This window comes from Streptosporangium subroseum (assembly GCF_900188345.1).
Classification (GTDB): Bacteria; Actinomycetota; Actinomycetes; order Streptosporangiales; family Streptosporangiaceae; genus Streptosporangium; species Streptosporangium subroseum.
This window is the reverse complement of sequence record NZ_FZOD01000028.1, coordinates 1-55,501: the sequence shown is the minus strand read 5'-3', so window position 1 is coordinate 55,501 and position 55,501 is coordinate 1. Positions and strand designations below refer to the sequence as shown.

Genomic DNA, 55,501 nt, shown 5'->3' with positions numbered 1-55,501 from the left:
ATCGGCTCCCCGATGCGCCGCACGACCACGCTCGTGCCGTTGAGCCCGGGCTTAAGGTCTCTGAGACTGACCGTGCTCTCGTCGGGGAACGGATCGGTGATGCTGTTCTCGCCGAGCTCCTCCAGGCCCGGGATCGGGTTGCCGTAGGGCGACTGTGTCGGGTGCCGCAGCAACTCCAGGACGCGGCGTTCGACGGCCTCGCTCATCACGTGCTCCCAGCGGCAGGCTTCGGTGTGAGCCTGCTCCCACTCCAGCCCGATCACGTCGACGAGCAGGCACTCGGCGAGCCGGTGCTTGCGCATCACCCGTGTGGCGATCCGCCGGCCCTCCTCCGTCAACTCCAGGTGCCGGTCGCTGGCGACGTGCAGCAGACCGTCGCGCTCCATGCGGGCGACGGTCTGGCTGACGGTGGGGCCGCTCTGGTGCAGGTGCTCGGCGATACGGGCGCGCATGGGGACCATGCCTTCCTCCGCGAGCTCCAGGATGGTGCGGAGATACATCTCGGTGGTGTCGATGAGCTGGGACATGTTGCCCGTCAGGCGGAGGTTTCGGCGGTGGCGGTCAGGACCGCGCGGCCGAGGATGTGGCCGGCCATGGTGAAACCGAGGACGGCCGGGGTGGCGTCGGCCGGGACGCCGATGGTCTCGACATCGAGGGCGTGCACCACGATGAAGTAGCGGTGCAGGCCGTGCCCGGCCGGCGGGGCGGCGCCGATGAAGCGGGCCGCGCGGGCGTCGTTGGGCAGTTGGAAGGCGCCTTCGGGTAGACCTGAGCCGGTGTCGTCGCCGGCACCCTCGGGCAGCTCGGTGACAGTGGCGGGGATGTCGGCGACCGCCCAGTGCCAAAACCCCGACCCGGTGGGGGCGTCGGGGTCATAGACGGTGATGGCATAACTCTTGGTGCCCTCCGGGGCACCGCTCCACGACAGCTGAGGGGAGAGGTCCTTGCCGCCGGGGACGCCGGAGGAGAACTGTTCCGGTGCCCAGGGAGCACCATCGGTGACGGTGGTGCTTGTCGCGGTGAAGGACGCCGCCTTGGGAAGACGGGCGAAGGGGTCGTTGGCGCTCATATCGCGTCGTTCCTTTCATGTCGTACCGGGGGTGGTGGTGATGCGGTCGACGGAGGGCCGCAAGCACGGGTGTGTCGCCCTCTTTCGTCCGCCATTAATCGACCATAACACAAATAATCGATTATCAAATCGATCGTCTATGATGTCCGACATGACCCAGACGACCCACTCCTCAACCTCGCCGGGCAAGCAGATGCTCTCCGAGCAGGTCTACGCGCACCTGCGAGACGCGATCATGCACGGGGACTACGCCCCCGGCGCCGCCCTCAAACCGCAGGACCTCGCCAAACAGCAGGGCGTGAGCCTGGCCGTCGTGCGCGAGGCACTCGTGCGGGTGGTCGGCGAGGGCCTGGCCGACCGGCTGCCCAACCGCGGTTTTGCCGTCCCGGCCTTCTCCGACCGCCGCTGGCAGGAGATCGCCGAGGCCCGCCGGACCATCGAGCCGGTCGTGCTACGCATGTCCATCGAGCACGGCGACGTCGATTGGGAGGCCCGCGTGCGCGCCGCCCACCACCGCCTGGCCCGTACCCCGACGCACGTGCCACAGGAGGGCGAGTACTACAGCGACGCATGGGCCGAAGCCCACCGGGTCTTCCACCGCACCCTGCTGGAGGGCTGCGGCAACCCTGTCCTGCTGGAGACCTTCGACCGGATGTGGACCGCGAGCGAGCTGGCCCGCCGCTTCTCGGGACACCGCGCCCCCGGCCGGGACGGCGCCGGTGAGCACCGTCAGTTGGAGGAGGCGGCGCTGGCCCGCGACGCCGACACCGCGGCCGAGGTACTGGCCCGGCACCTCACCCAGACCGCCGCTGAACTGACCGGCGAGCAATGCTCAAGACTTGTGGATCAACCCTGAGAGGCACAGGGAGGGCGTACCTTCCCGAATGAGCCTTTGATGGTCACCGAGTAGGCCGGCGTTCGCAGCGCCGACCGGGAAGGCACACCCGTGCTCACGGCACGCTGCGAGCTGTCGAGATTGAGCTTGGATACCAGGGCTTATCCAGGGTCAGTCGGACGTCTGACGCAGGACCAGGGAGACGAAGCCCCAGGTGTCCCGGTAGACGCGCAGCCATTCGGAGCGGCGGGTGGTGGCTGTCGCAGCAGGCGCCGTGGGTCGAACCCTCATACCTGTGTCGACCGGTTGGCGGCGCGGTCGCGGTAGGTCTGCACGAGTCCGGCCAGGATGGCGATACCCGCGCCGATGGCGAAGGCGTGTTGGACCAGCGTGACGACAGGGTGTTCTGGGGGCATGTAACCACCTGGCCTCAGCACCGCCATGGAGAGTTTCCAGCCGCTCCAGGCGAAAAGCGATCCTGACGCGGCGAAGGCCAAGGACATCGGAACCCACAGTGGCAGCCGGGCGGCATGCTGACGGGTGGTGACAACCCAGATGCTCCAAGCGCCGATGAACGCCCAGATCCCCGAGTTGCCGCTCAGCAAACGCTCATTCAGGTCCATTTCGCGATGTGCGAGGTCCAAACCGAGCGTCCCGCCGATCGCCCAGTACAGCCACAACAGTCCCAGCGCCGAACTCACCGCCAGCACCGCCCGCACCATGCACAGGTCCCGCGGCGAGCGGGCCGGGGCCACTGTGATCAGGTCGTTCCCAAGACGGCCCACGAATGCGTCCGGCCAGCGCTCCCGCATATAGATCGGCAGAGCGATCGCCAGCCCCACCGCCATCCCGGCGAACCCCACCGAGATGAAGACCATCTCCCACGCCGGCATCACCTGGCCACCGCCGGACGTGCCGCCGTCCTCGCCGCCAGCGCTGATTCCGGCCGCGCTGAGCACAGCGCTCACCACCATGTACGGCACCATCGGGATCAGGAAGCCCGCGCCCGTCCACGCGAGAAAGATCAGCGGCTGGGCGGGGATTCGACGTCCCCATTGCTGTGCCAGCGCTAGTCCCAGCGCGACCCCGATCGCTGACATCCCCACTGTGACCATGTTGAGAGTCACCCAGTCGGCGGTGCTGGTGCCGGGATCCTTCGGCCCATTGCTCAAGAGGGCGCTGAGAACCCAGATGACCTTGACGACAAGATAGAGAGACATCGTCGAGGCCGCCCCATAGCCCGCGAGCTTGCGCGCGGTACTCCATCGTGTGCCAAGACCAAGGTGCGCCGAATCAGCCGCCTTTTGGGTCATGTCCGAATCATGTCGAACTCATCCTGAGATGGCGCTGAATGCCTCTCAGGCTTTTCACAGGATGCCGGATCCGCTGATGTCCCTGCGGTCCAAAGAGGTGAACTTCCTGTCTCGAAGGCCGGCCGATCCCTGCCTCTTCCGTCCTTACCCGTCAGCCCTCAGTCAGCCGGTGTCATCTGGTGTGGTTCCGTTGGATCGACCCGACCCACCCGGCCCGACGAACGGCCTGGTGTCAGCGGCTTCACCGATCAGATTCACCGATCAGAAATCCTCCGCCACGTCGTCAGTTCTGGTAGCCCCTCGCACCGGTGAAAGGATTGATGACTATGACCGACGCTAGACTGCTGGGCGCCGACGAGGCCACGTTCATCGCGGCGGCCCGCTCAGACGACACGGCGAGGTTCGCACTCCTCACGGAGCGCCACCGCCGTGAGCTGCAGGTGCACTGCTACCGGATGCTCGCGAACTACGAGGACGCCCAGGACATGACGCAGGAGACGTTCCTGCGAGCGTGGAACAAGCGGGAGTCGTTCAAGGGTCATGCCGCGCTGCGGACCTGGCTGTACCGGATCGCGACGAACGCCTGCCTCGACTTCCTGGAGAAGCGCAACGACCGCACACCCATACCATCCGAGCTGCCGGACCCCGGCTCCGAGGTGCTGTACCTGCAGCCGTACCCCGACCGGATGCTCCCCGAGGACCCGCAGGAATCGGTGGTGGCGCGGGAGACAATCGAGCTGGCGTTAATCGTCGCCGTTCAGCACCTGCCGCCGCGGCAGCGGGCGGTGTTCATCCTGCGCGACGTCCTCGGCTGGCCGGCGTCGAAGGTCGCCGACGCCCTCGATCTGACCGTCGCATCGGTGACCAGCGCACTGCAGCGGGCGCGCGTGACGATGCGCGAGCAGCTACCCGACCGCCGCCTCGACTGGCGGAGCCCTACCACCCACGAGCTGTCGGATGACGAGCGCGGCGTGGTGAAGTCGTATATCGACGCCCATGAGCGCAACGACCTCGACGGGCTGATGTCCCTGCTGCGCGACGACCTGCGCTTCGTGATGCTGCCCGAGGCGGGCACCTTGGTCATCACGGCCAAGGACGCGGTGGACGGCTGGGTCTCCGGTGGGCTCTTCCAGCCCGGCCACGACGACTGGCGCTGTATCACCACGACGGTCAACCGCATGCCTGCCGCCGCGCTGTATCTCCGCACCCCCGACGACCCGGAGTACCGGCTATTTACCATCGCGGTCCTGCACATCGTCGACGGGAAGATCGCCGAGCTCACCGGATTCGACGCCACCGACAAACCATGGCTGGGCCTGCCCCCGACACTGTGATCAGACAAGTCCCCATCGTCGACGAATCCAGCGCACGGGCCGCCGTCACCGAAGTCACCGCGCAATGAGCACCCCGGCCAGCTGAACATCAACGCGACAACTCGAACACCACCGCCCCGCCGGCGTTGCCGGCGGGGCATCCGAAGAACATCATCATGATCAACGACGCCGTCGTCCTCATCTCCAGCGAGTCGGTCAACAGCTCACTCGGAACGCAAGGAAGGGGCCGGGGAAGGTTCCCTCATAGCCGAGGGTCACGGTGAGCACGCCAGGAAGGATTTCGACCCGGCCTCACGAGCCGAGCATCTGGCCCGTGCTCATCGCCTCGTCTCGTATCGGGTCAGCATCACGCCGCCGGGAAACGTCCGCGTCTCCACCAGGGTCAGGTTCACCCGGCTGTCCAGCGCCGTGAAGAACGGCGTGCCGCCGCCCACCAGGACCGGGTTGGTGACCAGCACGTACTCGTCGATCAGCCCGGCCCGCATGGCCGCCCCGGCGAGCGTGGCGCCGCCGATGTCCATGGGGCCGCCGTCCTCGGCCTTGAGCCGGGTGATCTCGGTGACCGCGTCGCCGGTGACCAGGCGGGTGTTCCAGTCGACCGTGCTGGTCGTCGAGGAGAACACCACCTTCGGCATGTCCCGCCAGCGGCGGGCGTACTCGATCTCCGCCGGTGTGGCGCCGGGCTGCTGGTCGGCGGTCGGCCAGTGGGAGCTCATCGTCTCCCACAGTTTGCGCCCGTACAGCGCCAGGCCGGTCGCCCCCACACGGTCGGACCACCACTGGAACAGCTCGTCGCTCGGTACGCTCCAGCCGAGGTCGTCGCCGGGCGCGGCGATGTAGCCGTCCAGGCTCAGGTTCATGCCGAAGATCAGTTTCCGCATCGTGCCAGCCTCTCGTGAGTCGATCTCACACGTACAGACGGGCGCGGCGCGGAAACCTAATCGGTGCGCGATCTGCGTCCGCAGATAGTCCCCCGGGTTCTGGACTCAGTACGGCGTACTCGGCTGGGCTCGAGCACCACTCACCGGATCTCGATTTCACCCTCGCACGGGCAGCGGCGCACCCATGGCCAACTCTCCCCGACCGCTGCTGCCGTCGGACGGGAAGGCCTTCCCCACTATTGAGGTTGAACTCGCGGCGTCGTGAAGGGCTGACGTTCCTGGCCGAGTTCGGTGACGGCCGCTTTGGCGGCTCGCTCGATCTTCGTGTGCTGGGCTTCCCAGAAGGCCGAGTCGTGCCGCGGAGTCGCGTGTGGGGCTGTTGTCCCCGTCGCACCGTCGACGTGTTCGCGCAGGATGTCGGCGTGTCCTGCGTGCCGGCTGGTCTCGGTGAGCATGTGGACCAGGATGTTGAACAGCTTCACGTTGGGGCGGGGCCACCAGGGCACGTATCCAGGGGAGTCGATGGCGAGGGCGGTTATGGTCGCGGCTGAGTGCTCCCAGACGCGACAGTAGCGGTCGGTGATCTCCTCGCGCGTCTCGTTCTCGGTCGCCCACATGTCGGCGCCGCGCTCTCCGGCGTCGTCCCACCGGGGCAGAGGTTCGGGGAACGGTCGGTCGAACACCTCGCCGAAGTATCTGGACTCCCAGATCGCCAGGTGTTTGACCAGGCCGAGAAGGTTGGTACCCGTCGAGGTCAGGGGCCGGCGGATGTCGTACTCGCCGAGCCCGTCGAGCTTCCAGAGCATCGTCTCGCGTATCTCTCGCAGATCGCTGTGCAGGTACTCTTTCGCGAAATCATCGATCATGGTGCACGAGCCTGTCACGCGCCGCCGGTGGGCTCAACATGCGACCAGTACTCCCCAAGTGGCACGCACGTCCTGATAACGGCTGTCAGCTGAGAGCACCGGTTTTTCCCTCCCCGTGTTCGGCATGCCAGCGCAGGCGGTCGGCCTGCTTCTTCTTCTCGGAGATGTGCCGCAAGCTCTTCTTCAGTGTTGCGACCTCGCCCACCGAGCCGAGACCGGTAGCTGATCTGGATCAGCTCGCCGCACGCCACCCGGCCCGCTGTGACCGGGCGCTGACCCAGCCGAGCTACGGCAAGCCCTCGCTGCCGACGGGTATCGGGGCTCGGCTGCGGGACTCAAACGTGCAATGAGAGCTCACCCCGCTTTCGTGCGCCATCCCGGTGATGCCCTACAGCATCGGCCACCTAGTGTCCTGCGCCTGATGCGTGATGACGCTCTGGCCTGCGCACTGACACCTCGTGGCAAATCCCAGCCGCGGACACGGGATGTAGCAGGCTGGCGGACAGCGGTTCTCCCCGGCTCGATTCAGGTTGATGGGGGGCGATGGGATGGTGACTTGGTGGGGCGGAGGGTCTGCTCGATCAGAGTTTCGGTGGCTCGATCGAGCAGATCGCAGAACTGCCTGTGCTCGGCCGGGGTGAACGTGTCGACGAAGGCTTTTTCAAGCACGTTGACTTCTTGGTATGCCTCGTCGAGGAGGTGCTGGCCGACGTCGGTGAGGGTGGCGATCATGACCTTGGCGTGCACGGGTGATGGCTGCCGGTCGATGAGGCCCTTGGCCTGCATACCGGTGAGGACCGTGGCCATGCTCTGTTGGGTGACGCCGCAGGCGCGGGCCAGTTGGGCGCCGGACATGCCTTCCTCGCGGGAGAGGGTGAGCAGCACCGTGTACTGGGTCATGGCCAGCCCGTAAGCACGCAGGACAGCTTCGTGATGAGCCATCAGAGCCTGTTCGGCGCGGCGGATCCTTGAGCATAGGTATTCCTGGGCGGACACCTCGACCATACTTGTCACAGCTTTCTCACTTGACTCAGCTTCCTGAGACTCACTATCGTCCGAGTATCAGAATACTGAGTCGACCAAGAAAGTTGTGAATTATGAAGGCTGCCGTGCTCGCCACCGACAATCAGATGCGCGTGACCGAGATCGCCGAGCCCACCCCTGGGCGCGGGGAAGTAGTGATCCGCGTCGCTTACGCGGGTGTTCAGTGGGGGGATGTCCTCATCCTTAATGGCCACTTCCCGACTCCTCGTCCCTTCGTGCCCGGCTTCGAGGCATCCGGGCAGATCATCGCGGTTGGCGAGGGCGTCGATCCAGCACGTGTCAATGAGCAGGTCATCGCGCTGACCAGTTCAGGTGGCTTCGCGGAAGTCGTCGTCGTTGCCTCGGTCCTGGCGATCGCGGCGCCCACCGTGGACTCACGGACCGCCGCCGCGTTCGGCTGGGTCACCTCCACCGCCTACGACCTGATCAACACTGTCGCGGGTGTCCGACCGGGCCAGAGCGTCCTGATCCACGCGGCAGCCGGCGGAGTCGGTACGCTCGCGGGGCAGTTCGCCCGGGCCGCCGGTGCGGGGCGGGTCGTAGGCATCGTGGGCAATCCGAAACAGGTCGACTACGCGCGGCAACTCGGCTATGACCAGGCGCTCAGCCGCGAAGAATTCCCCCAGGCACTGGACGGGGAGCACTTCGATGTGATTCTCGACCCCATCGGCGGCCCGGCTCGGCTGGCCAACCTGAAACACCTGGCCCCGCACGGCCGGACCGTGGTCTACGGCAACATCGCTACCTTCGAGCCGGTCTCGGTCTCGGTCAACGATCTGCTGACGCAGGGCACGTCGATGCTGACCTACAACAGCAACCTACTCAGCCAGACCCACCCCGAGCGGCTCGCCGACAGCGCACGCCGCGCGCTGGAACTGGTCGGGAACGGCAAGGTCAGCATCGATATCACCGCCGAATACGAGCTGGCCGACGTCGAGACCGCCATCGCCGACCTCGCCGGCGGAGCGACCCGCGGCAAGAGCATCGTCCGGATCGGATGACGTCAGTCCGGGTCTGCCTGGGGTGCTGTCGGCTACCGCAAGCACCCCGGAGCGCCGGACGGATTCGATGAAGACCGACCTGGACATCATGGAGATTCTGGCTGCCTACGATCTGACCGGCAGCTACCACAAAGCCGCCGAACTCGTCGGCTGCGATCATCACACGGTCCGGCGCTACGTCGCACTGCGCCGGGCCGGAGCCTATACCACCGCCGTATGGGCGTCCATCCTGGGTAACGTCCTCGTAGCCGAGTACTTCATCGTCCAGCGCATGCTGGCCCCCTTGGCCCGTCGTCAGCAGCGCAGGGACGCCCCGCTGGTCTCCACACCGGTATGACAGCCTCGCCGGGCGGTTCGTGCGGTCGTCGCCGATGGCGGGGACGGCACCGCGCCGGGGTCAAAGCCAGCTCTTGCTGATGTGGCGCGGGAACGTGCTGCACCGCCGCAGCCCTGCTACCCGTCGCGGCGGTCCAGGTCTGGCAAGCCCATCTGGCCGAGCAAGAAAGCGAGCAACGCCGCCACGTCATGTCAGCGCTAGCAACCATCGCTTCCCGATACCCCACCATCGCGGAGATGCTCCGCGGCGAGGCCGACACCGACGCCTCACTACGACAAGATCAGCACTTCCTCCTGTGGGCCAAGAAGATAACCAGGCGGCGAAGGAGCCCTCCGAGCGCTCATGGCCAAGCTCAGCCCCAGGTCGCCGCAGACCCTCTAACCCATCACCAGCAAGGACCTGATCGACCCCGACCTGAATCAGCTCATGGCGCGCATCTCCCTACACGCCGAAGATCTACAGCGATAGCTCTGTTGTTTCTAGAGGTCTTTAGGCCTTTTTGTTGTTAATGATCTTGAAATCAATCCAGCGCCTTTACAATGTAGATTAATAAGGGGACTTTGTTCAACCACACCACAGGAAACCCGATGGCGCTTTTCTGCTCCGAACCAAGAGCCTGCGGATCGCAGGCGACGCCAACTCGGCCACAGGTATCCTCGCCGGATCACCTTCCACTCCCCTGCCCCAGTTATCAGCCGTGCCCGCTGTAGGACAAGCGAGCTGACGGCCTGGCGCACTCCTCCAGCACCCGCAGGAATCAGCACCGTGAAAGCTCTCCCCCAACCGGCCGGCACTCGCGATCGAGCGGCGCAGCAGACAACGTAGGAGCAGTTGGTCACGGCGTCCTCCTCCCGAAGATGGCCCAAGCCGCCATGTAGCTGTACGTGACCGGGCATTCCCGGCCGAGTTGATGAAGAGCCCTTCTCAGGCAAGCCGACCTGGGCAAACACCGCTCACGCTCGCTATCGAACGCTACCGACACCGCCTGGGGAGCGTGCTTGAATTGCATCTACGGGATGCCTTCCCGACAGTGAAAACGGAACCCTAGACAAGTCCCATTTTCCCCGGTCAGAAAGGCATTCTCACTTCAACTCACCGACATTCTCCTGCTCGTGCTCGTGCTCGCGCTGACCGTTGACTGAGTGCGACCGGCGCAGCCCGTCCAGCACGAGGGTGATGACACCGTCGGCCTCGGCCCGCCAACCGGGGCGGTCATGGGCCGCACCGATGCCATGCAGTGCCATCATGACGGCACCGGCACCCACGTCGTCGCGGACGGCGCCGTCCTTCACGGCGGCGGCCACCAGGTCGGTGACAGCCTGCTCCAGCGCCCGACTACCCTCGGCGAGCGCACCCGAGCCGGTGGCCATGAGCGTGGCCAGCGTCCGGGCGAGGCCCTGGTGGGCATCCATGTAGCCGACCATGCCACGCAGGAAGGTCGCCAAGGCCTCCTCCGCGGGCAGCGTGGCCTGCAACTGGCGGGCGCGGTCACACAGCGTGGCGACCTCCTCGTGATAGACCGCCTCGGCCAGCGCCTCCCGTGTGGGGAAGTGGCGGTACAGCGTTCCGGTGCCCACACCGGCCAGGCGGGCGAAATCATCGAAGCGCAGGTCGAAGAAGCCTCCGGCGTCGAAGACCTCCCGGGCCTTGGCGAGCAAGGCCTCGCGGTTGCGCCGGGCGTCGGCGCGCAGCGGCTTGTCGGCGGTCATGCACTACCTCGCGTTGACAAATGGAGATGACCTCCATATTTTGGGAAGTGGAGATGGTCTCCAAATCGATCGTACCCCACGAGGTGCAGCGTGAAGATCCTGATGTTCGGCCGAGGCGTGATCGCCACCATGTACGGCTGGGCCCTGCACCAGGCGGGACATGACGTCGAGTTCTACGTCCGGCCGGGCCGCACGGCGACGTACGGAGACGCAGTGGACCTCGACCTGTTCGATATGCGGCGCCGGGTGTGGGGGCAGCGCGTCGTCCAGAAATGGCCGGTGCGCTACCGCGAGGCGCTGGAGCCAGACCACGACTTCGACCTGATCGTGCTGAGCGTGCCGCACCACCGCCTCGCGGAGGCGACGGCCTTCCTGTCCCCACGTGTCGGCCAGGCCACGGTGCTGGTCTTCGGCAACATCTGGACCGAGCCGCTGACCGCGATCGGCGCACTCCCTGTCGACCAGATCGCCTGGGGCTTTCCCCAGGCCGGTGGAGGTTTCGGCGCGGACGGCGTGCTCCGTGGGGCGCTGCTGCCGTCGGTCATCTTCGGCACCTTCGGCCAGCCGCCGACCGAACGTGAGCGGGCCGTGCGCCAGGCGTTTCGCGAGGCCGGGCTCCGGCTTAAGGAACAACCTGACTTCCGCGGCTGGCTGTGGGTCCATTTCGTGTCGGATGCCGGCCTGTTCTCGCAGGGCCTGCGGCTGGGTTCCTTGTCCAAGCTGGCCGGGGCAACGGGCGACCTGCGCGAGGGGCTGCTGGCTGGCCGTGAGCTGCTGCCGCTCCTCAAGGCGCGCGGCGTTGACCTGCGACGTCACCGGGGCGGTGTGCTACCGTTCCGTGCGCCCACCTGGCTGACGGCCCCCGCGCTCGCCTGGCTGCTCACTCATTTCGCGCCGGCGCGCGTGAATTTTGAGGCGCACTCCGACCCCGAGGCCGAGGAGCCGCGTGAGATCTGCCGAGACACCCTGGCGGAAGCACGCCGGTTGGGGGTCGCGGTACCGCGACTGGAGGCGGCGGAACCGAGCTTCGCCCGCGAGGTGACGCCGCCGTCGGGGAGAGCGGGGATGTCGGGGATATCGCCGAGCCGCTGATGGCGCACGGGTGCAACGTCGGCTACACCCCGGTCATCGGCTCCGGGGACGCGCTGAAGTACAGCCGTCTGTCGCACGTCGACCAGACCTATCTGCGGCTCGCGACGTACCGGGCCGCGAACGCCACCCTGATCGACTACCAGGCGTCGATTCCGCTCGCGCAGGCATGGGGCGGCGGCCTGGTCGCCTCCGTGGACGGCATGCGGTTCGTCGTCCTTGTCCCGTCGGTGTAGGGGCGTAGATCGACAACGGAACGGTCAGTGGCGTTAGCGAGCCGACACGGGCGGAGTTGCCCTTCGTTATCTGAGGTTGTCAAGCGAACTGGCTGGTCAGCCACTTGAAGGTCGTTAAGCCACGTTAGGCAAGTAGGTGGCGCCGACGTCAGGTGTGGCGGGCCATCTTGATGGCTGAGATCAGCAAGACGATGGCCAGGATGGGGATGAGGACCAGGTCCGGGATGACGCCGAGCAGCAGTCCGCCGAGCAGAGCGCCGGTGATGGAGCCGGCGGCCATGACGGCGACGAAGCGGAGGTTGGCGCCCAGGACAGCGAAGCTGCCGTCGCGACTGTAGCGGGCGAAGGCGACCAGCATGGTAGGCAGGGAGACGACTAGGGACAAGCTGCCAGCGGTCTTGATGTCGACGGCGTACAGCAGCACGATCGTGGGGATCAGCAGCTCGCCGCCGGCCACGCCCATGATGGCGGCCACCACGCCGATGCCGAATCCGGCCGCGGCCCCGGCGATCGTCTGTGCCGGGCCGGGCAGGGTCAGGGTGGACAGGGTGGCGGTGTGGGTGAGGACCAGCGCCGCGGCCATGCCTACCATCAGGGCCGCCAGCACCTTGTACAGCGTGGTGGGGCGCATCCTCACCGCCCAGGAGGCGCCCGCCCAGGCGCCGATCAGGCTGCCGGCCAGCAGGTTGACCGCGACGGTCCAGTGTGTGGCCAGCTCGGCGAGGGGGACGGCGGCCAGTCGGGCGGGCAGCGCGGTGAGCACCACGATCAGACTCATCGCCTTGTTGACGATGACCGCGGCCAGGGCGGTGAATCCGAACAGGCTGATCAGTAGCGGCAGCCGGAACTCGGCACCGCCCAGGCCGATCATCCCGCCCAGCACGCCCACCGCCGCGCCGGCGGCAAACGCCAGTGGCAGCGAGCGCACCGCGCGGGCGGGCATGGCGGCTTCGTCGGTGCTCATGCCCTGCCACCCTCCATGCCCTGCCACCCTCGCCCTGCCCGTGGCCCTTGGGTGGGCGCGGCCGATCTCTACCATCTCGCACTCCCGCGACGGTTCCCAGCAGCGGGGGCCAGCCTTACGGCAGCAGGATCGTGCCGATGCCGAGCAGGGCGCAGATGCCGAGGATGCGTAGCATCGGCCACTTCAGGACGAATGTCATCACGAGCGCGGCCACGGTGATCGCCGCAGCGACGGCGCTGAGCGTGCCCAGGTCAGGAAGCTGGATGTTGAACGGGCCCCACACCCAGGTGAAGGTGCGCCCGAACAGGGTGTGCTCGGCGAAGTAGAGCGCCAGGTTGGCGATGACACCCACCACGGAGGCGGTGATGCCGGTCAGCGCCGCGCTGATGGCCGCGTTGTGCCGCAGCCGCTCCACGTAGGGGGCGCCGAGGAAGATGAACAGGAAGCACGGCACGAACGTCACCCAGGTGGTCAGCAACGCCCCCAGCAGTGCGCCAGCCCACGGGGCCAGGACTCCGGGGTCGCGGTAGGCGCCGAGGAAGGCGACGAACTGCACCACCATGATGAGCGGGCCCGGCGTGGTCTCGGCCAGGGCCAGTCCGCGCACCATCTCTGCCGGGCTCAGCCAGCCGTAGACCTCCACGGCCCGCTGGGCGACGAACGCCAGGACCGCGTACGCGCCGCCGAAGGTGACCAGTGCGGTGCCGGAGAAGAACAATCCCTGGGTGGTGAACACGCTGTCGGTGCCGAGGAAGAGCGCCACCGCGCCCACCGGCAGCCACCAGGCGAGCAGCCCCACGGCGAGGATCTTGCCTGCCGAGCGCCAGCTGGGCTGGGCGTGGTGCAGGGCGTCGTCGGGGATCAGCGGGGCCGGGCCGCCGTCGCCGCCGTGCCCGTTGCCTTTCGTGAGGACCTGCGGGGCCAGCTTGTGCACCGTCCAGCCGATGAGGGCGGCGACGGCGATCACGATCGGGAACGGCGCCCTGAACAGCGTCAGCGCGCCGAATGCGGCCACCGCGACGGCGACGAACAGCGGGTGGGTCAGCGAGCGCTTGGCGACCCGAATGACGGCTTGGGCGACGATTGCCAGGACCGCTGGGGCGATCCCGGCGAACAGGGCGGTCACCACGCCGGTGTCTTGCCACAGCACGTACACCGCCGACAGGGCGAGCAGCGCGAGCATGCCGGGCAGCACGAACAGCGTGCCGGCCACCAGGCCGCCGCGAGTGCCGTTGAGCAGCCAGCCGACATAGATGGCCAGTTGCTGTGCCTCCGGTCCCGGCAGCAGCATGCAGTAATTGAGCGCGTGGTTGAAACGCTGCTGGCCGATCCAGCGTTTCTCCTCCACCAGGGTGCGCTGCATGACGGCGATCTGCCCGGCCGGGCCGCCGAAGGTCTGCAGCGAGATACCGAACCAGGCCCGTACTGCCTGCCGGAACGGAATTACATCGCGGGTGACTTCAGTCGTCATGACGGGCCTCTATCGGGAGGAGTGCTGGTCGGCGGGCAGGCGGACGGATCGGAAGATCCGCCACAGGGTCAGGTCGTAGGCGGTCTTGACGGCGCCCGCGATGACGAACGGGAGCGCCAGCCCGAAAGGCAGCATCAGTCCGGCCAGGGCGGGCCCAGCGGGTCGGGTGAGGTAGCGGGCGGTGTTGGTGACGGCCGCGGCCGCGGTCCGCTCATCGGCGGGAACCAGAGCCATCACGTAGGCCTGCCGGGTGGGCACGTCCATCTGCGACAGGCAGGCCCGCGCCATCAGCAGCGCGATCGCCCCGCCCAAGCCGGGCGCGAACGGGACGGCTGCCAGCAGCAGGTTGGACGGGATGTGGGTGAACACCATCGTGCGCAGCAGCCCTACCCTCGCCGCCACCAGAGGGGCGGCCAGCAGGGACGCGGTCTGCAACACTCCGAGCACGGCGAAGGTGATGCCGATGGTCTGCGTGGTGGCGCCGTAGCGCAGGCTGAGCCAGTAGCCGAGGTAGGCCTGCACCACGAAACCCCCGGCGAGGCTGTCGACGGCGAACAGCGCGGCCAGCCGCGCCACCGGTCCGCGCGAACGGGCCAGCATCCGGCTGCGCGGCAGCCCCGGTTGCGCGGCGGGCGCTTCGACGCTCGCGGGCAACCGGGCAGCCAGCACCACCCCGGCCGCCCCCACAACGGCCAGGACCCCACCGAGCAGCCGCCGATCCGCCGGCAACGCACCAAGCAACGCACCCACCGTCCCGGCCACGGCGGCGACCGCGTTGTACAGGCCAAACCCCCGCACCAGCTCGCGCTGCGGACGCCCGGTGCTGGCCAGCATGACCTGTTCCAGCGTGGTGAACGGCCCGGACTCCATCACCTCCACCGACAGCGCGCCGGTCATGGCCACCACCGCCAGCAGCCAAGGGGGCGCGCCGAACGCGATGACGATCCCCGCGCACACCAACGCCCCGTACAAGGCGGCGTAGGTCCGGCGGCGACCGGCACGGTCGCCCCACCGCGCCAGTGCCAAGCTGGCGGCGAGCGTGCCGACCAGGATGGCCGCCAGCATCAGCCCGACCTCAGCCGGTGTCAGGCCGTCAAGCCGCAGGATCGCGCCAAGCTGGACGGCCGCGATGCCGTACCCGAGACCGCGCAGCGCCTGGGAGGTCAGCAGCAGGCCGACCACGCGGCCGGCCGGGCTCATGCCGGTTCCCGCCCCAGCAGCAACGCGCGCCGGTGGAACTCATACAGGCCGTCGAAGATCGGCCCGGTGATCTCCAGCACCCGCTCGTCGTCGCAGATCATCGACAGCCCGCGCAGGATCACGTCCACGCCACGCGCCTCCGGGGCGTCGAAGCGCTCGTCGTCGATGTCGGCCTCGTGCACGATCTCGGCGAGCTTCCACAACACCGGGTCGTCGAGCTCGTAGCGGCGCAGGATCGTCTCGAAGCTGCAGTCGTCCCCGTGATGCGACAACTCGGCCCCGCGCATGTCGAACGGCGTCGCATCCGCGGGCGCCCCTGCGGGATCGTCGACGAACACGAACTCCGGCTCGGAATCGAGGTGGCGGCGGATCAGCCAGGCACACGCGGCCCGGTCGATGTGCACACCCGCCCGCGTCGCCCACCTCATCGCACGACCTCCGGGCTGGCTTCGGCCAGCGCCCGCACCGCGCGCTGCGCGGCCTCACGCTCGGCGGGCGGGAAGTAATCGCGGCGGCCGATCCTGCGCAGCTCGGCCTGCAGCCGCTTCAGGGCGCGGCTGCGCTCGCCGGACCGCGCCCGCTCCGCGGCCTCGGCCTGCTCGAGCACCGCCCGGTACTCGGCCGCCCGCGCGGCGCGCATCTCGGCGGCGATGGCCTTCTCCTGCGCCGCGCTGCCGGCGGCGGCCAGCCACACGGTGGAGCTGCCACCCATCTCGCCGATCTCCTCAGCGATCCAGTCGATCTGCTCCCGGGTCCGGGCGTCGGCGGGCAAGGCCACCAGCCCGTCGCCCAGCCGCGCCACACCGAGCCGGTCCAGCTTGCGCCAGATTGTGATCCGCAACGTCGAGGGCTGGCGTGGAATGCGGTACGCCAGCAGCACCCATTGCCCGGCCGTACCCGTCACCGTCGCCTCCACGGCATACCGCACCTCCTGAGCGTAACTACAGTTACAGTAACCATGGTTTCACTTCAGAGGCAACCGGAGAGATGACGCCCTGGGCGAGCTCGCGAAGCGGTCCAGGCTCAGCTTGCACTCGGCCGTCAGTTGCAGGACCAAAGTGGCGGTGAACGCTTTGGTGCTGCAACTGACGCGGAAGCGTTCCTACGGCGTGCGCCGGCGGCCGGTCTCGGTGTCGGCTACTCCCGCCGCGGCGGGGAGCCTCGCTAGCCGTATGCACCAACGATGCGACAGAGAACTCGCCGGACGCCGGGCCAAGCCCGACTCAGTAACGTTATGTGTCACATCAGCTCGGCGTGTGTCGCCGGGTGCGAGCAGGCTGGTGAGTTCGGCGATGGCGTCCGGCGACGGCACAGAGCGTGCATAGCGAGCGGTCCCGCCGCCGTGTTTGTGGGGGCTGAGTCTTTAGTTCTTTATGGAATGATCTTGAATCCGACCCGACGCCTTTACAATGTAGATTAATAAGCAAGCTTTGTTCAACCACACCCAAATGGAACCTGATGGCGCCCTTTCACTCTGCAGCAAGAACTGGGAGATCGTGGGCAATGCAGGCTCAGCCACGTGGATCCTCGCCGAAGGCTCCATCATCGCCAGACCACCTCCACTCCCCTGCCCAGCCGTCAGCTATACCTGCCGGAGGACAAGCAAGATGGCGCTCTGTAGCGCTCCCCCAGCACCCGCGGAATTAGCGCCCCGAAGGCCCTCCCCCAGTCGGCTTCCCCTTGTCCTCAGCCATCGCAATATCCCATCTCACCAACCCTCCTGAAATTAGCGGCGCTGAACAGGAGGGGCATCTTGCCGCTCTAGCATGCCGAGTGGTCGATTGACCGACCATGCCGCTGGGTCAGGGCGTTGCGAGGGACGTCGGCTTCCTGGGCAAGAGCGACGATGCTGAGGGCACCGTTGGAGGTGTGGGGATGCCCTCCAGGATGCGGTAACCCCATGTGATCACGGCAGATCTCACGTGATGTGGAGAAAGCCGAGTCGCGGAAGATCATTTTCTGGTTGCTCCGGCGATGAGCAGTGCCACTCCCTGCAGGACCACGACCAGCAGGAGGGCTCGGAGCACCGACGCATGGTCGCCGATCCATTCGGTGAAGTCGCCGACTCCAACGACTACCAGCCCGATCGCCGCGAGCATTCCGGTGGCGGCGACCGTGCGCCGTTGTCCGAGCCGGATCACGATCGCCCCCGACAACGGCCGGGAGATCAACGCGCCTGCGGCGGCTCCGAGCAGGACCCATCCGAGTTGTGTGGAGTCGAGGTTCAGATGGTCGCGTAGCTGGGGGGATGCGGGCCACCCAGCTCGCCAGCAGGAAGCCGCAGCAGGCGAACACGATGTTCGTCGCCCGGACGGCGGCCGCCACAGGGCGTGGACGGACATGTCAGCAGACGGCCGCGGTCGGATCAGTGCTCTGTCGGGTGATGAGCTGGACCGCGGCGTTCTGGATGAGATCAAGGTGACCGTGCCGGCGGCTGGTCGCGCACGCGTTGATCGAGGGCCCATGGATCGCCGCGATTCGGCGACAGCCGATATCGTGAAGATGAGCGACGGCGGTGTACGCGCCTTTGGTGTTTTCGGACGCCACCAGCGGCACCAACGGCGCCGGAGTGTTGAGCGAGACCACTTGCGGGCACCGTTGCCGAAAGCGCGCCGCCAGGTCGGGGGTGACGTTGACGAGCACCGCTCCGGCCGTCGTCTTCCGCGCCACCGAGTCGATGAGTTCTGCCGCCGTGTCGAGCTGGGCCACGTGGATCTGCAGATGGACGGCGGTGCCTTCGAGCGCCGCCATCATCCCCGCGATGACCCGGCCGAAGTAGGGATGTCCACCGATCCAGTCCAGATGAGGGTCATAGTTGATCACTATGAGATCGATGCTCATCTGACGACCGGAGGCCAGCGCTCGCGCGGCTGGGTCGGGCCGGTATCCGAGCGTTTCCGCCATCTGAGTGACCCGGGCCCGCGTTCTCGCGGAGACACCGGGCGTATTGTTCATCGCCCGGGAAGCCGTGGCCCGCGACACGCCGGCCTGGCGTGCTACGTCCTCAATGGTCGGTTTGCGGTAATACATGCCTCGGGACTGTATAAGAGAGAGCGCTCTCTATTCCATGGGCCGGAGCGTGGAGCCAAAGGCAAGACGGGCGGCACCCAAGCCTTCAAACGGTGGGCCGCACGATGGCCCTCATATGAGGTGTGATTTCAGCGCGTTGCCACCTCAGACCGAGCGCTTCCCGGCGAGGCGAGCGCGCGACCACCATCCACCAGGCACTTCGACCAGCATCGAAGAATTCCGCTTTTATCGTGGGCGAATGAGACGCTCGCCGATCGAATCCGTCTCATTCCCTGCGAGAGGTCCGGCGCCCATAGTCGTCGATTGCCGCGGGACCGGTGATGGCGAGCAGCCATCCTGTCCTGTTCGGGGCCAAGTGCGACGGCTGTCCGTCGTCCGCCCGCACTCCGACCACTACGCACTGATTCACGAGCCGGGCTGGGAGCAGACGACCGACCTCGTCGTGGACTGGCTCGATCGCGTTGTCCGCCGGCCCCTCGACTACCATGCTCAGCACCACATCCGGCAACCGAGATGAGGCTCGCGCGTGAACCTGCCCCGGCATGTGTACCACCTGGCCGAGGCGGCGAACTGGCCGTCGATTGAAAAGCATGGCCTCCTCCCGGCGACCGAGCTGATCACCCGCGCCGGGCTGAGCGGGGCCGACCGCCAACAACTGGAGCGCTCGCAGCGCCCGGGGCACACGGTGCTGCCGGGCGGAGTCGAGATCCGCGACCAGCGACCGATGCCGGCGGCCGCCCTGAGTGCCTGCCTGGTCGACCTGGATCCGGCCGATTGGTACGTTCTGATCAACGCCCGGGTGTTCTTCTGGCTCAATCCGGCCCGGCTCAACCTGCACCGGGCGGCGTACGCGTCGCGCCCCCAGGTCGTCCTCACCCTGGACGCGGCCCATCTGGTGGCCGACTACGGCGATCGGGCGGCGGTCAGCCCCATCAACAGCGGGAACGCCCGCAGGCGGCCCGCACGCCGAGGAGCGGCGACGTTCGTCCCCTACGCGGAATGGGTCCGGTCGGGATGGGCAAGCGAGGCGGCCGCGCTCGGCACCAGGGAGCGGAGCAGATCGCATCCTCCGGCGGAACTGACGATCACCGGTGCGATCCCTGACGCGATGCGGTACGTGATCGCCACATCCCGGCTCGCAGCCGATAAGCAGTTCGAAGAAAGGTGATGATGGGCCCTTCCCCTTCCTGACCCCCATCGCTGCGTCCACCCTGATCACCGGCTTCTACGGCCAGAACGTGCCCTATCCCGGTGACGCCCGCCCGTCTGAGGGGCGGATTCCGGCTGTCTCATAGGACTAGATTAAGCCCGTCTCTATTTGACGGTCATCAAAGCGTTTGGCCGTTAGCGTCGGGGTATGACAGCCGTTGCGAAGACCGAGCGCCTCCTCAAGGGGAGGGATCGCGACCAGCCCGTGGTCTGGGGGCTACAGGGTTTCCGGTCGCGCCTCAAGGCGTGCGCGTTTGTGGAGATCGAAAATGCGGCGTCGAGATCGCTATGACCGCGTCGTGACCCTTCGAGGTGCGATCTGCATCGCCATACCGACCAAAAGGGACTCGTTGCCATGAGTGAGCGCACCATGAGTGACCACACGCCGACACCGAAACTGGTCACCGAGCATTCCGAGGAGATTCCGGGCTACACCTACGGCACCGATGAGGCCGCCGCCTCACCGTTGACGCTGGAAGACCTGGAGCGGCTCAAGGCCGTGGTGGGACTCACCCCCGACGACGAGCAGGCTCTGATCGAGGCCGCCCACGTGCTGGCCGACCAGGCCGACGACATGGTCACCGCCTACCGCAAGCGGCTGGGCGAGCTGCCGTTCATGCGGGCCTACTCCGGCTACCCCGACGGCACGCCCAACCCCGAGTACGGCGCCGCGTCCAAGCCGCGCTTCGACCGCTTCATCATCGACGCCTGCACCCGGCCGCTGGATCAGGACTGGCTGAACTACCAGCACGAGATCGGGCTGCGCCACACCCGCGACAAGAAGAACAAAACCGACCACTCCGACTCCCTCGACCACATCCCGATGCGCTACCTGCTCGCCTTCACCGCCGTCGTCATCGCCACCGCCCGCGACTACCTGGCCGACGGCGGCGCCTCGACCGAGCAGGTCAATCGCATGCACGCCGCCTTCACCAAGTCCGTGATGCTGCACGTCACCGTCTGGACCCGGCCCTACGTGGACGCCGCCGACTGGTGATGAAGACCTCGGAGCCCCATGCCGGCCTTGTCATCGGGGGCGCGGGCGAGGCCCGGGGCCGCCGATCGCGCGACAGCCGATCCGGCCGAACAGACAATCAGACAACCGAGAACGGGCGGTTGACCGCCTGAAGATCACTCAACAGGGGGAAGTGAAACCATGAACCGCAACCTGGCGACAGCCACAACGCAGCAGAGGTCGAACGGCGCCGAGTGGATCGGCGGGGAACCCTCGGTGCTCGTGTTCGACGTCAACGAAACACTGATCGACTTCGAATCGATGAACCCGCTCTTCGAGAAGATCTTCGGCGACAAGCGGGTGATGCGCGAGTGGCTGGGTCATCTGATCATGTACTCCATGACGATCACCCTGTCCGGCCTGTACGAGGGGTACTTCACCCTGGGCCAGGGGCTGCTCAAGATGGTCGGCGACATCCACGGGGTGCACGTCACCGACGCCGACATCGAGGAGATCAGGCAGGCGATGCTGACCATGCCCGCCCATCCCGACGTGGAGGAGGGGCTGAGCCGGATGAAGGACGCGGGTTTCCGGCTGGTGACGCTGACGAACTCCCCGTCCAACCCCGGCGGTCAGAGCCCGCTGGAGCACGCCGGTCTCGCGCACTTCTTCGAGCGGCAGTTCACCATCGAGACCGTCCGCGCCTACAAGCCCGCCCAACTGGTGTATCACCTGGTGGCCCAGGAGCTGGACGTGCCGCCGTCCACCTGCTTCATGGTCGCCGCGCACGTCTGGGACACCATCGGAGCGCAGAGCGCCGGCTACACCGCGGGTCTGGTCACCCGGCCGGGCAACGCTCCGCTGCCCGTTCACTCCCTGCCGCAGCCCAACCTCATCGCGCCGGATCTGCCGGCCCTGGCCGGGCAACTGATCCGGGTCTGGCGCTCGTGAGCCGCACGAGGGCACCGGTGAAGGTCGCACGGGTCATCTCGAGGTCCTGAACCGCTCCCATCGGGTTGCCCGCCGCGCCGGAAAGACTTTCCGGCGCGGCGGGCAACCTCGGCATCGGCCGTGCGTGGCGATGTTGTGGTGCGCACCTGCGCCGATACGCGGCCCGCGCCGATGCGGCACACGATGCTTCGAGCGGGCTCGAAGCATGACGACGCTAGCGTGGTCATGCAGAGACAAGCCGCCAAAGCCGCAGCGCAACCACACGCGCGCACCACCTTGACCGGTCACGGGGGACGCAGGCCGTCAACGGCCGCCTCTCTCATCAGATCCCGACCGAAGAAAGGAAGGCAGAGCCATGTCCGAACTGCGAGTGATCGCCCGCCTGACGATCTCCGACGGGAACCAGGACAAGGTCCTCCTGCTGCTGAGGCAGATCACCGAGGCCGTCCACAGCGAGCCGGGCAACATCTCCTTCGTGCCCCACCGGCAACTCGACGACGATCGCGAGGTCGTCATCCTGGAACGATACGTCTCACGCGAGGCATTCACCGCGCACCAGGCGGCACCGCACTTCCAGCACATCGTCGTCGACCAGATCTTCTCGCTGCTGGACAAGCGCGTCGTGGAATCCTACGACGTCGCGGAATGACCACGACGCCGACCGGTGCCACAGAAGGAGGAGTCATCAGCGCGTTCGAGCACCAATACCGCTACCTCGCCGAGCGTGAGCCGGTCTTCGCGCGCCTGCTAGAGGAGTACGACCGGCCCGATCCCTTCGAGTGGCACGACGGCGGACGCACCGGGTCGAGTTACTTCGCCGCAATGGCATTGCACGTCATCGGGCAGCAGATCTCCGCCACCGTGGCGTTTGTCGTCTTCGACCGGATCGCCGCGGCTACCGGCACCATACCCTCTCCCGACGGCGTCATCGGGTTGGGCGCCGAGCGGTTGCGGGCGTGCGGCCTGTCCCGGGCCAAGGCGGCCTACCTCCTGGACCTGGCCCAGCGGCAGAAAAGCGGGCTGATCGACATCGAGAACATGGCCGCGCTCGACGACGATAAGGTGATCGCCGCGCTCACCGCGGTGCACGGCATCGGCCTGTGGTCGGCGCAGACGTTCCTCATCCACCAACTCCACCGGCCCGACGTGCTGCCCGCCGGCGACGGCGGCATCCGCCGCGCCGTCCGCGAGGCCTGGAAACTCGATGAACTGCCCGCCATAGGTCAGGTGCGCGACATGGCGACCGGATGGGCGCCGTACCGCTCTTATGCGGCCGCGCTGCTGTGGCGATCGCTGCGGCCCGCCGGTGAACCCTCCGACCCCAAAGCCCGCGCCCTGGGCCGCGAGGGGAAGACGACCGGTTCACGCACGTCATCAGCGGCACCGTCGCCGCGGTCCCATCCGGGGCAGGCGTGACGGGCCGCCATCTGGATGAACCACAGCACACCGCGATAACCACACGTCTTCCCCGGATTCCCCGGGCGAGCGCGTCGTCGAGTGGCCCTATCGGGTGAAAGGGAGAGCAGTGATGAAAAGGGAAATCATCCGGGTCGAGCCCTTGTCGACCTATCTGGAACGATGGAAGGCGCCGACCTCGGCCGTCACCCGAAGCGGCGACACCCTTTATGTGTCGGGCTTTCCCCCGTTCGACCCCGGCACCGGAGAGGTCGTCCAGGGCGCCTCCGTCGAACATCAGACCGAGCTTGTCTTGGAGCAGATGAAACTCTGCCTGGAGACGGCCGGGTCATCGCTGAACAACGTGCTCAAGTGCACCGTGTACTGCACCTCGGTCGAGAAGTTCGCCGCGGTCAACGCGATCTACGCGCGGTACTTCCCCACCGATCCACCCGCCCGGATCTTCGTGGCCGTTCCCGCCTGGCCGGGACCCTTCGACATCGAAATCGACTGCGTCGCCGCGGTGTGACCCATCCGCATCACACCGCGCACCGCGATTCATCCACGCGGCATGGACACCCGAGCCGCGTCCCCTCGCAGCGCCCGGGTGGCACGCGGGGATGCCCCGGCACCCACGTGGCCCACGCCCGACCGATCGAACCCAGCCCCAGGAGAAGGCAGGTACGTCATGTCCCGCATCATGACCGTGAGTGCGCCGGTCTTCTTCGGTGGGCAGATCCATTCGGGCGATGTGTTCGGCCGCGCCCTCCTCCGGTCTCTCCCCCGCCTTCACCAAGCAGGTAACGCCGCAGTACAACCCCATCCGGATGGCCGGGACTAACCAGATACCGTGCGGTTCGGCCCTGAGCCGGTCGCGGCCCACCAAAGATCACCAACAGCATCCGGAATGTGCGCCAGAACCACCTCCAGCCAACGTGATCAGAGGACCTTCCGGTGATGGTCACGTCGTAGTCGATAATGGGTGTGTAGGCGTATAGGGAAAGAAGCCGCCGGTTGGTCCGGTCGGCGATCCGGTCAGTGACCGTGCCTGAGGCATCGGCGCGTCGGGCCGTCAGTAGCTCAGGCCGATGAGCTCGCGTACCGGGGCGAGCCCTTGCTGTCGCGCCTTGCTGTAGGGGCGTCCGCAGTAGGGGAACCGCGCGCGGATCCGGTCGGTGTCCGGAGTCACGCCATCGGCGATCGCCAGCCCGGCGCCCACGGTCAGCATGACGTCGAAGGCGTCGACGCCCAGTGGCCGGCCGTTGAAGACGTGCGGGTCGAACCTGGCCTGCGTGCCGATCTCGTAGGGCAGCATGGCGGGGCAGAGCCGGTAGGCGACCTGCTCACCGTAGGCGTCCGGATCCGGTACGGCCCCAGCATGGCGGGCCAGCTTCGCGGTGAACGCCGCGACCGCCGCACCGAAGTCGGCCACGTCGTCGGCAGGGGCGCTCACGTGGAAGCGATCGGCCAGCTCGCCGGTGGCGGGATCGGACAGGAACAGGTGAGTGAACAGGGGCAGGCCCCACCGGTAGACCTGGGTCTGCGGCGCGTGCCCATGCAGCGAGGCGGTGGCCCAGGCATGCATCCCGCCCTCGCCGATCATGGAGTTGGGTACTTCCAGCACCGTGGCCAGCACGTTGCGGTTCTTGAACAGGTTGTTGCGGTTCTCGAACGCCTCGGTCGCGAAGCGGTCCTGTTGATGCAGCGCGTTCACCAGCGTGAAGAAGCCGAATGCGTCCGCCGCCCACAGCTCGGCCGCCACCCCAACGAAGGCCTGCACGCCACGGGCACAGGCCGGCTCACCGACCTGACCTTCGAGGAGAAGCTCGCCGCTGCCGGTTTGGCCGGCCTCGACCCGGAGCACCTGGTAGCGGTCGCCCTCGCCGCTGGGCCGTACTTCGAAGACCACGTCTTCCTGGGCGTCACCGTCCACGTCGAACCGGAACGCGTAGATCGCTTCCGGATGCGGGGTGCTGGGAGCGAACACGCCCGCGTCGGGGTTGGTCGTGAGGACCATGGCCGTGGTGTCTGCCCGAGCACCCTGGAACAGGTACATGTCGCAGACGTTCAGCCGTGCGTCCGCACGGGCGCGGGTGGTGTCGAAGTGGTGCGACATCGGAATGCTCCTCTCCGCGCGCCTGCCACATGACGGCGACGCAGTCGACTTCGATGTCGAAAAGGGCCGGGCCGACATGGATCGGGCTCCAGCAGGTCGCCTGCCCATACAGCCAGGGTAGAACACCATGACTTCGACGCTCGTCGAAGTGTCACGCGGGGAGCGCCGCGCGACCCCTCACCGAGGATCGTCGGCTTGGTCCAGCATCGAAGCGGTGCCGGCGGTAGTCTGCTAGCGTTTGGGACGCCTGTCCCATTGCTGAGTATGGTAACGGCATGGCCGATGTGAAGAACCAGCCACCACGGCTGACCAGTAAGGGGCAGGCGACCCGGGCGCGAATCCTCGGCGTGGCCGCCGATCTGATCCTGAAGCGGGGCGTCGTCGGCACCCAGATCGATGACGTCCGCAGGGCGGCCGAGGTCAGCGGGTCGCAGATGACCCACTACTTCAAAGACAAGCGTGCCCTGGTCAAGGACGTCATCGCCTGGCAGGCGCAGGCCACGCTGGACAACCACACCCAGCCCGAACTGGGCCACCTCGACAGCTTCGCGTCCTTGCGGCTGTGGGCTCACCTGGTGACCGAACGGCAGAAGCAGGTCGGGCTCGAGGGCGGCTGCCAGTTCGGCTCACTGGCCGGCCAGCTCGTGGAGTCCGACGCCGAGACGCGCGCGGACCTGGCCGCCGGCTTCGAGCGGTGGCTGGAGCTGTTTCGCAAGGGTCTGCTGGCCATGCGCGACCGCGGTGACCTGCGCCGCGAGGCCGACCCCGAGGCGCTCGCATACGCGTTACTCGGCGCCCTGCAGGGCGGGATGCTCCTGGCCCAGACCCTGCGCCGGATCGAGCCGCTGCGCGACGCGCTCGATGCGGCCGTCACGCACGTCGAGTCCTTCGCGGCCGACACCGCTGACGCGGCCGACGTGGTCTGATCCGCGCCCGGCGGGATCCATGGGTGTCTGGTGCACCAAAATTGGGATTGACGTCCCAGTTTTGGTGCACTAATTTTTGGGTTGCCCATCCCAAAGAGGCGTGGATGCCTCATCCGTCTTCGACACCAACGTCAAGGGCACCCTGCTCAGCCTCAAGCATGAGTTCCGCGCCATGCGGGCCACTGGCGGCAGCATCATCAACGTCAGCTCCACCTACGGCCTGATGGGTTTTCCCGACGCCACCCTCTATGTCGGCAGCAAGCACGCCATCATCGGCATCACCAAATCCGCCGCCCTCGAAGGCGCCCAGTACGGCATCCGGGTCAACGTCGTGGCCCCCGGCTTCACCCCAGACCGCCATGTATGAGCGCGTCACAGGCAACGACGCCGTCCGCGACGCCGTCAACTCCGTGCTGCCCCTGCACCGCCCCGGCACCCCCGAGGAGATCGCCGAGGCCGTGCTCTACCTCGGCTCCGGCAAAGCCACCTACGTCAGGGGCATCCGGGTCAACGTCGTCAGCCCCGGCCCCATCGACACGACATGAGTCGACGGCCTCGCGCCCGACCCCAGGCAGGTCGACACATTCAAAGCGGCAGCCACATCCGGCTGGGTTGACACGACAGGAACCTCGACATGACACTGCTCCACCCCGGCGACCGGTTCCCCGAACTGGCCGTAGCCCCCGGCGCGCCTGGGAATGGGCTCACCAGTCTGCTTGCCCGGACAAGGCGACAAGCTCCCTGGTCATGACGCTGCGCATGGAGATCTCCAGGTACCGCAATGGTCCGTAGATTATCTGTAGCCGCGGGTCCCCAACGTCCAGGTCGAGCAGGTGGCGGGTACACCCGGGCCCGGTGAGCAGGGCGTAGCCGATGTGCTGATGCTCCTGGCCGGCAGCGGCGGGATGCTGGCGGTCGCGATCAAGACCTTGCCGGAGTTCATCCGCTCGCGCCGCTCCGACATCGAGCTCACCCTGAAGACCGAGGGCAAAGAGATCACGGTCAGCGCCAAGAACGCCGACGACATCCAGACCATCGTCGACACCTTCCTCAATGCCTGAAGCGCCGGGGGACTTCTCTCGATCCCGAGCCGTGCTGATCGGAGTGGGCACCTACACCCGTCTGCCCCCGGTGGGAGCCGCGCTCAACAGCCTGGCCCGTTTCACCTCCGTGCTCACCGGCCCGCTGTGCGGCTGGCCCGCCAACCGCATTTCGGTGCTCCCCGACGTCGGGCAGCCCGGCGACGTATGTGTTCACCACCGCGGAGGGTGCACCGCTTCCGGCCGGACCATCTCACCGGCGGGTTCCGCCGACTGGTGGCTGCTTCCGGATCACCCCCGATACGGCTGCATGACCTGCGGCACGGCGCCGCGCTCCCAGCGCTCGCCGCGCAAAGTATTTTCAAGAGAAAGGATCATCGTTACGCTCGCCCCCATGAAGATCATGCACCCCCCACGATGGCTGGCGGCCGTGGTACTCACCGCAAGCTTATCCACGGCAGTTCCGGCCCATGCTCAGGACAGGGCACCGCGCCCCTCCGACACCTTCCTGCGTGAGCTCAACCTCGACCGCGCCACCGTCCTCGACATGCAGCACGCCATGGATCGGGGACGCTTCGACTCGGTGTCGCTCACCCGCTTCTACCTCGACCGCATCCGCACGGTGGACCCGATGCTGCACGCGGTCGTCCAGACCAACCCCATGGCGCTGAAGGAGGCCGAGAGCAGCGACCAGCGCAGGAGGCACGGCGCGCGCAGCGCTCTGGAGGGCATCCCGGTCCTGCTGAAGGACAACATCGACACCACCGGGCAACTCCGTACGACCGCCGGCTCGGAGGCGTTGCTCGGCTCCCGGCCCGCCCGCGACGCGTTCCTGGTCCAGCGGCTGCGCGACGCGGGTGCGGTAATCCTCGGCAAGGCCAACCTCTCCGAATGGGCGAACTTCCGCTCCGGCCCCTCCTCCAGCGGATGGAGCGCGGTCGGCGGCCAGACCAACAACCCCTACGTCCTGGACCGCAACCCCTGCGGTTCGAGCAGCGGCTCGGCCGTCGCCGCCGCCGCGAGCCTGGCTGCGGTGACCATCGGCACCGAGACCGACGGCTCCATCGTTTGCCCCGCCGGCGTCAACGGCGTCGTCGGCATCAAGCCCACCATCGGCCTGGTCAGCCGCTCCGGAGTGGTCCCGATCTCGGCGCAGCAGGACACCGCCGGCCCGATCACCAGGAACGTCACCGATGCCGCCGCCGTGCTCTCGGCCATCCAGGGCGTGGACCGGCGCGACCCCGCGACCGTGCCCGGCGGCAACCGCGACTACCTCAAGGCACTGAAGCCGGGCGCGCTGGCCGGCAAGCGCATCGGCGTGTGGCGCTCGGTCGCGGGAGACAACCAGGACGTGCTGGCCACCCTGGACGCCGCCGTCGCCACGCTGCGGGCCAAAGGCGCGACCGTGGTCGACAACCTCGAATTGGAGGGGATGGACCAGGTCGGCGAGCCCGAGTTCACGGCCCTGCTGACCGAGTTCAAGCACGACCTGAACGCCTACCTGGCCGCCACTCCGGGACGGCACCCGCACGACCTGGCCGGGCTGATCGAGTTCAACCGGCGGCACGCCTCGACCGAGCTGCGCTACTTCGGTCAGGAGCTGTTCGAGCAGGCGCAGGCGACCACCGGCGACCTCAACGACCCCGAATACCGCGCGCTCAGGAAGAAGGCGACCACACTCGCCCGGCAGGCGATCGACTCCGCGGTGTCCGCGAACCGGCTCGACGCGGTGCTCGCCCCGACCAACAACGGCGCCTGGGTTACCGATCTGGTCAAGGGCGATGACTTCACCGGATTTGTGTCCTCATCCGCGGCCGCGGCCGTCTCCGGCTACCCAGCGATCACCGTCCCCGCCGGTTATGCCAGGAACGTCCTGCCGCTCGGCGTCACTTTCTTCGGCGGACGCTTCTCCGAATCGACCCTGATCGCCCTCGGATACGCGTTCGAGCAGGCAGCCAAGGTACGCAAGCCGCCGACGTACCTGCCGACGCTGCCCTGACCCGAGGGCCTCGCCTGCTGTGAGGCCCGTCGTCCTCTGCGAATGTGCGAGCAAGCCCTCCAACGGCACGCTCGTCTGGGCGTTCCGGCGGGCGCCGCGGCACCGTGCCGCCCGCCGGGACGTGGTCACTTCACCCGTTCGCGGTGGGTGACGACAGTTGCTCGCCGTCCTCACCCACCAAGCCGGGAGGGCTTGGGCTCTCGACATCTCCGACGACCTCACACGGGCCCTGAACGCCCATGCGGACATCTGCACCGACGGCAACGCGCGAGATCCGCAAACCGTTCGGGGTGACGAAGACCTCCCACGCCCGCCAGACCGCAGGCCAGGAGCGAAACGGCCGCCGGCCGACCCTCACCGACCTTCGCGCCCTCACCGCCGGCGACATTCTGTATCGCAATGCCGCCCGGAACCCGCCACCAGTATTTGCACGCAGGTCAGGGGCGATGTTCTCACCGCGGGGACATGGGCGTGGGCGCGTCGCGCGGCTTCTACCGGTATTCACTGGCGCATACTGAATCGAACACCTATTCGATGCGGGATGTCTTCTCCCGACCCGCTCAGGGAAAGGCGCCATGAGAGGCGTTTTCCGGCGCCGATCAGCCTCGCCTGCGGCATCATCTGCTGGCGCCGACCAGTCAACCTCCAACCTTGTTAGGAGTTGTTAGTAACATGGACCTGTGACGACGACCGCTGACTCGCACAATGGCAGACGCCTGACGGCGCGCGGTGCAAAGACGCGGGCAAGGATCGTCGCCGCAGCGGCCGACCTGATGTACATCAAGGGAGTCGGGGCTACCACGCTCGACGACGTGCTCGCGGCGAGTGGAGTGAGCAAGTCGCAGTTGTACCACCACTTCGATGGCAAGGACGCGCTCGTGCGGGCCGTCATCGACCACATAGGAGAACGCGTCATTGAGCGTGAACGCGATGCCCTCGGCCATGTCTCGACGATCCCAGGCCTGCGACGCTGGCGGGATGCGTTAGTACAGAACAATGCTTTACGGCATGGCGCATACGGCTGTGCGCTCGGCGGGCTGGCCACCGAGGTCTCCGATCACGACGATCTCGCACGCCAGGCCCTGTCTCAACTTTTCACCGAATGGCAAGGACTCCTGGCAGGCGTGTTGCGCAGGCTTCAAGACGGTGGTGTGCTCGCTCCCGAGGCGTCGATCGACCAGCTCGCGACCGGGCTCATGGGCGCCGTCCAGGGCGGGTACATGCTGGCCCAGACCGCGCGCGATGTCACGCCGATGGCAACATCAATCGACATGGCGCTTGCGCATATCGAGAGCCTGTCCGCTGGTTGAGTTCACCGCGGACCAATCCACAGGCAGCGGCCTGTGACCCTAGCCCGGGTCGAACCTTCGCGTCGATCCGCGCGGCGATCGACGGGCGCGGGCGGCATCCTGCTCAGGGTCGAGTGAGGTTTGGATGACGGTGAGGTTCGTCATGATTGCTCACCGTGCTGGTTGTTCCCGGTCGTGTCGGTGTGCGGGTTGCGTGCAGCGAGGACGGTGAACAGGGTGGCGATGAGGGCGAGTCCGCCGTACCCGAGGGCGATGCGCGGTAGCGAGAAGGCGTTGGAGAGTTGAGCGGAGATGAGGCTGGGAATGGTCGCGCCGCTGTAGCTGAGGAGATAGACCACGGCGAAGATTGGTGCCCGGTCGGCCAGGGCACTGCCATGCAGCAGGCCACGGGTGGCGGCGCTGATGGCGATGCCCTGAGCGGCTCCCGCAACGATGGTTGCGGCGATGAACAACGGCAGTGCACCGGTGGTGATCGCTGTGATCAGGCCGATCCATCCGGCCAGGAAGGCGATCATGCCGATGCGTTGAGCTGCGGCCGGTGAGAACCGGCCGCCAAGGGGAGCGCCCAGAGCGCTGGGGCCCATGTAAGCGGCGAACACCAGTCCGAGGACGAGCGAGCTGTTGGTGTGAAGTTGGTCTTTGACCAGTGCGGGCACAAAGGCCTGGTAGAAGGCGCCGGTCGCCCAGGTGGCCAAGAACACCGCCGCCGCGACGGGGAGCAGATGCCTGACTCGGACCGGTACGCGAACGCTGGGTCGCAGTGATCGCCAAGCGCCCGGCGTCGGAGTCACGGTCTCCGGGCTGATGGCGACGAGCGCGGCGGACAGCAGGAGCATGCCGACGACAACCAGGTAGATGAGGTCACGTGGCCACGGGCCGAACTGGACCAAGGCACCGGAGACGATGGCACCGACGGCGAGACCGAGCATGACTGTCTGGCTGGAGGCGACGGAGGCCAGCCAGGTCGGCCTGGCCGGCGCGGCGTCAACGATGTAGGCAGTGACGTTACTGCTGGCCAGCCCGGCACCGAGGCCCATCAGGACCCGGCCGGCCAGCAGGGTGCCGACGTCGTGCACGTTCAGCAGCACCAGACAGCCCAGCAGGAGCAAGCCGAGGCTGGCGACCGAAGTGGGCCGTCGGCCCACATGATTGGACAGCCGTCCCAGCACCAACAGTGTGCTGAGAGTAGCGGCGGAGTAAGCGACGACGGTCAGCGAGATGTCGGCGTTGGTGAACCCGTCCTCGGCCCGGTAAATGTTGAAAAGAGGAATCGTCGAGCCCACTGCGGCAAACACGGCCACCAGGGAGACCACCGCGGAAACGAACGTCAGGCGGAGCGTTCTGCCGCTGCGAGTCGTGTTGACCACTGGTGCCATGTTTTGCATCAAGTCGTGCCTTCCTATTGTTCTTAACCACCCCGGAGTTCTGCAGCGGTTAGCTGTGCGCGGGCATGATGGCCGAGGTCACGTCGACGTTCAGTCAAAGGACCTGAGGCACAACTGCGAGCATGTCGGTGGGCTGGTGGGTAATGAGCTTGTTGCGCACGTCGACGTAGCCGCGTGCCGTGGAGGTGTCGGTGGGCCAGGTCCCCACTGGGATTGCTCTTGGGTGTGGCGCCCTACCCGAGGGCCGGGGTATCTCGCGACCAGCAGCCTCGCGGGCGCGGGTTAGGCACCGAGAGCGATCGCGCAGGCCGAGACGCAGACCCAGGTGCCTTCACGCTTCTGATACACGTCGGTGTACAGAGCTTCCTGCTCCGCGTCATTGGCCAGCAGGGTGTACGTTGCGCGGCCGTGGATCAGAGCAACGTCGCCGAGGACTCAGATCTTGACTTCGCGCAGTGCGAGATCCTTGAAAGGTCGCGGCTTGGCGATGTATTCGAGGTACTCGTCGCGGTTGCGGGTGACACCCGGTGTCTGCACGATGAAATCGTCAGCGACGAAATCGCTGAAGCGCTTGGCATCGCTGGCCTGGTCCGCATTGTTGTAGTCAAGGTTGAGCTGCTCGAGGATCGCCAGATCTTCGGTGGACTGCTTGGTGTCATTCATTTTCTTGCTCCTTCTCTGTGTGGTTCGGCGTTCCCTGCAGGTGGGTTGTCGTTTCGGTGCCGTGTACGCGGTGCCGGCGTGCAAGGTTGTCCCGTCTGATTGATGTCAGATCCGTCGCACCGTCTTACCGACGTCGCAATCTCGCTCGCGCCTCGACGCCCTCCTGCCGTAACCCGCGCCGGTCAGCGGGGTACGACGTCGAGAGGCGGTGCAGCCAAGGATGGTGAGCCGACGAGGAAACACGCCCTCGATCAGAAGAATGACCCGTCGGCACCAGCCTTCCGGCCAAGCTGTGGTGAACATGTCGCACGCTTCGGATGCCGTGACAGGCAACCGCGTCTGAACGCCGGACGGTTACGCCAGGTCGCGCTGGAACGCGGTGAGCTCCTCGTCGTGGCCGACTTCCGCGGGTTCGTGCTTGGGGTAGGCGCCGGATCCGGGATGGACCTTGTCGATGAGGTCGGCGTACTCGGGGTTGCGGTCGATGAACTTACCCACGACCGGGCAGATGATGGTGATCTTCTTCCCGCTCTCGCGGATCTCTTCCAGCACGCGAGCCACGAGCTCCGTGGCCACCCGATTGTGGCGGTACGCGGGATCGACCCAGGTCGTCAGCAGCACAACACGGCCGCCCACGAACCGGTACGTGAGCTCGGCGATCGCGTCGGCGCCGAGGGCGGCGATCCATCGGCCGTGCTCGGTGTCGTTGATGACATCGAGCTCCCAGCTGGATTCCACTTCGCTGAGACCTGTCTGGTCCAGAGCAGCGATGAGCGCCGCGTTGTTCTCTTCGCGGGTGGCCGCCTCGGCCTCAAGATTGATCGTCATTGTTACGCTTTCTGTCGGGGAGCCAAAAGATGGGCTTTAGGCAACGGGCGTGGCCTCCGCGTCCTTATGGACGAACGCGGATGATCGTCTTCCCCTTGCGCCGCTCGGTCGGGTTGAGGGCGGCGACGGCATCGTCGAGGGTCGAGACGTTGCCGATGTTCGTCCGCAGTCGTCCGTCCCGCACCCGCTGGACGATCTCACTCAGTTGGGCACGATCGAACTCGACAACAAAGTCGACCACCAGGCCGTCGGTGGGCCGCGCCTCGGGCGGCCCGACGATGGACACCAGTGTTCCTCCGGCTCGAATCAGGCCTGCGGACCGCTTCCCGATGTCGCCGCCGATGACATCGAAAACCAGATCGACGTCGCCGACGTCTTCCAGCGCGTCGTTCTCAAGGTCGACGAACTCCCGCCCGCCGAAGTCGAGCACCGTCTGACGGTCGGCGGCGCGTCCGGTGCCGATGACGTAGGCGCCGGCCTCTCGTGCGAGTTGCGTCACCATCGACCCGACCGCGCCCACCGCGCCGTGCACGAGGACGCTCTGCCCCGCCTGAAGGCGGCCGTGCTCGAACAGTCCCTGCCACGCGGTCAGGCCCGAGATCGGCAGGCTCGCGCCCACCGTGAAGTCGACGTCGCCGGGCAGCGGCGCCAGGTTGCGTGCCTCGACGGCCGCGTACTCCGCCAGGGTGCCGTCGCGAGTCCAGTCCGTGAGGCCGAACACCCGCTGTCCCACAGACAGTCCCGTCGTGCCATAGCCGAGAGCGGTGACCACTCCGGCCAGCTCGTGCCCAGGGATCGACGGTGTTCGGTCACGGTCGAGGCGATCGGTCCAGGTCGAGGGCCACTCCATCTCAGTCGGGACGAATCCCGACGCATGAACCTGAACGACGACGTCGTTCAGCGCTGCCTGCGGCTCGGGCCGCCCCACCAGCGTCATCCCGGCCGTTCCCGCGGCCTGGTCCGTCACCACGATGGCTTTCATGGGAATTGTCTCCTCCGTCGTTCGTCATCCAATGCCCGGGGCCATAGGACGCAGCCGGTCGATCTGGACAGCGCCGGCTGCTGTGATCTTGGATCGGCCGTCGAGACCGCTACTACCTTCCTATCGAAAAAGGACGTAAAAGTCCAAATATGTTTCTGGAGACGCCAGAGGAAGACGGCGAGCGATCGTCCGCACCGACGAGCACAGGCCGACGGACGCCCACCCTGACCTGCCATGTCCGGAGACTGTCACAGTTCCCGGACTCTCAGCATCAAGCGCAGACGTTTGCCGAGCAATGCAACGACATCCTATTGTGGACGTAATAGTCCTGTTTCGTCACGGTCAACGGCTCGACCGACCTCATCGGGCCAACCACCCACCGCAACTCGAGAACGGGAGCACGCAGGAGCCATCGGCCGCAGAGCAGACTGCGGCGATGCTGGAACGCCCACAACAGACGGCACACTCACCGGATTGGACTTCTACCGGGATGGACATGGATTCCTCATCGTGGCTGACCGCGCTCCACCGCTCCGGAAACAAACGAGACACGGCGCCGGCCCGCCTGCACGAGACGTTGCTGAGGGTCGCGACCCGTGAGGCGCATCGGCGCGGGCCCGCCGCCCGCATCGGTGGGCCGGACCTCGATCGTGCCGCTGAGCCGGCTCCGGCCGCCGGCCGCCGCCCGTTTCCAGCCGTACCGCGAGTGCCCGCCGAACGACCGGTACGTCCTGCTGCAGGCCATTCGCCCGACTCCGGTGCCGGACGCGTGCGTCCGGGCGACCGCTGCGGCCGGGGACGGCAGCCGGTTGACGCAGCCCGAGCGAGCGCACATCCGCCCCGTATCGGGATCGTTCGTGCTCACTTCGAAGGCTCCAGGTGAACCGTTGTGATTCGGTAATTCATGGTTCCCCTGCGCGGGACGTCGAGAGCCACGCGGTGATCCTGAAAATAGCGCGCTCGTATTTTCTGCGGTCAGCCGGTGCGGCGGGAGCGGGCCAGCACCAGCCCGCCGAGGACCATGGCGATCAGCCCAACCACCAGGGCTATGTAGCCCCCGACGATTCCGTAGCCGGTGCCGGGACCACCGTCAGCGGCGGCCACAACCAGTCCGCCGACGACCGCGCCGGCCAGCCCCACCACCAGGGCTGTGATGGCGCCTCTTCTGCCGGTGCCGGTGCCGATACGACCGGCGGAGCGGGCCAGAGCCAGCCCACCGATGACCACGCCGACCAGCCCCAGCAGTGCGGCCACCAAGGACCACAGACGCCCGGCGGTCATGGCGTAGACACTGGCTGGGGGCGGCTGGACCAAGACGTGCGCGGCCGCCGGTGCGGCAAGCGCGAAACCTGCGATCAGGGCGGCTGAGGCCACGGCAAGCACAGATCGGACTGACATGGGAGTGCTCCTTTTCTCTTCCTGCGACGGGGACGTTGCCTGATAATGTCCGCCGGACCCGCCGCCGGTCGTCCAGCGCAGGCAGGCACTTCGCGCTGCCGCCGATGCCGCAGCCGGCTGCCGCGGGAGCCGCAGGAATCGCGAAGGTACCGCGTGTGCAGTAGCCGGCCGGTAATCCGTGCGCAGGATTCGCCCGCGTGAACATCCGGCTAGGGTGCGCGCATGAGCACAGGACGGTTCGGTGTTCGGGCCGGTGTAACAGACTGGGCGATCGCCCTCGGCGTGGCGGCGACGCTGCTGGTCACGGGGCTGTCCGGGCAGCACTCCGCCACCTACCTCGACCTGTTCGGCTATGCGCTGCTGGCGGCCGGCGGCCTGGTGCTGGTCGCGCGTCGCCGGGCTCCGGTTCCCGTGCTGGCCGTCACCGGGCTGTGCGCGGCGGGTTACCAGGCGGCCGGTTTCGACGTGCCTGCCGTCGCCTTCCTGTTCGCGGTGTACGCGGCCGTGCGGGCGGGACACCGCACCAGCACGGTGGCGGCGAGCGTGATCATGCTGGCAGCTCTCCCGCTCGCCGCCCTGGCCGCGGGTCTGCACGACACGGGTGAGGCGTTCGCGCAGGCCCGAGGCGCCCTTGAGCTGGCCTGGCTGATCGCGGCCGGCGCCGCGGGTGAAGCGCTGCGGCAGGCCGAACGGCGGGCCGACGAAGCCGAGCGCACCCGGGAGGAGACCGCGCGGCACCGCGCCGCCGAGGAGCGGCTGCACATCGCACGGGAGTTGCATGATTCGCTGACCCACCAGATCTCCGTCATCAAGGTGCAGGCCGAAGTCGCCGTCCACGTGGCCCGCAGGCGGGGTGAACCGGTGCCGCAGGCCCTGCTGGCGATCCAGGAGGCCGGACGTGAGGCGACCCGGGAGCTGCGCGCGACCCTGGAGGCGCTGCGCGACGACGACACGAGCCCGCCGCGGGGGCTCGACCATGTTGCGGAACTGGTGAAACGGGCTCGGACGACCGGCCTGGACGCGACGCTGACGATCGAGGGACAACGACATGACGTGCCGGCCGCGGTGGATCGGACCGTCTACCGGATCGTTCAGGAGTCGCTGACCAACATCGCCCGTCACGCCTCCGCCGCGACGGCGTCGGTCCGGATCGACTATCGTCCCGAGGTCCTCGCGATACGTATCGACGACGACGGCAGGGCCACACCGGACATTGCCACGGTGCCCGGCGTCGGGTTGCTCGGGATGCGCGAACGCGTCACCGCCCTCGGCGGTCGGCTGCGCGCGGAACCACGCGAGGAGGGTGGCTTCACCGTCCACGCTGAACTCCCTGTGGAGCGAACGTCATGATCCGTGTCCTGCTGGTCGACGACCAGCCGCTCCTGCGCAGCGGATTTCGCGCGCTCCTGGACCTGGAAGACGACATCGAGGTGGTGGCCGAGGCCGCCGATGGGAAAGAGGGATTGGCGCTGGCCAGGGAACATTTACCCGACGTCGCGCTCATCGACATCCAGATGCCGGTCATGGACGGCATCGAGGCGACTCGGCACATCGCCGCGGACCCGGCTCTGGCCGGAGTGCACGTCGTCATCCTGACCAACTACGGCCTTGACGAACACGTCTTCAACGCGCTGCGCGCCGGCGCAGCCGGATTCCTGGTCAAAGACATCGTGCCGGATGACTTCCTGCACGCCGTACGCGTCGCCGCGCGCGGTGACGCGCTGCTCGCCCCGTCGATCACCCGCAAGCTGATCGACCGGTACGTCACCCAGCCGGTACACATCGGCGCCGGGGTGGGGCTGAAAGAGCTGACCAACCGTGAGCGCGAGGCTGTCGCCCTGGTCGCTCAGGGCCTGTCCAACGACCAGATCGCCGACCGCATGGTGATCAGCTCACTGACCGCGAAAACCCATGTCAATCGGGCCATGGCCAAGCTCCATGCCCGTGACCGCGCTCAGCTTGTGGTCCTCGCCTACGAATCCGGCCTGGTAGCCCCGCGCAACTCCTGACATCCACGGTCCGGGTGTGAGTGAGCCCCTGGGGTTGTCGGAATCCTGGGGTATCTGGCCTGTGCGGCTGCGGCAGGTCACCTGATTCGGCCCTCCGCTCGTCGGGTAGCCGGAGCGTATCGCTGCGCCACGGCTACCCGACGATTACTGGGCCGTGAGGTGGCGGCGGATGGCGTGGGCGGCGCGCTCGGCGTCGGCGGGGTCGCTGTGCTGGGGGGCGGCCAGGAAGTCGGTTCCGCGTAGGGGGTGGGAGGCTGGGCGTGGATACAGCCAGGCGTGGAAGTGCTGGACGCGGTCGCGGGTGGAGACCAGGTGGACGCGTTCGGCGTCGGTGGCCTGCCGTAGCGCGGCATCCAGCCGGGTGAGCAGGGGTCCGAAGGAGGCCGCCTCCGGCGGTGTCATCTCGGCGAAGTCGATGAAGTGCCGCCGTGAGGTGATTTTCAGGGCGCCGGGCATGGTGGTCTCGGCCGGGCCCTGCGCGACGAGCCAGTGCTCGTCACGGTGGATCCATCCGTCGATCGGTTCTTGATCGCCGCCCTCTGGCGGGCAGTAGGGGCAGTCGCTGTTAGCTGTCATGGAGGGTCCTTGTCGGTGGGTGTTCGGCGGGGGCGGTGCGAGGCTCAGGTGGCGATCGGGGCGCCGATCAGCGCGGCCGCGGCGCCGAGCGCGCCGGCGCCGATCAGCGCGGTGACCACGCCGCGACGCAATGCCAGCAGCCATAGGGCGGACGCGGCCAGGATCCCGGCCTGCCACAGGTGGCTCAGGGCCAGCGCGAGCGGGAGCGTGGAGCCGGCGATCGCGCCGATCGCCGCGGCGCCGGCGCCGGTGAGGAAGGCCTGGATGCGGGGGGCCTCTCGGAGCCGGTCGAAGTGGCGGCCGCCGATCAGTACGAAGGCGAACGACGGGGTAAAGGCGAGCGCAGCGGCCAGCAGGCCGCCGCCGAGTCCGGCCGCGGCGTAGCCGACGACCGCGACGGTCTGTACCACCGGACCTGGGGTGATCTGCCCGAGCGCCACGGCGTCCAGGAACTGGGCGTTGCTCATCCAGTGGTAGGTGTGCACGGCGTCGTGCTGCATCAGCGGGATGATCACAAATCCGCCGCCGTAGGACAGGGCGCCGACCTTGGCCGCCACCCAGGCCACCGCGAGCAGTCCACCGGTCGCCGCGGCCGGAGCGGCCAGTGCCGGCAGCGCCGGTAGCAGGGACAGCAGTGGCAGGGACGACATCGCCGACAGGTGCGGTGAGGCGGTGGTGGGCCGGGTGCGGGCGGCGATCTCGATGAAGCCGCAGCCGATGAGGACGAGTACCAGCCAGGGGCCGGTCAGCGCGGCGGCGAGCCCGCCCGCCAGCAGGTAGGCGAGCCAGCGCAACCGCGCTCCGCGTCCGGCGCCGGCCCGTTTCCAGCTGGCCGGGATCAGGCCGGCCGCTGCGTGGGCTGCCACCGCGGGTACGGCGGCGCCCGCTCCGGCGGCGGCGCCGGCCGCCCACAGCGGCGGGCGGCCGGACAGGAATAGGGCGGCCAGGGCGAGAATGACGATCAAGCCGGGCACGATGAAGCACAGTCCGCCGATCAGCGCGCCGGGCGCGCCGCGTAGCCGCCAGGCGCACCAGATGGCCAGCTGGGTGGAGGCCGGCCCCGGCAGCAGGTTCGTCGCGGCGATGCCGTCTTCGAAGTCGGCAGCCGACAGCCACCGCCGCTGCTGCACGCACAACCGGCGCAGCAGCGCGATGTGGGTGGGCGGGCCGCCGAACCCGATGCACCCGATGCGGCCCCACTGCTGCGCGATGACGGCCAGGCTCACCCGCTCGGAGGCGATCGGTGCGGTGGCGGAGTCGGCGGCGGGCTTGGTGGTGAGCTCGCCCTGGCCGACGACCGTGGCGCGGGTGGGGTCGGCTCGATCGTGGTGTCCGCCGGATCGTCCGGCCACATCGGCGCGACGCCGAAGCCAGCGGCCAAGGCGCTGCGCAACCGGCACGGATGGCTTCAGCATCCGGCGGGCAGGACGATCGCCGGGCCGAAGATGAGGCCGCTGCCGCCCACGCCGGGCTGGACGGTGATTTGACCGCAGCAGACCTGCAGGTGCCGCTTGGAAATCGGGTCCATCACGCATGAATCCTTATCTGTGACAGGCGAAGGTGGCACGGCCGGTGCCAGCGACCTGCTGATGAGCTGGCCCATGGGCGCACAGCGTGGCGGCGATCGCCACGTGGAGATCGCCGCATGAAGGGCGCGATAGGGGTCACCGCGGGCGGGGGCGGCCGGTGGCGGGCTCGGGTCGCGCGTCGGGGACGCCCGCTAGGGCGGCCAGCCGGTCGACGCGCTCGGTGAGCTGGGCCAGGACGTCTTCGAAGATCTCGTCGGTGTCGACGGGGCCGGGGTCGGGGACCGACCAGTGCACGTGCTGGGAGGCGGGGCCGAGTTTCTCATAGGCGGTGTCGCAGACCGCGACGACCAGGTCGCCGGGGCTGAGCACGTCGCGGATGTGGGCGGTGCCCCGAGGGTCCAGGCTCAGCCCGTGACGGCCGGCGATGCGGATCGCCCGCGGATTGAGGCGGGGGCCGGGATGGGTTCCCGCGGAGGTGACCGGGATCTGGCTGCGTGCCGCCCACAGCGCGGCGGCCAGCGGAGAGCGGGCGGCGTTGCGGGTGCACACGAACAACACCCGGGGCGCCGTGACGGTTCTGGCGATCCTCAAGGCGTCCAGGGCCGCGGGAATCAGCCGCACGTAAGCGCGGCGGCGATCGGCGTGCGAGCGACTGCGGGCGATGAGACCCACGTTCTGCAACGCCCGCAGATGGTGGGCCAGCAGATTGGACGGCAGGTCGAGGAAGCCGCCCAGCTCTCCGGGCGACAGATCGCCGATCAGCAGGGCGTCGACGATCGCCAGCCGGGCGGGATCGGCCAGCGCGTGATGCAGGGCGACCCGCCTCAACCGTTCATTCGTCTCAACATCCATTGAGTCAATGGTGGCTGACATATTCTCATGCGTCAACGCCCCGGCACGGCGACCCCGCCGATGCCGAACACGCCGCCCCGGCTCGGCCTGCTGATGGTCTACCTGGCGACTGGATGTCTCGGGGCCTTGCTATCGGGGCTGGGGTAGTAGCCCGTCGAGGATGATCCGGGCGAGGTGTGCGGAGCGTTCGCGGCTGGCGTCCGCGTCGGCGTGGCGGATCGCGGCGAAGGCGCCGGCGACGATTGCCATCACCTCGTCGACGGTGACGTCGTGGCGTACGACGCCGGCGCGATGGGCGCGATCGAGCAGGCGTGCGACCTGGTGCGTGAGGTCTGCTGCGGCGTCCGGAGCGGCGTCGCGCAGGTCGAACTCCGCAGCCGTGAGTGCGCTCTTCACCGCTGCGTTCTCCGCGCCCGAGGCCATCATCCGAGACAGCAACGTGAACAGGGCGGCCGGATCGTCGGTGCCGGCGAGCGCCTCTCCCTCCGTTACCAGCTGTCTGATCTGGTCGATCGAGACGGCGAGGTACAGCGCTTCCTTGGTGGGGAAGTGCCGGTGGACGGTGCCGGGACCAACACCCGCGCGGCGGGCGATCTCGTCGAGCGAGATACCGAGGCCTTGTGAGGCGAACAGGTGCTGCGCGGTCCGCAGGACCTGCTCACGATTGCGGCGCGCGTCGGCCCGTAGCTCCCGGTCGTTTCCGGGAGCCGTCGGTGGCTCGGCTGAAGGGTGTTTAGGCGTTCGGCTGGACATCTCACCCCTAGCTTAACCGGGGCGACGCCCCGTATGCTGCTTCATATAAGCGGGGCGACGCCCCGCTTATATGAGCGCGTCGTCTCACCATGACCAGGCCCGACCGAATACGAGGAGGTCACTCCGATGACCACACGCGAGGAAGCCAGCGCCTTGGTACTGCGAATGCAGGAATGCTTCAACACCCGGCAGTTCGACCAGGCCGCCGACCTGTTCACCCCCGACTTCCTCAACCACCCGCTCGGTGCCACCGGGTTCGAAGCGGGCAAGGAGGCCTGGCGCCAGGTCGTCGCCCAGTTCCCGGCCATGCGCGTTCTCGCCGACGACATCCTGATCGACGGCGACAAGGTCGCCGTACGCTCGTCCGTCGAGGGGATGGCAGCCCAGGGCAGCGACATCCGGCCCATGCTCATCGAGATCTTCCGCATCGACAACGGCCGGCTCGCGGAGACCTGGGGCATCACCGAGGGCCCGGACCCACGTCGCTGAGTCCCCGCTGCCTCACAAGGTCGCCGGCAGATCAGCCCACCGCGCCGGTTTCCCCAGGACGATTCCGCGGTGACCACACCGAGGACCTCCGCGCCGTAACAAGCGCAAATGTCGACTCCCGTCACCTCATGCCCGGCTGCGGTGAGTGAACGCGCGACGGGGATACCGCAGCCGCAGCCGAGATCGAGAACGGATGCCCGGGTGGGCAGGCAGGATTGGAGAGCCTCAAGCCAGGGGGCATACTCGCCTGCCGCCGGCGTCGTCACTGCGATAGCCGTACGACAGTGCGTTGTAGCCGCGTCGGACGAGATCATTTTCCTCGCTCATGCAGGCCAGGCTATGGATCGATGTGATTGACCGGCGAGCGGATTGAGCAATCGTCAATACCCGTGGATCAAATGAGCCTGGTCATTGGCCTCGCTGAGCGAATCCGAGGAGCACGACGTTCAGTGGTGCGGGCGCAGCCCGTCGAAAAGGATGGCCAGCGTTCGGGCGCGTAACTCATGGCTCCACTGGTTGCGTTCCGCGGCCATGCAGGTGGCCGCCAGCAGGGCCAGTAGCTCTGGCATGTGCAGGTCCTGTCGGACCGCGCCAACCTTTTGGGCACGGACCAGTAGCTTATTGACGGCGTTTCTCATGTCTCGACTGATGTCTGCCATGCCGGCTTTGGGGTCGATGTCGGCCTCGGCCAGCACGTCGGCCAAGGTCTTCTTTTGTGTCGCGTTCACCACGATGCGGGTGAAGTACTCGAAGAACGCTGCCCCCGGATCATCTGCGGCCGACAACGCCTCTGCCTCGGCGATGAGCCGCTGCGTGCGGTCGATGATTACGGCCTGGTAGAGGGCCTCCTGGGTGGGGAAATGTCGGTAGATCGTGCCCAGTCCCACTCCGGCGTGTTGGGCGATGGTCCGCATCGACGCGGATAGGCCGTCACGGGCCAGGATGACCTCGGCCGCCTCCAGAACCCGCGCCCGGTTGCGTTGCGCGTCGGCGCGCAACGGTCTGGCTTCGCCGAGCATCGTCCTCCTCCTCACACATTGACAACCGGAACAGAGGTTCCGTATGTTCCTTGAACCGGAACGCTTGTTCCGATCCTAGCCGGTCGATCCGGCCACCCCACCAACGAAGGACACCACGATGCAGTACACCACGCTCGGCCGCTCGGGCCTCACAGTCTCCCGAGCATGCCTGGGGACCATGAACTTCGGCACTTCCGGCGGTGCGGCCAGCTGCGACGAAACCGAGGCGACCCGTATCGTCGACGCCTTCCTGAACGTCGGCGGCAACATCATCGACACCGCCGACGGCTACACCGGCGGCCAGTCCGAACAGATCGTCGGCCGGGCCATCAAGGGCAAACGCGACTCGGTCGTGCTGGCCACCAAGGCGTTCCTCCCACAGGGACCAGGCCCCAACGACAGAGGACTATCGAGGGCCCACCTGACCAGGGCGCTGGAAGCCAGCCTGCGCCGGCTCGGCACCGACTACATCGACCTCTACCAGTGCCACCAATGGGACGACTCCACCCCCATCGACGAGACCATGGCGACCCTGGACGGCTTCGTGCGCTCCGGCAAGGTCCGTTACCTCGGCTGCTCGAACTTCACCGCAACCCAGATCGTGGAGTCTCAATGGGCGGCGCAGCGCACCAACGCCACACCATTCATCAGCCTCCAGCCGCAATACTCGTTGCTGGCCCGCAGCATCGAAGCGGAGATCCTGCCGACCTGCCGGCGGCACGGCCTGGGCACGCTGGTCTGGTCTCCGCTTGGTGGCGGAGTGTTGACCGGCCGCTACCGCCGAGGCGCCGCCCCCGAGGCCGACACCCGAATGGGTCGGCTGAAGGCTTCTTCGCTGCCCATGGCCCGCGCCTGGGCCGACGGCCTGCTCAACGAACCGAACCTCGACATCGCCGACCACGTCGTCAAGACCGCCACCGAACTCGACACCACCCCAACGGCCGTGGCCCTGGCGTGGGTGTCGCAGAGGCCGGGCGTCACCTCCGTCGTCATCGGACCCCGCACCCTCGACCAACTCCACGGCAACCTCACCGGACTCGCCGTCGACCTGCCACCCGAAGCCACCAACCACCTCGACGAAATCTCCCGGTCCTCCAGCGTCACAGTCGTCAACGGCATGAACACCCAATGGCCCATTCGGCGAGGTCCAGGTAGAAGGCGCGGACGATGGCCAGGTGGTTGAGGCCGCGGTCCGCCCGCGGCCTCTCGACCTCGATGACCTCGCCGGTGGGCGTCGTGCTGCGGGTCTTCTTCATCGTGATCCGCTGTTTCCAGGCGGCCGCGACGTCGGGTGCCAGCCGCAGCGAGTCGATGCCTGGATGGTGGGTCTCCAGGTCTTTCCAGAACAGCTTGCCCAAGCGAGAGCCCGCATGGAGGCGCAGCCGAGCGAGAGCCGACGCTCGCGCAGGTAGTCGACCAGGAGGTCCCGCATCGGCCGACAGGCGATGTGGTATTGGTCGATCATCTGCTCGATGCTGCTCTGCCCCTTGGCCCTGCCGGCGAAGAAGCGGACGGTGGGCGGGGCAGCTTCGGGGAAGATGCCCAGGGTGTGCAGCAGCGCTCGACCATCCGCTCCTGCTCCGAGGCGGTACGCGCGTTCTGCCACTTCGTCACCGATCCCCTCTACGAGTGGGCCGCGACGTGTTGTGAAGAGCGGTTCGGAACCCACCGGCGACCCCACCAGTACCGAAGCCGTTCTGGGCGGCCTGACGCGTGAGCGGCCCCCGTCCTTGGACGGAGGCCGTTCACCGGCTGACGAACTCGCCTCTCGGGGCGGCCGTCACCCCTGCCCGGCGGCGGGCGTTACTCGCCGCCGGCTTCCACGATCATGAACTTGGCCGTGCCCACCGACATGTTCCCGGCCTTGTCGGTGGCCCGGTACGACAGGGTGTGCGCGCCGGGCTGGTTGACCGACAGCGGCTTCGTGTACGCCGCGAACGGCTGGCCGTCGAGCGAGTACTCCACGGTGTCCAGCCCGGAGCCGACGTCGCTCGCCGTCAGCTTCACCGTCGCCGAGCCGACGTAGTTCCAGGCCCAGTCCTGGGTGCCGGTGATCGCGGCCGACACCTGCGGCAGCGTGGTGTCGTCCTCCGGAGCCACCACGGTGAACCTCAGCGTCGCCACCGGCGAGGTGTTCCCGGCCTTGTCGGTGGCCCGGTACGACAGGGTGTGCGCGCCCGCCTTGTTGACCGACACGGGGGACGGGTACTCGGTGTAGGGCCCGCCGTCGAGCGAGTACTCCGCCGTGGCGACCCCCGACTCGGTGTCGTTCACCGAGATCATCACGGTCGCCGAGCCGACGTAGTTGCCCGCCGAGTCCTGCTCGCCCGACAGCTGCGCCGAGACCTGCGGGGGGGTGGTGTCCTCCTCCTGCGAGGCCGCCACCGTGAACTCCACCGAGCCCACGGGCGAGGTGTTGCCCGCCTTGTCGGTGGCCCGGTACGACAGGGTGTGCGCGCCGGGCTGGTTGACCGACAGCGGCTGCGTGTACGCCGCGAACGGCTGGCCGTCGAGCGAGTACTCCACGGTGTCGACCCCGGAGCCGGTGTCGCTCGCCGTGACCGTCACCGTCGCCGCGCCCACGTAGTCGCCGTCCGCGTCCTGGTCACCGGTTACCTCCCCGGTGACCTGGGGCGGAGTGGTGTCCTCCCCCTGCGGAGCCACCACCGTGAACGCCACCGAGCCCACCGGCGAGGTGTTGCCCGCCTTGTCGGTGGCCCGGAAGGTCACCGTGTGCGCCCCCACCTGGTTGACCGAGACCGGGGCCGAGTAGGCCGCGAACTCCCCGCCGTCGAGCGCGTACTCCACGGTGTCCACCCCGGACTCGGTGTCGCTCGCCGAGACCGTGACCGTCGCCGCGCCCACGTAGTCGCCGGCCGCGTTCTGGTCGCCCGCCACCTGCGCGGAGACCTGCGGTGCGGTCGTGTCCTCGCCCCCGCCTTCGGTGACGACGAGTTCGCCGATCATCTGGCCGTGACCGGGGATCACGCACTGGTAGCGGTACTTGCCGGGGGTGAGGTTCACCTGGGCGACGTGCCGGCCGCCGTCGGCGTCGAAGGGGCTGGCGATGATGTTGAGGCTGACGTCGTGGTTGTAGCCGGGGGTGGAGGTGTCGAACGTCAGCGTGTGCGTCATGCCGGTGGTGTTGCCGGTGGCCGCGCTGTTCTCGAAGACGATGGTGGCGGGACCCGCCGTCGCCGATTCCGGCGTCGACTTGTACGCGGTCATGCTGTTGTCGGCGTTCCAGGTGAGCACCTGGTCCGCCGCCTGCGCGGCGGTGAGCTGCGTACGGGGCTGTGCGGCGGCCTGGACCGACGACAGGAAGAGGGCGGGAAGCGCCACGGCGAGCAGCACCATGGCGAGGCGCGGCGCCGTCACCGCTCCGGACGCCCGCCGTAAGGCTTTGATCACGAGGGAGGGGAGAGATTCGACATGCATGTGTCGATGAACCTTTCCGAGCTGGGGTGGAGTGCCGGGCACGGGGAACGCTCCCCCGGCCCGGCACCCGGCCGGTGTACCGTCCTAGAGTTCGCGCACGCGGATGTTGCGGAAGTCGGTCACGTCGTTGTTGCTGTGGTTCTGCAGCCCGATGAACCCGCTGATGAACTGGCGCAGGTCCGTGGGCGGGTCACCGGCGCGGGACGACGCCTTGCCCGGCGTGTTGTCGAACTCGCTGATCACCGTGCCGTTGCGGATGATCGTGTAGTGCTGGCCGACCACCCGGACCTCGTAGTCGTTCCACTGGCCCTTCGGGGTCACCCCGGCCCGGTTCAGGCCGTTGGGCGAGAAGTTGTAGACGGAGCCCGTCTTCTGCGGCTCGCCCGTGTCGCCGTCGTAGATCTGGATCTCGTGGCCACAGAAGATCGCGACCCAAGCGGGTGACGTGCGCGCCGCGCCGACCGTGCCGCAGCTTCCGGCGGGACGCTGCTCCAGCGGGGTCCTCGGGTCCGGGAACCGGACGAAGACGCCGGTGTTGGCGCGATACGGGTCGGGCGCGCTGTCACGGAACTGCAGCCGGACCGAGAAGTCCGCGTACGCCTTGTCGGAGTACCACAGCATGCCCAGACCGCCCGAGCTGCGGATCGTGCCGTCCGCCTGGAGGGTGAACCGCCCGGACGGGGCCTGGCTCCAGCCCAGCAGCGACGACGCCGTGCCGTCGAAGATGGGCTGGTACCCGTTCACCCTCCCGACCTCCGACTTGGCACCGGCGGTGCGCAGCGCCTCCGCCTCCTGGGCGGTGATGACACCGTCCTTGAGGAGCTGCTTCACGACGGTGTCGAGGTACTGGACAAACTGGTTGCGGTTCTTCCAGTCGCGCTCGTCGTCGATCAGGTCGTTGATCGTGCAGCCGCCGCCGGCCGCCTTGTTGCGCACGCCGGTGAGGGCGTCGAGCAGCTGCACCGTCGGCCGGGCGTCGGGCGCGGCGCAGCCGACCGTGACAGCGATCTTCCCGGTGGCCTGCTCGCCGTCGGCGTAGGTGACCTTCAGCGTCGCCTCGTAGGTGCCGAAGCCGGCGTAGGTGTGCGTCGGGGCGGCCTCGTTCGACGGCGCGCTGCCGTCGCCGAAGTTCCACTCCCACGCCACGCCTCCGGCCTTGGCGCTGGAGAACGTCATCGTCTTGGGCTCGGCGTTCTGCCGGGCGGGACGCGCCACGGCGGCGTCCGGGTTCGGCGTCGCCGGGCCGCCCTTGTAGGTGACGCGGACCAGTTTCTGGTTCGCGTGCAGGCTGAAGAAGCCGCTGCCGTAGTCGAGCATGTAGAGCGCGCCGTCGGGGCCGAACTTCGCGTCCATCCACGACTGGAGCTGGTTGGCGCCGTTGCCGCCCGGGATGATGTTCCGCAGGTCCTCGGCGAACGCCGGTCGGCCCGCGTCCCGGGCGGTCTCCGGGTTCACGGTCACGGCGATGCGGTTGTTGCCGTTGGACTGGTCACCGATGAGCCACTTGTCGTCCCAGTACTCCGGCCACGCGACCCCGCTGTCGGTGTCGGTCTGGGAGCGGTGGTAGGTCGGGCCCGACATGACCGCCTGGCCGCCGCCCTTGAGGTAGGGCATGGTGAGGGTCTCCTCGCCCTGCTTGTACGTGGGGAGACCGCTGCCGTCCTGCCGCTTCGGGTAGACCGGGCCGCCGCCCTGCGGCGAGTACCAGATCATGTTGTCGCGCGCCGGCGGGATGTCGACGAGGCCGGTGTTGCGCGGCGAGGTGTTCTTCAGGTTGTCGCAGTCGTACCACTCGGCGGGCTGGGTGGCGTTGCCGTTGCTGCGGTCGCGGTAGGGCTGCTTGTTGCCCATGCAGTACGGCCAGCCCTGGTTGCCGGCGGAGGTGAGAACCGTCACGGTCTCGTACTTCGCCGGTCCCCACGTCTCGCTCGGGCCGCCGGCGTCCGGACCGACCCAGCCGGCCGTGATCCAGTCGTTCTCCTTGTCCCACTGCAGCCGCGCGATGTTGCGGACGCCCATCACCCAGATCTCCGCGCGGGTCTTGCCTCCGCCCTCTTCCTCACCGGTGAACAGGTTGTCCTCGGGGATCGTGTAGGTGCCGTCGGGCTCCGGGTGGATGCGGAGGATCTTGCCGTTGAGGTCGTTGGTGTTGCCGGCGGTACGGCGGGCGTCCTGGAACGAGGTGCCCTTGTAGTCCTGGGTCCAGTTGTTCCCGGAGTAACCGCCGGATCCGCCGGAGGAGTTGCTGTCACCGGTGCCGACGTAGAGGTTGCCGTCCTCGTCGAAGGTCATGCCTCCGCCCGCGTGGCAGCAGCTGTGGATCTGGGTGTCCCACTGCAGGAGGTCCTTGCGGCTGCTCTGGTCGATCGTCTGGGTCCGTGAGTCGTAGTCGAACCGGGAGACCGTCCGCTTGCCGATGCGCCTGTCCCGGTCGATCGACGCGTGCGGCATCCAGTACGCGTAGATCCAGCCGTTCTCCGCGAAGTCCGGGTCGAGGGTGATGCCGACCAGGCCCTCCTCGTTCTTGACCAGCTCGTCGCCGCTGCCGCGGTTGCCCATGACGGGCAGCGTGGTCAGCAGCTTGACCTGCTTGGTCCTCGGGTCCCACTGGTGGATGGTGCCGCAGCCGAGGCCCACCTTCGGGTCGGTCCAGGCGGGGATCGGGCCGGTGGCACATGCCGCCTTGCCGATGTAGAACACCTTGCCGTTCGGCGCGATGGTCAGGCCGTGCGGCTCGCCGATCTGGTCGAGCTGGCCCTGCGCGTTCGGCGCGGTCAGCCGTTCCGTGGTGTAGTTGGCCGCGATGGTCGCCTGGCAGTCGCCCCGGACGATGCCGGTCGCCCACCGGATGGCGCCGGCGAGGTGCGTGCGGAACTGCTTGTCGCTGGTGTAGCTCGCCGCGGTGCCGCCCATGCCGGTGTAGAAGGACCGGCCGCCGTCGTAGTCACGACACCAGGAGACCGGATGGAACGGGCCGTTGCCGTTCATGCTCGGGTTGTAGGTCCACTCCTCGACCTGCGCGATCGTGTGGACCTTGCCCACCGGATTGGGGTTCCAGCTCAGCCACTTGTCGGTCCGCGACAGGGTGAGCGGAAGTCCCTCGTTCGCCGGATGCCGGCGGTCGAGGATGTCCACGACGGCCTTCTGCTCCTTCGCCGCGGGGGGAGGCGCGGAGTCGGGCCCGAACAGCCGCAGCTCGGCGAGCTGGGTCAGGGGCTCACCGCCGTTCGCGGTGACGTTGAGCCGGTAGTACTGGTACGCCGTGGTGTTCTCGAACTTGTATTCCTTGCTCTGGGACCGCTGGGGGAAGGTCTCCCCGCTGCGCTTGTCGAGATCCGTCCAGGTCGTCCCGTTCTGCGAGCCCTGGAGGGTCCAGTCCTTCGGGTCCCGGCCGGCGGAGTCGTTGGCCGACGTCAGCGCGTAGTGCGCCACCGCGACGGGCTTCTCCAGCTTGCCCTGCACCCACCCGGTCCGCGTCCGGGCCAGCCACTTGGTGTCGTTGTCCCCGTCGAAAACCTTGTCCTTGGTCTCGTTCGGCGGGTTCTCCGCGCTCGCCGCGGCCTCCGTCACCTTCTCCGCGATGGGGAGGGCGCCGACAGGACGGGTGCCGATCAGTTCGGTGAACCAGGCCGAGTCCACCTGCGCGCGGGCGGCGTCGCGGATGCCGACGAACCCGCCGCCGCCCCTGATGTACGCCTGGAAGGCGGCGAGCTGCGATTCGTCCAGGTTCACGCCGGCGGCGGACAGGAACACCACGCCGCGGAACCGCGCCAGGTTGTCGGCGGTGAAGACCGCCGGATCCTGGGCCTCCTCGACGGAGAACCCGTTCTTCTTGCTCAGTTCCCTGATCGCCGTCGCGGCCGCCCGCACCGGGTCGTCCTGCTGCGCGGCCTGACCGCTGAAGACCAGCACGTTGACGGCGGGCTTCTTGGCGGCCGGGGCGGGGGCCTGTGCCTGTAGCCGGGCCTGTGCCTGGGCCGGCACGGCGGTCGGGGTCGCCAGTCCGAGCACCAGGACGGCACTCGACATTGTGATCAGTACGCGTCGCCAGGCGGGTGGTCGGGGCGGGAGATAGCCTTTTCGACCCATCATTGCTCCTTGGGATCGAGGGTGGTTCGGGACCATTTGCGGACGAGTTCGGGGGTCGGCCGCGGTCCGGGGTGTCGACGTCTGCGTAGGGCCGTGCTCGTACGGCATGAGGCGACCGGATCCGGTCTCGGGGGCGCCCGGGGCCGGGCCGGCCGTGCGCGGCCGTCAGTGGCCCGCGTGGTCACCACCCTCGTGATCACCGCCCGAGTGACCGCCGCCCTGTTGACCCGGCACGTTCCCGTCCGCGTCCGTCACCGTGAAGATGCCGGCCATCCCCATGTCGGAGTGGCTCTGGACGTGGCAGTGGTACATCCACGCCCCCGGGCCGACGCGCTCGCCCGCGATCAGCTGGAAGCCGAACGACTCGGCAGGTCCGGTGATCTTGGTGTCGATGATCCGGCTCGGGTCCTCGAGGCTCTCCAGCATGCCGGTGCGGTTGTCGGCCCAGCGGTGCCCGTGGATGTGGAACGTGTGGTAGAACTCGCCGTGGGTGATCACGATCCACTCCACCCGCTCGCCGACCTTGGCGACGAACTCCGGCGCGTGGTGCGCGGGGTGATTGTTGATCATCATGTCGTTGAAGACGACGGTGAACGTCTTGTCCGGCCTGACGTCCTTCTTCCGCCGGACCACCAGCGGGCCGTACAGCCCCTGCCGGATGCCGCCCGTGCCGTGATCGGTCCCCACCACGTGGTCGTGGTAGTGCCAGTAGCCCGCGCTGCCGGGCTCGATGCCGGCGCCGTTCCCGCGCCTGCCCTGCGCGTGGGTGCGCCAGATGTAGGTGCGCCGGCCCCCTGGCTCGACCACGCTGTCGTTCAGTCTCGTACCGTCGCTGGCCACGTCGTAGTCCACCCCGTGGACGTGCAGGCTCGCCGTCACGCCCAGGTTGTTGACCATCTCGATCTCAAGCGTGTCGCCCTCGACCATCTCGATGAGCGGCCCGGGAATCGTGGCCTTGCCGGGCTCCAGGCCGTAGCCCAGCTGGCCGTCCTCCAGCCGCTCGGCGTACAGGGTGATGCGGCGGATCGCGCCCATGGTCGTACCGGCCTGGGCCGACGCCGCGGTCTGACTCGCTGTGACCAATGGCGCTAATGCGGCAGCCGCCGCGGACGCGGTGAAGGCACGCCGGGAGAGCAGGCCTTTCGCCATGCCTCTGCCTACCTCGGTCATGGTTCCCCAATCGGTGACGCTTGCGTGAGGGTGACTTGCGGGTGCTCGGGACACTGCTTTCGCGCGCGACGTTGGTCTAGGCCTGGACCGGTCGCGCTGTGATCGGTGGTGCGGTGGGGGGTAGTGGGATCAACATTCGATGGAAGTACGCGTCATTTTCGGCGAAATGTCAAGAAGTATCGCTGGAAGAGTCAGAACTTCTGCTCATATCTGGTCAAAGGTGGATGCGGCTGTTACGGTGATCCCAAGATCGAACTTCCCCGCATCCCCCACGTCCGCGCCTACCGCCCCACAACCCCCGTCGCCCCTCCCGGTGATCCACATGATGAATCCGCTCATGTCCGCACCGACTCGGCCACCCGCCGCCGTCCTGCCGCCGCCCCTCGGCGGCCCCCTTGCCGACGGTCCGTCACTGCCCGTGCCGGCCATCGGCTCGTCCCCCGCCGCACCCCGCCACCTGGCGCGATTACCGACTGCGACCCATGCGCCCTGGACTTTGGGCGGATAGCGCGGGAACGCCGAGGACTCGCGGGGGCCGAACACGGCACCCAGCCGCTCCGATCCCGTTGTGCAGCGATTCAAGGCTTATGTCGAATCTCATGCAAAAGGTGCCGAGGGTCGTGTCGGAAGTGGCCATCGTGCTCCCGCTTGGAGCGGGCGAACTCGGCGTTTGTCGCCTTCATCTCCGCAACCAGGTCCTTCAGCGTCTTCCCTCCGCCGGCCGCCGGGAAGACCACGGAGCGGACCGAGCCGTCGGGGGCGCCGAGCGAGGCGGCGGCGATCTTTCCGAGGAGTCCGGACTTACCGCGGACCTTGGTGAACTCGGCGACAAACGTCTTGGTCACCTTCTTCTCCGCCCGCGCGCTGATACGGTGCACGGTGGAGTTCAGCAGCTCCACGAGGGTGTCGGTGATCTCCCGCTGACGCTGGAACAGCAGCGCGGCGAGCGGGCGGCGGACCCGGTGGTGACGCCCGGACGAAGGCCGTAACTCTCCCCGTCCGGACGCCTGGAGCGTATGGCCCCGTCAGGGCCTGGCGGTGACCTGCTCCGGTGACCAGCCGTCGTTCTCGGTGGCGTCGATCACCGGCCCGGTCTGCACCGGGGGGCCGGCTCGATCGCCGCCTCGTGGCGAGCCACGAACGCTGCTTCGTCGCCGTTCTCGGTGCTGGGAAGTTCGTCGATGCCGGGGATCACTGCGGACAGCGGTTCGGACACCGTGTCGGCGTACATGGCCGGCTCCCCGCCTCCATGGGTGAGCACGTATCGCCCTCCGTCGTCGCCGCCAGGGCGGGCCGGGCCGTCCGCGGACAGCCGACCTCGGCGGGAGAGCGCTGAGTTCGGGACGATTACCGCTCCCGGACGGCGTAGGTCAAATGCGCCACCTTCGGGGAGGGCTCCGCGCGGACCTGCTCCAGGGCCACGCGGCCGGCGTCCACGCCCTCGAACAGGCGGATTCCGGAGCCGAACAGCACGGGTGAGAGCGCGATCGAGAACTCGTCGATCAGGCCGGCGTTCACGTGCTCCAGGATCGTCGCGCCGCCGCCCGCGATGCGGACGTCGCGATCACCGGCGGCCTCGCGGGCCTGGTCGAGGGCGGACTCGATGCCGTCGTTGACGAAGTGGAAGGTGGTCCCGCCCGGCCGCTCCCAGGGGTCACGCTTCTCGTGCGTCACGACGAAGACCGGCGTGTGGAACGGCGCCTCCTCCGGCCACATCTGCTCGCCGGCGTCGAACATGCGCTTGCCCATCACGCTCGCGCCGGTGCGCTCGAACGTCTCCCGCGCGATGTCGTTGTCGCGCCCTTCCTTGCCGCCCTTGCCGAGCTTCAGGTTCTCCCGGAAGAACCGCTGCGGGAAGATCCACTGCTGCAGTTCCATCCACTGCCGCCCCATCAAATCCTCGGAGAACTCGGGCGCGATGAACCCGTCCAGCGACATCGACACGCTGAAGAACACCTTTCCGGCCATCAGTCCTCAGCCCCCTTCCGGACGATCTCGGTGACGTAGGCAGCCAGGTTGCCCAGGGTCTGCCGGCCGCCCTCGATCGCGTGGTACTTCTCGACCGCCTCGTCGTGCAGCTCCTTGGTGGGGAACACCGTGCGCATCTCGATCCGGGTCGCCGCGCCGTCGGGCGCGAACGTGAGGACCGACTCGAAGGCGTTCGGGTCGCCGCGGGACTCACCGTGCAGCAGCGCGATCCGCTCCGGCGGAGTGAGCTCGGTCCAGGTGATCCACTCTTGGTAGTCCGTCCCGTCCGGTCCGTGCATCACGAAGTCCCACTGTCCGCCGACGCGGAACTCGAACGCCCGCGTGGTGGTGGTGAACCCCTCCGGTCCCCACCATCGCGACAGGTGCCGGACGTCGGTGAACGCCTCGAACACCAGCTCCCGTGGGGCGTCGATGATCCGGGAGATGACGATCTCGCGGTCGGCTGTCGCCGACCGCTCCGGCGTTCCTTGTTCTGTCGTGCTCATCGGTTACTCCGCTTTCCTTGTCTGCTTCAGGTCCTGCACGTAGGCGTCCAGTCGGTCGAAGCTCTCGTTCCAGAACTGCTCGAAACCGCCGGTCCACTCGTGGACGGGCCGCAGCCCGCTGGCGTCAAGGCCGTACAGGCGCTGCTTGCCCGCCTTGCGGTCGCACACCAGCCCGACCTCCCGGAGCACCCGCAGGTGTTTGGACGCCCCCGGCTGGGTCATCCCCAACTCCTGGGCCACCTCGGTCACCGACCGCTCACCCGCCCGCAGCAGTACCAGGATCTCCCGGCGCTGCGGCTCGGCGATCGCGTTGAAGACGTCCGACGTCGTCGCTGCTCGTGCCATGGGGCAATCATATGCCGATATCGGTATATGTAAAGCCGAAAGGGATCAGGCGGGCCCTGTCAGCGTGGCCACCGGCCCCCATCCCGGGGGCAAGCCGATAGATCGCCAGGCCATCGGCAAACCGATTCGCCGGATCGCCAAAACCACGGCCATCCCCTCCTGGAAACGGCTCACCCCGCACTCGCTGCGGCGCCCCTCCGTCACCCTGTCCCTGGACGCCGGCACCGCGCTGCGCGATGTGCAGGACACCGCCGGAGCTCCGTCGACGGTATTGCCCAGACCGCGGCCATCGCCTGGGCCGGGTCTTCGGCTGCTGCCGGTGCCGGCGACTAGCCTTGATCGTTTTGTGATGTGTGGTGCCGGTCGGCCCGGGCAGAGGGCGGCCAGCCAAGCGAACAGAGAGTGTGGGACATGACAGTCACCGGCATCATCACCGCCATCGTCATCGGAGCCATCATCGGAGCCCTGGGCCGGCTGGTCGTGCCAGGCCGCCAGGGCATCCCGATCTGGCTGACCATCGTGATCGGCATCGTCGCCGCCCTCATCGGCACCGCCATCGCCAGCGCCTTCGGCGTCGCCAGCACCGGCGGAATCGACTGGATCGAACTCCTCCTGCAGGTCATCGTCGCCGCCGTCGGCGTGATCGCGGCGGTGAGCCTGTACGGCAGGCGCGGCGTCCGATAAGAGTGATCACCAGCTTGCCGGCATCTGCGCGATGACCATGCGGTACCCGTGACGGCCTCGCCCTGACAGACAGGGCGAGGCCTGCGGCTTTTCACGGCCGAAGGCGCATCGGCTGATCGTGCCCCAGGCCTGGCGCGCCGGTGATCCGGCTGGTGCGCAGCCCGGTTGCCTCCTCACCCCGGGCGACCGGCCGTTTCCGGTCTCCGTCCAGGGAGCGCGAACGGATCCCGGAAATGAGCGCGCCAACCAGCGCCTCCCCCTCGGCGCCGACCTCACGGTGACCGTGCAGCGGTGGCCGCCGTCCGCGCTCCGGCCCGCCACATTTGTTTACCGCGAGCGCGACGGGTAGGGCGATGGGTGCCCAACCATCGCCGAAGAAAAGAGTCTGGCCATGACCGAAAACGTGTGGGACTACCGTTCCGAGGCCCGTAGCGGCGACCAGGCACTGGATCTGGTCGGGTTCGACGTTGAGGCCACCGACGGCAAGATCGGCTCGGTGGACGAGGAGAGCAACGCCGTGGGCGACAGCTACGTCGTC

58 protein-coding genes and 1 pseudogene (1 of these 59 cut by a window edge) are annotated in these 55,501 nt (G+C 67.8%); 24 read left to right on the top strand and 35 right to left on the bottom strand.

The genetic code is table 11. The annotated features are described in order from the left end of the window. Together CHC08_RS25650 and CHC08_RS25645 are read right to left on the bottom strand one after the other, a co-directional pair. On the bottom strand, positions 1 to 527 hold the 5' portion of the coding sequence (locus CHC08_RS25650) for an iron-dependent transcriptional repressor DtxR (RefSeq protein ID WP_089209927.1). 166 nt of this gene lie to the left of the window's left edge; the window shows 527 of its 693 coding nt (coding positions 1-527); its start codon is at positions 525 to 527; the stop codon falls past the left edge of the window. Between the two features lie 8 nt (positions 528 to 535). Then, entirely contained in the window at positions 536 to 1,069 is a 534-nt protein-coding gene (locus CHC08_RS25645; protein WP_089209926.1) for a YbhB/YbcL family Raf kinase inhibitor-like protein, read from the bottom strand. A 151-nt stretch (positions 1,070 to 1,220) separates the two neighbouring features. On the opposite strand from CHC08_RS25645, the gene CHC08_RS25640 reads away from it, so the two are divergent. Further along, positions 1,221 to 1,925, top strand: coding sequence for a GntR family transcriptional regulator (locus tag CHC08_RS25640; protein ID WP_089209969.1), 705 nt, complete (start codon positions 1,221 to 1,223; stop codon positions 1,923 to 1,925). Positions 1,926 to 2,191: 266 nt separating this feature from the next. On the opposite strand, the gene CHC08_RS25635 is transcribed toward CHC08_RS25640, so the two are convergent. After that, positions 2,192 to 3,217: a hypothetical protein gene (locus CHC08_RS25635; RefSeq protein ID WP_089209925.1), complete on the bottom strand. Its 1,026-nt coding sequence runs from the start codon at positions 3,215 to 3,217 to the stop codon at positions 2,192 to 2,194. A 326-nt stretch (positions 3,218 to 3,543) separates the two neighbouring features. On the opposite strand from CHC08_RS25635, the gene CHC08_RS25630 reads away from it, so the two are divergent. Then, positions 3,544 to 4,551: an RNA polymerase subunit sigma-70 gene (locus CHC08_RS25630; protein ID WP_089209924.1), complete on the top strand. Its 1,008-nt coding sequence runs from the start codon at positions 3,544 to 3,546 to the stop codon at positions 4,549 to 4,551. A 317-nt stretch (positions 4,552 to 4,868) separates the two neighbouring features. Here CHC08_RS25630 and CHC08_RS25625 read toward each other — a convergent pair whose 3' ends face one another. The 3 genes from CHC08_RS25625 to CHC08_RS25615 all read right to left on the bottom strand — a co-directional run bounded on the left by CHC08_RS25625 (position 4,869) and on the right by CHC08_RS25615 (position 7,303). After that, positions 4,869 to 5,432: a dihydrofolate reductase family protein gene (locus CHC08_RS25625; protein ID WP_089209923.1), complete on the bottom strand. Its 564-nt coding sequence runs from the start codon at positions 5,430 to 5,432 to the stop codon at positions 4,869 to 4,871. A gap of 236 nt (positions 5,433 to 5,668) precedes the next feature. Further along, complete coding sequence (locus CHC08_RS25620) at positions 5,669 to 6,298, bottom strand: DinB family protein (RefSeq protein ID WP_089209922.1); 630 nt, start codon at positions 6,296 to 6,298, stop codon at positions 5,669 to 5,671. 525 nt (positions 6,299 to 6,823) lie between these two features. Next, positions 6,824 to 7,303 carry a MarR family winged helix-turn-helix transcriptional regulator gene (locus tag CHC08_RS25615; RefSeq protein ID WP_089209921.1) on the bottom strand — a complete coding sequence of 160 codons (480 nt, stop codon included), beginning with the start codon at positions 7,301 to 7,303 and terminating at the stop codon, positions 6,824 to 6,826. Positions 7,304 to 7,407: 104 nt separating this feature from the next. Between CHC08_RS25615 and CHC08_RS25610 the strand changes: the two genes are divergently transcribed. Together CHC08_RS25610 and CHC08_RS25605 are read left to right on the top strand one after the other, a co-directional pair. Next, complete coding sequence (locus CHC08_RS25610; protein WP_218825472.1) at positions 7,408 to 8,343, top strand: quinone oxidoreductase family protein; 936 nt, start codon at positions 7,408 to 7,410, stop codon at positions 8,341 to 8,343. Positions 8,344 to 8,431: 88 nt separating this feature from the next. Further along, complete coding sequence (locus CHC08_RS25605) at positions 8,432 to 8,680, top strand: hypothetical protein (protein WP_218825482.1); 249 nt, start codon at positions 8,432 to 8,434, stop codon at positions 8,678 to 8,680. 1,082 nt (positions 8,681 to 9,762) lie between these two features. Here CHC08_RS25605 and CHC08_RS25600 read toward each other — a convergent pair. Then, entirely contained in the window at positions 9,763 to 10,389 is a 627-nt protein-coding gene (locus CHC08_RS25600; protein WP_089209918.1) for a TetR/AcrR family transcriptional regulator, read from the bottom strand. 90 nt (positions 10,390 to 10,479) lie between these two features. Between CHC08_RS25600 and CHC08_RS25595 the strand changes: the two genes are divergently transcribed. Together CHC08_RS25595 and CHC08_RS25590 are read left to right on the top strand one after the other, a co-directional pair. Further along, positions 10,480 to 11,481, top strand: a complete 1,002-nt coding sequence (locus CHC08_RS25595; protein ID WP_089209917.1) for a ketopantoate reductase family protein — start codon at positions 10,480 to 10,482, stop codon at positions 11,479 to 11,481. After that, a complete protein-coding gene (locus tag CHC08_RS25590) occupies positions 11,481 to 11,714 on the top strand; it encodes a Tn3 family transposase (RefSeq protein ID WP_218825471.1) in 234 nt (77 codons plus the stop codon). Before CHC08_RS25595 ends, CHC08_RS25590 begins: the two co-directional genes overlap by 1 nt. Before the next feature lie 148 nt (positions 11,715 to 11,862). Here the strand turns inward: CHC08_RS25590 and CHC08_RS25585 are convergent, their stop codons facing one another. From CHC08_RS25585 to CHC08_RS25555, 7 genes are all read right to left on the bottom strand, one after another. Next, positions 11,863 to 12,678, bottom strand: a complete 816-nt coding sequence (locus CHC08_RS25585) for a sulfite exporter TauE/SafE family protein (RefSeq protein WP_089209916.1) — start codon at positions 12,676 to 12,678, stop codon at positions 11,863 to 11,865. A 115-nt stretch (positions 12,679 to 12,793) separates the two neighbouring features. After that, positions 12,794 to 14,149: a chromate efflux transporter gene (chrA, locus tag CHC08_RS25580; RefSeq protein WP_089209915.1), complete on the bottom strand. Its 1,356-nt coding sequence runs from the start codon at positions 14,147 to 14,149 to the stop codon at positions 12,794 to 12,796. A 9-nt stretch (positions 14,150 to 14,158) separates the two neighbouring features. Beyond that, positions 14,159 to 15,349 carry an MFS transporter gene (locus CHC08_RS25575; protein ID WP_089209914.1) on the bottom strand — a complete coding sequence of 397 codons (1,191 nt, stop codon included), beginning with the start codon at positions 15,347 to 15,349 and terminating at the stop codon, positions 14,159 to 14,161. Then, the gene (locus CHC08_RS25570; RefSeq protein ID WP_089209913.1) at positions 15,346 to 15,777 is read right to left on the bottom strand and encodes a chromate resistance protein ChrB domain-containing protein; all 432 of its coding nucleotides are present in this window, start codon (positions 15,775 to 15,777) and stop codon (positions 15,346 to 15,348) included. The genes CHC08_RS25575 and CHC08_RS25570 overlap by 4 nt, the downstream gene beginning before the upstream one ends. Further along, positions 15,774 to 16,277, bottom strand: a complete 504-nt coding sequence (locus CHC08_RS25565) for a Chromate resistance protein ChrB (RefSeq protein ID WP_218825470.1) — start codon at positions 16,275 to 16,277, stop codon at positions 15,774 to 15,776. Before CHC08_RS25565 ends, CHC08_RS25570 begins: the two co-directional genes overlap by 4 nt. A 1,024-nt stretch (positions 16,278 to 17,301) precedes the next feature. Continuing rightward, complete coding sequence (locus tag CHC08_RS25560; protein WP_179282204.1) at positions 17,302 to 17,691, bottom strand: MFS transporter; 390 nt, start codon at positions 17,689 to 17,691, stop codon at positions 17,302 to 17,304. A 1-nt stretch (position 17,692) separates the two neighbouring features. After that, on the bottom strand, positions 17,693 to 18,379 hold the full coding sequence (locus CHC08_RS25555; protein WP_089209912.1) for a LacI family DNA-binding transcriptional regulator: 687 nt from the start codon (positions 18,377 to 18,379) through the stop codon (positions 17,693 to 17,695). A 526-nt stretch (positions 18,380 to 18,905) separates the two neighbouring features. On the opposite strand from CHC08_RS25555, the gene CHC08_RS25550 reads away from it, so the two are divergent. The 6 genes from CHC08_RS25550 (at position 18,906) to CHC08_RS25525 (ending at position 23,418) form a co-directional block, all read left to right on the top strand. Beyond that, on the top strand, positions 18,906 to 19,547 hold the full coding sequence (locus tag CHC08_RS25550; RefSeq protein ID WP_218825469.1) for a DUF7002 family protein: 642 nt from the start codon (positions 18,906 to 18,908) through the stop codon (positions 19,545 to 19,547). A 396-nt stretch (positions 19,548 to 19,943) separates the two neighbouring features. Next, positions 19,944 to 20,585: a protoglobin domain-containing protein gene (locus tag CHC08_RS25545; RefSeq protein WP_089209911.1), complete on the top strand. Its 642-nt coding sequence runs from the start codon at positions 19,944 to 19,946 to the stop codon at positions 20,583 to 20,585. 159 nt (positions 20,586 to 20,744) lie between these two features. After that, positions 20,745 to 21,494 carry a haloacid dehalogenase type II gene (locus CHC08_RS25540; RefSeq protein ID WP_089209910.1) on the top strand — a complete coding sequence of 250 codons (750 nt, stop codon included), beginning with the start codon at positions 20,745 to 20,747 and terminating at the stop codon, positions 21,492 to 21,494. A 355-nt stretch (positions 21,495 to 21,849) separates the two neighbouring features. Next, positions 21,850 to 22,143: a putative quinol monooxygenase gene (locus CHC08_RS25535; protein ID WP_089209909.1), complete on the top strand. Its 294-nt coding sequence runs from the start codon at positions 21,850 to 21,852 to the stop codon at positions 22,141 to 22,143. Then, positions 22,140 to 22,910: a DNA-3-methyladenine glycosylase family protein gene (locus CHC08_RS25530; protein WP_089209908.1), complete on the top strand. Its 771-nt coding sequence runs from the start codon at positions 22,140 to 22,142 to the stop codon at positions 22,908 to 22,910. Before CHC08_RS25535 ends, CHC08_RS25530 begins: the two co-directional genes overlap by 4 nt. A gap of 112 nt (positions 22,911 to 23,022) precedes the next feature. After that, entirely contained in the window at positions 23,023 to 23,418 is a 396-nt protein-coding gene (locus tag CHC08_RS25525) for a RidA family protein (protein WP_089209907.1), read from the top strand. A 543-nt stretch (positions 23,419 to 23,961) separates the two neighbouring features. Here CHC08_RS25525 and CHC08_RS25520 read toward each other — a convergent pair. Then, positions 23,962 to 25,005, bottom strand: a complete 1,044-nt coding sequence (locus CHC08_RS25520) for a DUF4331 family protein (protein WP_179282203.1) — start codon at positions 25,003 to 25,005, stop codon at positions 23,962 to 23,964. 275 nt (positions 25,006 to 25,280) lie between these two features. Here CHC08_RS25520 and CHC08_RS25515 point away from each other — a divergent pair, with 275 nt between their 5' ends. From CHC08_RS25515 to CHC08_RS25485, 6 genes and pseudogenes are all read left to right on the top strand, one after another. Then, entirely contained in the window at positions 25,281 to 25,931 is a 651-nt protein-coding gene (locus CHC08_RS25515) for a TetR/AcrR family transcriptional regulator (RefSeq protein ID WP_089209905.1), read from the top strand. 100 nt (positions 25,932 to 26,031) lie between these two features. Beyond that, positions 26,032 to 26,298, top strand: coding sequence for an SDR family NAD(P)-dependent oxidoreductase (locus CHC08_RS52505; protein WP_179282202.1), 267 nt, complete (start codon positions 26,032 to 26,034; stop codon positions 26,296 to 26,298). After that, complete coding sequence (locus tag CHC08_RS52500; protein ID WP_089209903.1) at positions 26,291 to 26,476, top strand: SDR family oxidoreductase; 186 nt, start codon at positions 26,291 to 26,293, stop codon at positions 26,474 to 26,476. Before CHC08_RS52505 ends, CHC08_RS52500 begins: the two co-directional genes overlap by 8 nt. Positions 26,477 to 26,761: 285 nt before the next feature. After that, a pseudogene (locus tag CHC08_RS25500) lies at positions 26,762 to 26,992 on the top strand (effector-associated constant component EACC1); the annotation flags it as partial. A gap of 31 nt (positions 26,993 to 27,023) precedes the next feature. Beyond that, on the top strand, positions 27,024 to 28,970 hold the full coding sequence (locus CHC08_RS25490) for an amidase (protein ID WP_218825468.1): 1,947 nt from the start codon (positions 27,024 to 27,026) through the stop codon (positions 28,968 to 28,970). A 680-nt stretch (positions 28,971 to 29,650) separates the two neighbouring features. Then, positions 29,651 to 30,280, top strand: coding sequence for a TetR/AcrR family transcriptional regulator (locus CHC08_RS25485; protein WP_089209900.1), 630 nt, complete (start codon positions 29,651 to 29,653; stop codon positions 30,278 to 30,280). 140 nt (positions 30,281 to 30,420) lie between these two features. Here CHC08_RS25485 and CHC08_RS25480 read toward each other — a convergent pair whose 3' ends face one another. From CHC08_RS25480 to CHC08_RS25465, 4 genes are all read right to left on the bottom strand, one after another. Then, entirely contained in the window at positions 30,421 to 31,647 is a 1,227-nt protein-coding gene (locus tag CHC08_RS25480; RefSeq protein ID WP_218825467.1) for an MFS transporter, read from the bottom strand. Positions 31,648 to 32,100: 453 nt separating this feature from the next. After that, a complete protein-coding gene (locus tag CHC08_RS50805; RefSeq protein WP_218825466.1) occupies positions 32,101 to 32,328 on the bottom strand; it encodes a nuclear transport factor 2 family protein in 228 nt (75 codons plus the stop codon). 354 nt (positions 32,329 to 32,682) lie between these two features. Continuing rightward, positions 32,683 to 33,156 carry a GNAT family N-acetyltransferase gene (locus CHC08_RS25470; protein WP_089209898.1) on the bottom strand — a complete coding sequence of 158 codons (474 nt, stop codon included), beginning with the start codon at positions 33,154 to 33,156 and terminating at the stop codon, positions 32,683 to 32,685. Positions 33,157 to 33,220: 64 nt separating this feature from the next. After that, complete coding sequence (locus CHC08_RS25465) at positions 33,221 to 34,138, bottom strand: NADP-dependent oxidoreductase (RefSeq protein ID WP_089209897.1); 918 nt, start codon at positions 34,136 to 34,138, stop codon at positions 33,221 to 33,223. A gap of 596 nt (positions 34,139 to 34,734) precedes the next feature. Between CHC08_RS25465 and CHC08_RS48510 the strand changes: the two genes are divergently transcribed. After that, a complete protein-coding gene (locus tag CHC08_RS48510) occupies positions 34,735 to 35,031 on the top strand; it encodes a hypothetical protein (protein WP_143653341.1) in 297 nt (98 codons plus the stop codon). 82 nt (positions 35,032 to 35,113) lie between these two features. On the opposite strand, the gene CHC08_RS25460 is transcribed toward CHC08_RS48510, so the two are convergent. Further along, complete coding sequence (locus CHC08_RS25460) at positions 35,114 to 35,536, bottom strand: DUF6223 family protein (protein WP_089209896.1); 423 nt, start codon at positions 35,534 to 35,536, stop codon at positions 35,114 to 35,116. Between the two features lie 222 nt (positions 35,537 to 35,758). Here CHC08_RS25460 and CHC08_RS25455 point away from each other — a divergent pair, with 222 nt between their 5' ends. Together CHC08_RS25455 and CHC08_RS25450 are read left to right on the top strand one after the other, a co-directional pair. After that, positions 35,759 to 36,886, top strand: a complete 1,128-nt coding sequence (locus tag CHC08_RS25455; protein ID WP_089209895.1) for a sensor histidine kinase — start codon at positions 35,759 to 35,761, stop codon at positions 36,884 to 36,886. Continuing rightward, positions 36,883 to 37,545 carry a response regulator gene (locus CHC08_RS25450; protein ID WP_089209894.1) on the top strand — a complete coding sequence of 221 codons (663 nt, stop codon included), beginning with the start codon at positions 36,883 to 36,885 and terminating at the stop codon, positions 37,543 to 37,545. Before CHC08_RS25455 ends, CHC08_RS25450 begins: the two co-directional genes overlap by 4 nt. 144 nt (positions 37,546 to 37,689) lie before the next feature. On the opposite strand, the gene CHC08_RS25445 is transcribed toward CHC08_RS25450, so the two are convergent. The 5 genes from CHC08_RS25445 to CHC08_RS25430 form a co-directional block, all read right to left on the bottom strand. After that, the gene (locus tag CHC08_RS25445) at positions 37,690 to 38,121 is read right to left on the bottom strand and encodes an HIT family protein (RefSeq protein ID WP_089209893.1); all 432 of its coding nucleotides are present in this window, start codon (positions 38,119 to 38,121) and stop codon (positions 37,690 to 37,692) included. A gap of 44 nt (positions 38,122 to 38,165) precedes the next feature. Then, positions 38,166 to 39,521, bottom strand: a complete 1,356-nt coding sequence (gene chrA, locus CHC08_RS25440; RefSeq protein ID WP_218825465.1) for a chromate efflux transporter — start codon at positions 39,519 to 39,521, stop codon at positions 38,166 to 38,168. An 8-nt stretch (positions 39,522 to 39,529) separates the two neighbouring features. Further along, entirely contained in the window at positions 39,530 to 39,652 is a 123-nt protein-coding gene (locus tag CHC08_RS52495; RefSeq protein ID WP_275937208.1) for a hypothetical protein, read from the bottom strand. Between the two features lie 133 nt (positions 39,653 to 39,785). Then, a complete protein-coding gene (locus tag CHC08_RS25435; protein ID WP_089209891.1) occupies positions 39,786 to 40,502 on the bottom strand; it encodes an arsenate reductase/protein-tyrosine-phosphatase family protein in 717 nt (238 codons plus the stop codon). Positions 40,503 to 40,631: 129 nt separating this feature from the next. Further along, positions 40,632 to 41,255 (bottom strand): TetR/AcrR family transcriptional regulator, encoded by a 624-nt coding sequence (locus tag CHC08_RS25430; RefSeq protein ID WP_089209890.1) that lies wholly within the window; start codon positions 41,253 to 41,255, stop codon positions 40,632 to 40,634. Between the two features lie 126 nt (positions 41,256 to 41,381). On the opposite strand from CHC08_RS25430, the gene CHC08_RS25425 reads away from it, so the two are divergent. Then, positions 41,382 to 41,744, top strand: a complete 363-nt coding sequence (locus CHC08_RS25425; protein ID WP_089209889.1) for an ester cyclase — start codon at positions 41,382 to 41,384, stop codon at positions 41,742 to 41,744. 446 nt (positions 41,745 to 42,190) lie between these two features. Here the strand turns inward: CHC08_RS25425 and CHC08_RS25420 are convergent, their stop codons facing one another. After that, positions 42,191 to 42,763 carry a TetR/AcrR family transcriptional regulator gene (locus CHC08_RS25420; protein WP_089209965.1) on the bottom strand — a complete coding sequence of 191 codons (573 nt, stop codon included), beginning with the start codon at positions 42,761 to 42,763 and terminating at the stop codon, positions 42,191 to 42,193. A gap of 118 nt (positions 42,764 to 42,881) precedes the next feature. Between CHC08_RS25420 and CHC08_RS25415 the strand changes: the two genes are divergently transcribed. Then, positions 42,882 to 43,946, top strand: coding sequence for an aldo/keto reductase (locus tag CHC08_RS25415; RefSeq protein WP_089209888.1), 1,065 nt, complete (start codon positions 42,882 to 42,884; stop codon positions 43,944 to 43,946). On the opposite strand, the gene CHC08_RS25410 is transcribed toward CHC08_RS25415, so the two are convergent. From CHC08_RS25410 to CHC08_RS25370, 9 genes are all read right to left on the bottom strand, one after another. Next, entirely contained in the window at positions 43,873 to 44,121 is a 249-nt protein-coding gene (locus tag CHC08_RS25410) for a hypothetical protein (protein ID WP_089209887.1), read from the bottom strand. The genes CHC08_RS25415 and CHC08_RS25410 overlap by 74 nt on opposite strands. 445 nt (positions 44,122 to 44,566) lie before the next feature. After that, positions 44,567 to 46,201 (bottom strand): OmpL47-type beta-barrel domain-containing protein, encoded by a 1,635-nt coding sequence (locus tag CHC08_RS25400; protein ID WP_218825464.1) that lies wholly within the window; start codon positions 46,199 to 46,201, stop codon positions 44,567 to 44,569. Positions 46,202 to 46,285: 84 nt separating this feature from the next. Continuing rightward, positions 46,286 to 50,230, bottom strand: coding sequence for a ThuA domain-containing protein (locus CHC08_RS25395; RefSeq protein WP_218825463.1), 3,945 nt, complete (start codon positions 50,228 to 50,230; stop codon positions 46,286 to 46,288). A gap of 225 nt (positions 50,231 to 50,455) precedes the next feature. Beyond that, positions 50,456 to 51,373 (bottom strand): multicopper oxidase domain-containing protein, encoded by a 918-nt coding sequence (locus CHC08_RS25390; protein WP_218825462.1) that lies wholly within the window; start codon positions 51,371 to 51,373, stop codon positions 50,456 to 50,458. 665 nt (positions 51,374 to 52,038) lie between these two features. Then, positions 52,039 to 52,359, bottom strand: coding sequence for a hypothetical protein (locus tag CHC08_RS25385; protein WP_089209883.1), 321 nt, complete (start codon positions 52,357 to 52,359; stop codon positions 52,039 to 52,041). Between the two features lie 182 nt (positions 52,360 to 52,541). After that, positions 52,542 to 52,721, bottom strand: a complete 180-nt coding sequence (locus CHC08_RS48505) for a hypothetical protein (protein WP_143653339.1) — start codon at positions 52,719 to 52,721, stop codon at positions 52,542 to 52,544. Positions 52,722 to 52,807: 86 nt separating this feature from the next. Continuing rightward, positions 52,808 to 53,428 (bottom strand): dihydrofolate reductase family protein, encoded by a 621-nt coding sequence (locus tag CHC08_RS25380; RefSeq protein WP_089209882.1) that lies wholly within the window; start codon positions 53,426 to 53,428, stop codon positions 52,808 to 52,810. Then, complete coding sequence (locus tag CHC08_RS25375; protein WP_089209881.1) at positions 53,428 to 53,934, bottom strand: SRPBCC family protein; 507 nt, start codon at positions 53,932 to 53,934, stop codon at positions 53,428 to 53,430. Before CHC08_RS25375 ends, CHC08_RS25380 begins: the two co-directional genes overlap by 1 nt. A gap of 3 nt (positions 53,935 to 53,937) precedes the next feature. Further along, positions 53,938 to 54,279, bottom strand: a complete 342-nt coding sequence (locus tag CHC08_RS25370; RefSeq protein WP_089209880.1) for an ArsR/SmtB family transcription factor — start codon at positions 54,277 to 54,279, stop codon at positions 53,938 to 53,940. Positions 54,280 to 54,690: 411 nt separating this feature from the next. On the opposite strand from CHC08_RS25370, the gene CHC08_RS25360 reads away from it, so the two are divergent. After that, a complete protein-coding gene (locus tag CHC08_RS25360) occupies positions 54,691 to 54,963 on the top strand; it encodes a GlsB/YeaQ/YmgE family stress response membrane protein (protein ID WP_089209963.1) in 273 nt (90 codons plus the stop codon). The last annotated feature ends 538 nt before the right edge of the window (positions 54,964 to 55,501 follow it).

Coding starts and splice junctions, on each gene's coding strand:
- CHC08_RS25545 (WP_089209911.1), top strand. CDS start 19,944: ATGAGTGAGCGCACCATGAGTGACCACACGCCGACACCGAAACTGGTC.
- CHC08_RS25470 (WP_089209898.1), bottom strand. CDS start 33,156: ATGACGATCAATCTTGAGGCCGAGGCGGCCACCCGCGAAGAGAACAAC.
- CHC08_RS25555 (WP_089209912.1), bottom strand. CDS start 18,379: ATGTATTACCGCAAACCGACCATTGAGGACGTAGCACGCCAGGCCGGC.
- CHC08_RS25635 (WP_089209925.1), bottom strand. CDS start 3,217: ATGACCCAAAAGGCGGCTGATTCGGCGCACCTTGGTCTTGGCACACGA.
- CHC08_RS25530 (WP_089209908.1), top strand. CDS start 22,140: ATGACCACGACGCCGACCGGTGCCACAGAAGGAGGAGTCATCAGCGCG.
- CHC08_RS25430 (WP_089209890.1), bottom strand. CDS start 41,255: ATGTCCAGCCGAACGCCTAAACACCCTTCAGCCGAGCCACCGACGGCT.
- CHC08_RS50805 (WP_218825466.1), bottom strand. CDS start 32,328: ATGAATGACACCAAGCAGTCCACCGAAGATCTGGCGATCCTCGAGCAG.
- CHC08_RS25575 (WP_089209914.1), bottom strand. CDS start 15,349: ATGAGCCCGGCCGGCCGCGTGGTCGGCCTGCTGCTGACCTCCCAGGCG.
- CHC08_RS25460 (WP_089209896.1), bottom strand. CDS start 35,536: ATGTCAGTCCGATCTGTGCTTGCCGTGGCCTCAGCCGCCCTGATCGCA.
- CHC08_RS25400 (WP_218825464.1), bottom strand. CDS start 46,201: ATGCATGTCGAATCTCTCCCCTCCCTCGTGATCAAAGCCTTACGGCGG.
- CHC08_RS25625 (WP_089209923.1), bottom strand. CDS start 5,432: ATGCGGAAACTGATCTTCGGCATGAACCTGAGCCTGGACGGCTACATC.
- CHC08_RS25540 (WP_089209910.1), top strand. CDS start 20,745: ATGAACCGCAACCTGGCGACAGCCACAACGCAGCAGAGGTCGAACGGC.
- CHC08_RS25375 (WP_089209881.1), bottom strand. CDS start 53,934: ATGAGCACGACAGAACAAGGAACGCCGGAGCGGTCGGCGACAGCCGAC.
- CHC08_RS25615 (WP_089209921.1), bottom strand. CDS start 7,303: ATGGTCGAGGTGTCCGCCCAGGAATACCTATGCTCAAGGATCCGCCGC.
- CHC08_RS25630 (WP_089209924.1), top strand. CDS start 3,544: ATGACCGACGCTAGACTGCTGGGCGCCGACGAGGCCACGTTCATCGCG.
- CHC08_RS25520 (WP_179282203.1), bottom strand. CDS start 25,005: ATGTCGCACCACTTCGACACCACCCGCGCCCGTGCGGACGCACGGCTG.
- CHC08_RS25450 (WP_089209894.1), top strand. CDS start 36,883: ATGATCCGTGTCCTGCTGGTCGACGACCAGCCGCTCCTGCGCAGCGGA.
- CHC08_RS25535 (WP_089209909.1), top strand. CDS start 21,850: ATGTCCGAACTGCGAGTGATCGCCCGCCTGACGATCTCCGACGGGAAC.
- CHC08_RS52500 (WP_089209903.1), top strand. CDS start 26,291: ATGTATGAGCGCGTCACAGGCAACGACGCCGTCCGCGACGCCGTCAAC.
- CHC08_RS25415 (WP_089209888.1), top strand. CDS start 42,882: ATGCAGTACACCACGCTCGGCCGCTCGGGCCTCACAGTCTCCCGAGCA.
- CHC08_RS25585 (WP_089209916.1), bottom strand. CDS start 12,678: ATGAGCACCGACGAAGCCGCCATGCCCGCCCGCGCGGTGCGCTCGCTG.
- CHC08_RS25600 (WP_089209918.1), bottom strand. CDS start 10,389: ATGACCGCCGACAAGCCGCTGCGCGCCGACGCCCGGCGCAACCGCGAG.
- CHC08_RS25445 (WP_089209893.1), bottom strand. CDS start 38,121: ATGACAGCTAACAGCGACTGCCCCTACTGCCCGCCAGAGGGCGGCGAT.
- CHC08_RS25590 (WP_218825471.1), top strand. CDS start 11,481: ATGGCGCACGGGTGCAACGTCGGCTACACCCCGGTCATCGGCTCCGGG.
- CHC08_RS25570 (WP_089209913.1), bottom strand. CDS start 15,777: ATGAGGTGGGCGACGCGGGCGGGTGTGCACATCGACCGGGCCGCGTGT.
- CHC08_RS25420 (WP_089209965.1), bottom strand. CDS start 42,763: ATGCTCGGCGAAGCCAGACCGTTGCGCGCCGACGCGCAACGCAACCGG.
- CHC08_RS25455 (WP_089209895.1), top strand. CDS start 35,759: ATGAGCACAGGACGGTTCGGTGTTCGGGCCGGTGTAACAGACTGGGCG.
- CHC08_RS25560 (WP_179282204.1), bottom strand. CDS start 17,691: ATGTCCGTCCACGCCCTGTGGCGGCCGCCGTCCGGGCGACGAACATCG.
- CHC08_RS25425 (WP_089209889.1), top strand. CDS start 41,382: ATGACCACACGCGAGGAAGCCAGCGCCTTGGTACTGCGAATGCAGGAA.
- CHC08_RS25605 (WP_218825482.1), top strand. CDS start 8,432: ATGGAGATTCTGGCTGCCTACGATCTGACCGGCAGCTACCACAAAGCC.
- chrA (WP_089209915.1), bottom strand. CDS start 14,149: ATGACGACTGAAGTCACCCGCGATGTAATTCCGTTCCGGCAGGCAGTA.
- CHC08_RS25620 (WP_089209922.1), bottom strand. CDS start 6,298: ATGATCGATGATTTCGCGAAAGAGTACCTGCACAGCGATCTGCGAGAG.
- CHC08_RS25645 (WP_089209926.1), bottom strand. CDS start 1,069: ATGAGCGCCAACGACCCCTTCGCCCGTCTTCCCAAGGCGGCGTCCTTC.
- CHC08_RS25370 (WP_089209880.1), bottom strand. CDS start 54,279: ATGGCACGAGCAGCGACGACGTCGGACGTCTTCAACGCGATCGCCGAG.
- CHC08_RS25640 (WP_089209969.1), top strand. CDS start 1,221: ATGACCCAGACGACCCACTCCTCAACCTCGCCGGGCAAGCAGATGCTC.
- CHC08_RS25395 (WP_218825463.1), bottom strand. CDS start 50,230: ATGTCGAGTGCCGTCCTGGTGCTCGGACTGGCGACCCCGACCGCCGTG.
- CHC08_RS25435 (WP_089209891.1), bottom strand. CDS start 40,502: ATGGATGTTGAGACGAATGAACGGTTGAGGCGGGTCGCCCTGCATCAC.
- CHC08_RS25465 (WP_089209897.1), bottom strand. CDS start 34,138: ATGAAAGCCATCGTGGTGACGGACCAGGCCGCGGGAACGGCCGGGATG.
- CHC08_RS25525 (WP_089209907.1), top strand. CDS start 23,023: ATGAAAAGGGAAATCATCCGGGTCGAGCCCTTGTCGACCTATCTGGAA.
- CHC08_RS25515 (WP_089209905.1), top strand. CDS start 25,281: ATGGCCGATGTGAAGAACCAGCCACCACGGCTGACCAGTAAGGGGCAG.
- CHC08_RS25380 (WP_089209882.1), bottom strand. CDS start 53,428: ATGGCCGGAAAGGTGTTCTTCAGCGTGTCGATGTCGCTGGACGGGTTC.
- CHC08_RS25360 (WP_089209963.1), top strand. CDS start 54,691: ATGACAGTCACCGGCATCATCACCGCCATCGTCATCGGAGCCATCATC.